Raw genomic sequence first — 40,799 nt, 5'->3', positions numbered from 1 at the left:
TAACTCAGTATAGAACGACCTAATGTATTTTTAAAAAACAAAGCTAAAAAAAAGAACCCCAGTGAAAATACTGGGGTTTATCGACACTCTGAGACGCCGTAGCGTCTTTTTTAATTTCAATATTAACCAGCCAATACTTATTAGCTACCTACGTAACTTAACATCACACCTGCCGCAACCGCTGAGCCGATTACACCTGCTACGTTTGGCCCCATTGCATGCATCAATAAGAAGTTTTGTTTGTTTGCTTCCAAACCAACTTTGTTAGCAACACGGGCTGCCATAGGCACTGCCGACACGCCTGCTGCACCAATCAGTGGGTTGATAGCATGCGAAGACATTCGATTTAGTACTTTTGCCATAATGACACCAGCAGCTGTTCCGATAGAGAAAGCAACCAAGCCCAAGGACAAAATACCAAGCGTCTCAAGGTTTAAGAAATCTTCAGAACTCATTTTCGAGCCCACACCCAAGCCAAGGAATATGGTGACAGTATTAATCAGAGCATTTTGTGCGGTATCGCTTAATCTGTCCACCACACCACACTCTTTCATCAGATTACCGAAACAAAACATGCCCAATAATGGCGCAGCAGAAGGTAGAAACATCGCAGCCAATACAGTTACCACAATTGGGAAGATGATTTTTTCTTTCTTCGAAACATGGCGTAACTGAACCATTTTAATAGCTCGCTCTTCCTGAGTAGTAAGCGCGCGCATAATAGGTGGCTGAATAAGCGGCACCAACGCCATATAAGAATAAGCCGCTACAGCAATAGCACCCAGCAATTCCGGCGCCAGTCGACTGGCCACAAAGATAGCTGTTGGCCCATCTGCTCCACCAATGATACCGATCGCGGCAGCATCAGCCAGAGTGAAATCCATGATACCGGTGGCACCAAGCAAAACGGCACCAATAACGGTAGCAAAAATACCAAACTGAGCAGCAGCCCCTAGCAATAAGGTCTTTGGGTTTGCCAACATTGGGCCAAAATCCGTCATGGCCCCCACACCCATAAAGATAAGCAATGGAAATAGTCCTGTCTCAATACCGCCATGGTAAATATAGTACTGTAGACCACCAGGGGAAATCATATGGCCCGCAGCATCATATATTGGCGCCGCAGCAAAGCCCGCCCCTGGAATATTGACAAAAATTGTACCTATACCAATAGGTAATAATAGTAGAGGTTCGAAGCCCTTTTTAATTGCAAGATAGATAAGTAACAAACCCACGCACATCATAACAGCTTGACCCAATTCAAGCTGATAGATACCCGTATCGTAGTATAGATTTAATAGTTTTTGTTCCATTCGGTTAGACCCTTTTATTCCTGCAACTAGATTAAAGTGATAGCAATGCTTGCCCAACTTGCACAGCATCACCTTCTTTAACGTGGATAGAGCCTACTACACCGGATTTCGGTGCCGATATCTCGGTTTCCATCTTCATCGCCTCAAGAATCATGATGGTCTCACCTTCCTGAACTTGTTGACCTAGTTTAACCAGCACTTTGAATATGTTGCCAGCCAATGGTGCCGGTACATCTTCACCACCGCTAGGGGCCGCCGCTGCTACTGGTGCAGTTGGCACTGAGGATGAAGCAGCAGATACAGGTTGAATTTGACTAATATCGCCACCCTCTGCAACTTCAACAACATAGCTTTGACCAGAAACACTTACCGTATAAACAGCAGGACCTTCGGATTTAGAGGAAGCTTCGACCAACTCCTGCCCCGTTGGCACTGGCTCAAAGGCATCTGCATTGCCTCGATTTTCAAGGAACTTCAATCCTATTTGCGGGAACAAGGCATAAGTCAAAACATCATCAATCACGTCATTGGAGAGTTTGACCTGCTTTTCTTTCGCCAAATCTTGCAGCTCTTGAGTCAGTTTTTCTACCTCTGGCTCAAGCAAATCGGCTGGACGACAGGTAATGGGCTCAGCACCATCCAATACTCTTTGCTGCAGCTCTTTATTGAATTCAGCAGGCGCAGCACCGTATTCACCTTTCAATATGCCAGCTGTTTCTTTTGAAATAGACTTGTAACGCTCACCAGTCAGTACATTCAATACCGCTTGCGTACCTACAATTTGAGAAGTCGGCGTCACCAAAGGAATCAAACCAAGGTCTTCACGCACCTTAGGAATCTCTTTTAACACATCATCAAACTTATCTGCAGCACCTTGCTCTTTCAGCTGGTTCTCCATATTAGTCAACATGCCGCCGGGAACTTGAGCAATCAAAATACGAGAATCTGTACCACGCAGAGAGCCTTCAAACTTAGCGTATTTCTTACGCACCTCGCGAAAGTAGGCCGCTATATCTTCGAGCAACTCAAGATCCAAGCCAGTATCACGATCTGTTCCTTGCAGTGCGGCGACAACAGATTCTGTAGAAGAATGCCCATACGTCATCGACATGGATGAAATCGCGGTATCAACTCTATCAATGCCCGCTTCGATTGACTTAAGAATGGTCATATCAGACAAACCCGAGGTAGCATGCGCATGCAACTGAACTTCGAGATCCGTTTGCTCTTTTAAGAGCGACACCAAGTCAAAAGCATCATATGGCGTCAAAATACCAGACATATCTTTAATAGCAATGGAATCAGCCCCCATATCTTCTAGGACTTTCGCGTAATCCACCCAGTTTTGAGTAGTATGTACAGGGCTCTTAGTGTAAGAAATGGTACCCTGAGCGTGTTTGCCCACTTCTTTTACCGACTTAATAGCCTGCTCAAGATTGCGAGGATCGTTCATCGCATCAAAAATACGAAATACATCCACACCATTTACAGCAGCGCGCTCTACAAACTTTGCCACAACATCATCGGCGTAATGGCGATAACCTAATAAATTCTGTCCACGCAACAACATTTGCTGCGGCGTATTTGGCATCACCTTTTTCAGCTCACGAATACGATCCCATGGATCTTCACCAATAAAACGTATACAAGAATCAAAGGTTGCGCCACCCCATGACTCTAATGACCAAAAGCCTACTCTATCGAGCTTTTCAGCAATAGGAAGCATGTCGTCAATTCGCAGACGAGTGGCAAATAAAGATTGATGAGCATCACGTAACACGACGTCCGTAATACCAAGAGGTTGCTTAGTTGTTGTCATAGGTCCAGCCTCTGCAATGTTATGCGTTAAATAGAAAAATTATTTGTTTCTGTGTTGGTGAATAGCGGCAGTAATGGCCGCTGCAATTTGCGGATCAACAGGATGATTTGCAGCCACCGTATTTGGTAAACTGCTCGCTGTCGCAACAGCAATTTCAGGAAAAACCTTATTAATTAACATCGACATATAACTGGTCGCAAAAATAAGCACAATAAGAAACAGAAATACAAATCCCATTCCAAGCACCATCAAACCAACACCATCACTTACCAATTCGTTCATTATCCAACCCTTATTTGCACGAATTATTGCCTTGTTTACCGGCAGCGAATGTGATCATATTCATTTTTTGAACAGATCCTACTTAACAAGTTGATTATTTTTATCATAAACCAGAACAGTTTCATATTTTTTTTGCATAACAGTTAGACTTATTTCGTGAACAACTCCCTCAAAAAAGAGCAAAATTTGCATCACATAAACACTCACCCACCCATCACACTTGCAGTTGCACCAATGGAAGGTGTAATGGACCATACAATGAGAGCATTATTATCAAAAATCGGTGGCATGGATTTTTTGGTATCAGAATTTGTTCGCGTGACTCAGTACCCCATCCCAGTAACCAGCTTCAAAAAACAAATCCCTGAAAATAACCATAGAGCAAAAACAGCCCACCATCATCCTGTACACACTCAATTGTTAGGCAGCCAACCAGAGCTGATGGCAGAAAGTGCACATAATGCCGTTTTAGCTGGCGCCAAACACATTGACGTTAACTTTGGTTGCCCCGCAAAACGCGTGAACGGTCATGGCGGAGGCTCCGTTTTATTACAAAACCCAGACATCCTTTTTCGTATAATGTATGCCATTCGTCAACAACTACCGCCAGAAGTCCCTGTCACAGCGAAAATCCGCTTGGGTTTTGAAGACGAAGAACAGCTTTTTGACAATGTTGCAGCAATAGAAAGTGCAGGCACATCAGCACTCACAGTGCACGGCAGAACCAAGAAAGATGGTTACAAACCACCTGCCAGATGGGAAAAAATTGGCAAAATACAAGACCAGACAAAAATGCGCGTTATCGCCAACGGTGACATCACGGATCTCGTCAGCCTCAAAAGATGTCAAAGCATAACTGGCTGCACAGACTTTATGATTGGTCGAGGCTCTTTAAGTAACCCTTTTGTTTTTCAGGAACTTAGAGCAGGCTTGGAAGGTAAACCAAACAGCAACAAAGATACCTTATTGAAAGCTTTGTTTACCGAATACATTCACAGCTTACAACAAGAATACGACGAAGTTGCCACACTAGGCAGGCTAAAACAATGGTGCGCTCATTTACGCCAAGAATTCACTAGCATACAAACCCACCTACAAACACTGCGTCAAAGTAAAAGTGTTTCAGAGTTTTCAGAGAAACTCTCTGTAAGCTTAAGAGACTAGCATAGACACGATACTAGAATATTCCCAATCAGCCCAACAAACTGTAATTAGCAAGCTATTGATATATAGCAATAAAAAAAGAAGAGTCCTAAGAGAGGAAGTAATGGCGCATCCCGAGCGCGCCATAGTTTCTGCACAGATTCCTCTGCAGACCTTGTCAGTCCTACGTTTTAGCTACACAGCCTCGTCAGGCTGTAGACAGGACTGTAGACAATTATGTACCAAGTCAGCTCTTCACTACGCTACACCTACGTCAGAAATGGCGTTTACTACTTCAGCCGCTTTGTCCCTAAAGACCTTCAAAAGCATTATCGCTCTGACAGACTTGTACAGAGCCTCCGTACTCGTTCACCTGCAAAGGCAAAACAAGCGGCTTCATTGCTTGCATCTCGCTTGGATGAATATTGGTTAGACCTTCGGTTGCGCAATAGCTCGCCATTGTTTCAAGACAAGTTTCTGGAATCGCCCATAAAGGTGCTGAGCAGTGCGCCGTTACTGTCAGAAGCAAAGCAACTGTATTTGGATTTGAAGGGCGCAGGTCGCTCTAAAGTGTTCGTACAGTCCACAGAAAGAACCGTGTCCTACTTAATCCAATGCCATGGTGACCGCTCAATTGATGCATATGTTGGCGGCGATTCCTCTGCATTCAGGTCTTGGTTGATTGATAGAGGGCTTAGCTCTAGCTCTGTTAAACGTGCGTTTAGCATTATTAAAGCAATCATCAACTTGCTATTGGTGAGCTAGGCTTGGACATCCGAAATGTCTTCACTGGCATCTACCTACCTGATACTGGCGATAGTCAAAGGCGTTCGGCGATTGCGGGGAGCAACTTGGCTTTGATTCAACAGGCGTGCATGTCGTTAGACGACGATATGCGTTGGTTGGTAGCGCTTTTGAGTGACACAGGTATGAGGTTGGGTGAGGGCGCTGGACTGCTTGTAGAGGACATCAACCTTGAATCTGAGATACCACACGTATCAATCGCTCCTCACGCCCATCGTTCTTTGAAAACAGCGTCCAGTAGACGAACAGTTCCTCTGGTTGGAGCGTCATTGTGGGCGGCGCAGAGAATCGTCAGTTCTCAGCGCACAGGTTTCTGCTTTCCACGCTATAACCGCCAATCAACAACGAACACCAATAGCGCCAGTGCCGCATTGAACAAGTGGTTAAAAACCGTGTGTCGTGAGCAAATTGTGATTCACGGATTGCGCCATGGCATGCGTGACCGATTGAGGGCTGTGGAAGCACCGTTAGAGATGATTGACCAGATTGGTGGGTGGTCGTTAAAGAGTGTAGGGCAGAGCTACGGAGACGGTTACAGCGTAGAGCATTGTCACGCTTGGCTTAGAAAAGTCGTCCTGTCTACAGCCTGACGAGGCTGTGTAGCTAAAATGTAGGACTGACAAGGTCTGCAGAGGAATCTGTGCAGAAACTATGGCGCGCTCGGGAGGTAACTTAACCTCATCAGAGCCTTCTGTAAGCGCCATATAGGCTTGTCAGCCCACCAAATCAAAGACTTACATAGCCCTGGTTCACTGACAAGGGAGCTGGATTGTCTACACTTTCTACAACACCTGCCCAGATTCAGCGCTGATGGCTGTCTAGGGCACCATAGAGGCTAGCCAGACCTGCCCAAGCACGAATCAATTTAGCGCTGTGATGGCTGTGTAGCGGCTTCATAGGGTACGGGGGAAGGCTTTGCAGTGTTTTGGATGTTGATGTACCAGCCCAGATACATCAGAGGGCTATTTTAGGCTTCTAAGCTGGGCAGTGTGTGAGCCTAAACAGGTGCTATATAGCCTGTGCTGGTCTATGCTGGAACTGTCTACTAGGATAATTAGTAATGCCAGAATATTAACTATAGCATCTACAAATTATGCTTAAAATATACATATCACTCAGGAGGTTTCGAAATATCTAAGCGGTTTGAAAGCCTTGTTGCAACAAGATAAAATCCCGCTGAATTCAAATGACGACCATCATACAATCCAAACGAATCCTCTTTCTTGAAGAGACCTTCGATAAAATAAACTTGATTTAAACCACTGTCATTGGCACTTTTAACTGCTCGCTGAGCGAACAAGTCCTTCTCTCGTTGTATTTCCTCCCTTCCAGTATTATAGAAAGTCCCCAGTACATAGATTGGTGTATGAGGAAGCTTGGAACTTATTCTTTCGATAACGTAAGGCAAAGAAATCTGATAGCTTCTAGCATCAGGGTTTGCCCAGTAATCCAGGACAATATAATCTGGGTTTAGACTTATCATGTAATCTATTATCTCCATATGGCCAATACCCGACCCAGCGAAGCCAAGATTAACAAAATTAACATTAGAAAGCCTGCTGAAGATTGCAGGGTATGTCATGCCTGAATTACTCGCACAACATCCTTGCGTAATACTAGATCCATAAAAAGCAACTAGAGGTCTTGCTTCTTTTTCAGGAGATTTTAGTATTACTGAGTCACGGTCTAAATATAGTCTAACATCTGATACGGCACCCCAAACTGGCAGATAGATCTCAATATCGGCATATTCTTTAATGCTAGAAACATCTGCATCGAAAGATATCATATCTTTATTTGCGGCGGCGCTTAGTTGATAACTTTCATTTATATACAAATCCACACCATTGCTAGACATTATTCCGTGTTCAGATCTTGGTGTAATTACTTTAGCCTCAAAATGAATTTTTTTGGAATTTGTTGAGAATGATATAATTCCACCTGAGAGGTGACGACCATATCGAAAAATGCGGCCACCAACATCGCTTCCAATTGTTTTTTCGATAGATTCAGGGAGCCGACTGAACGTGTTGCTATCAGCATGAGAGATAACTCCTGAGAATTTTAAGTCATCATTTGAAACAATCCTAAGAGAATTATCTGTAGCATTACCGTTTGACCAGACTTTCGGAGTGATCGATTCTAGTGAGGATGCTAATGATTCGTTGTAATAAATCTCCCGCTCCGAATATATTTTTCCCAAATAAAATATAAGCAATAATAGCAAAAATAGAACTACCAACTTAAAATTAAACATTCTACCAAACAATTTATTATACAAAAAATTCTCCAGACAAAATAATGTAGATCTTTAGGATTAGGTATCCTGTTTACTTAATCTTAGGGAAAGTACTTTAAAGTATTTTTATCAATAGTAAAGCTTATATCTCCTTATAATCGTTATCGTCTAGAGTCTATCGCATTCTTGTAAATTCTTTAGACATGAACTTGTTCATAATTTGACCTCCCCCCCGAAATAGACGCCAAAACAACGATGAGATTTCCATTACGATGTAACGAGGAGATCTCACATGAAGAAGCGATATACCGAAGAGCAAATTATCAAGGCCATTGACCTTTCCCCTAAGTTCGCACCATCACATTGATGAGGTCTGCTTATCTTAGGCTGCCTGTTTTGCAAACTCCACGGGCGGTAGATATCCCAGTGAACTATGCGGCCGGTTGTAGTGGTGCCTCCATTGGCCAATAGCTGTCTCGGCTTCCTCGATGGACCTAAACCAGTGCTATGCCACTGCCGGACGGTGAATGTTTAGATGTGTACACCCTAGTGCTGTGAAGCCTGCGTTGCTTTAGAGGAATATACCTTTCCATTCATCAACAACCTGTTCCCTGTATTGATGCATAGCGTTATGGACAATAGCGCCATTGTTCGGTGTACAGGCAAAAGCATCGTGGACATTGATGATAGGTACAGTCTCTTCCATTGCCCACTTAAACATCTTTAGCGCAATTTCACCCTCAAGATACTGCAAGCGAGTACCGACGTTATTCAGCAAAAGCTGGTAACTATTCAGCCAAGGAACTACTTCCTTAAAACCGTCTGTGATTGCGTCAACGAGTTCACTGGAAGCGATGCTTTTCAACGTCCACTTTATTTTGCCAATGGCAGAGGGTGTTGAAGCGCCCAGTAGCGGAACGAATACACGTTTCACTGTTGCTCTATCGCTTCCAACTAATTGAGCGACTTCTGAGTAGGGGGCGTCTGGTAGTGGCTGGTTCAACAGCATTGACAGCATCGTTAGGTGATTTGATGAAAAGTCTACCTCTGCCACCTTTCGCCCATTGAGCAATGTCTGGGTTCGTAAAGGTATTCGCCTATTCGTGATGTTCTGATATGGCGTATACACACGCCCTGACGTGTGCGGTATTGCTCCAAGCCTTCTCACTGTTGGTGCTTTGAATGCCCAAGAACTAGAACGCATAAACTCGTTATACGCACGTAACGTTCGTTCCTTGGCTTCCCAGTCGCCTTCCCATGGAGCTACGTTATCTTCGTACACATAGGCGTCATAGTTGTCAAAGTCGCCCAACGTGCTGTAAAGCATGTCGCAGTAGGCGCTGATAAGCTTGGGCTTCGGATAGTACTGTGCGGCCTTGGACATCTCTGGATAAGTTTTATGCCTAAATCCAGCCCTAGTGAGACTGCATAATTCCAATGAACAGAGTGCGTCAGTGATATTTTCAATATGCCTTCTGCTAAGCCCAATCCTAGCAAGGTAGCTATCCTTTTTGATTCGTGTTGTGAGTGCTAAGTGCTGATGATGGAAGGCCGCCAGTATCAACGAAGCTATAATGCGGCGGACACTAAGCAGTTGGTCAGCTTTGTATTGGTTGCTAGCAAATGCCTCATCTCGTACAGCCTCTACTAAATCGTTCATCGCTTCGGTTTTGCTAGGTAGGCTGACCTGCAAAGGGGGCATGGATTGGTCAATGTCAGGAATGCCAGCCTTGATAATTAAGTCTGCCAGTTCCCTTGAGTTGGCTTGTTGTTCAGTATCTAGAGACATAATTTCCGCTGGCTAAAAAGGTCATGCAAAAAATAGCATAACAGCGCCCGACAGCGCCTGAGGTGGACGTTGAAGGTCAATGGCAGGGGTAACCATAAATAACGCCTGACAGCCCGTTACAGCGCCACTTGAGGCCGCTCATTGTCAAACCGTGGCTATTTGAATCGGCATAAGCACAGCCAATAAATGGTTGTATCCGGTAAAGCGGATGTTGAAGCATAAACACCGTAAATTACGACCTATCAGTACCTATATCCATCCACCTACTTCTGTTATTTCAACTCGTCTTCGTAGTTGGGTAGGTTCTGAGTTTCTCCAGAATCACCCTCTGATGTATCTGGGCTGGTACATCAACATCCAAAACACTGCAAAGCCTTCCCCCGTACCCTATGAAGCCGCTACACAGCCATAAGCGCTGAATCTGGGCAGGTGTTGTAGAAAGTGTAGACAATCCAGCTCCCTTGTCAGTGAACCAGGGCTATGTAAGTCTTTGATTTGGTGGGCTGACAAGCCTATATGGCGCTTACAGAAGGCTCTGATGAGGTTAAGTTACCTCCGAGAGGATTCGAACCTCTGACCGCTCGGTTCGTAGCCGAGTACTCTATCCAGCTGAGCTACGGATGCGTAACTACTGTTTGATATTAAAATGGCGCATCCGAGAGGATTCGAACCTCTGACCGCTCGGTTCGTAGCCGAGTACTCTATCCAGCTGAGCTACGGATGCGTATTGAAATATCTAGAATGATTGTACAACCATTTTGCAGAATGTGTGAATTAAAGTGGCGCATCCGAGAGGATTCGAACCTCTGACCGCTCGGTTCGTAGCCGAGTACTCTATCCAGCTGAGCTACGGATGCGTAACTTAAATCCCCAACCTTACAACTCAGAAAGGATAGCTTCTGAAAGGTTGCCTTGCATGGCGGAGAGTGAGGGATTCGAACCCTCGATGAGTGTTAACCCATACTCCCTTAGCAGGGGAGCGCCTTCGGCCACTCGGCCAACTCTCCAAACAAGTGCGGCGTAGTATATACTGCTTAATCGCCTTGTAAAGACTTTTGGGGAATTTTTTTTAAAAATTACTCTTCAGAATCATGTCCGTCTTGTTCTTTTTGAATTCGAAGATAAATTTCTTCACGGTGAACAGAAACGTCTTTAGGCGCATTAATGCCAATACGGACCTGATTACCTTTAACACCCAAAACGGTAACAGATACTTCGTCACCAACCATTAATGTTTCACCAACACGACGAGTTAAAATAAGCATAAGAATATCTCCCTGTTATTGCTGTATTCTCAAAATAATTTAGACATCACCTACAAGTTTGTAGGCAATTTCCTACAAGACATATTCTAGCCGCTCAATCAGGGTTTGACTATCGCAAAAAACAAGGATTATGTAGTCATTTGTTACGCTTCGCTAATACCTGCTGCCGAATCACTCAATTTGAAAGCAGAATGTAACGCACGTACCGCTAATTCCATGTATTTCTCATCAATAATGACTGACACCTTGATTTCCGAAGTAGAAATCAATTGGATATTAATAGATTCTTCTGCCAAAGCTTTAAACATGCTACTGGCAACGCCTGCATGGGAACGCATCCCCACACCAACAATCGATACTTTGGCAATCTTAGCATCAGACAAAACAGATTTTGCCCCTAGCTCTTCGGCAATCTTATGTAAGGTTTTCAAAGCCAACTCGTATTCATTACGATGCACAGTAAAAGTAAAATCCGTCGTACCATCTACAGAAACATTCTGTACAATCATATCCACTTCAACATTCGCATCACTGATTGGCCCAAGAATTCTTGAAGCCACACCTGGAATATCGGGAACGCCTTTCAACGTCAGTTTCGCTTCATCGCGATTAAATGCAATCCCAGAAACAGCCGCTTGCTCCATATCAAGTTCCCCATCAGTCGTAATCAATGTGCCTTCACCTTCAACAAAGCTGGACAGTACACGTAATGGCACTTGATACTTACCAGCAAATTCCACCGAACGAATTTGTAAGACTTTTGAGCCTAAACTCGCCATCTCCAACATTTCTTCGAAAGTAATTTTTTCCAAGCGGCGCGCGCTATCAACCACTCGAGGGTCAGTCGTATACACGCCATCTACATCAGTATATATCTGACACTCATCCGCTTTTAGCGAAGCTGCCAACGCCACCCCCGTCGTATCTGAGCCACCGCGTCCCAAGGTAGTAATATTGCCTAACTCATCCGCGCCCTGGAAACCGGCAACCACCAACACTTTGCCTTCAGCCAAATCCGCCTTCATGGCGTCGGTATCAATTTCTTGAATTCGCGCTTTACCATGTGCGCTGTCAGTTGTAATACGAACTTGAGAACCTGTGTATGAACGCGCAGCAATGCCTCGCTTCATTAACGCCATAGACAAGAGCGCAATCGTCACCTGCTCACCGGTTGACAGCAACACATCCATCTCGCGCGCATCAGGCGCCGCTTGAATGCTCTTTGCCAACTCAATCAACCGATTGGTTTCACCACTCATAGCCGAAACCACCACAACAATATCATCACCTTGTTGCTTGTGCCTCTGCACTCTATCCGCTACTGCTTCAATACGTTCTACGGTTCCTACAGAAGTACCGCCGTATTTTTGAACTAACAACGCCATCGTATATTCAACACCTATCAAAAGCCCATGACCGGGCAAGCCAAATTTTAAACTCTTTGCACCACCCAATCTGGGACAGCAGCCAAAGCAGCAGGCAGGCCATCCGGGTTATTACCACCCGCTTGCGCCATATCAGGACGCCCTCCACCCTTACCATCAACTAAAGGCGCGACCATTTTAATCAGATCTCCTGCTTTTACTTGCTTTGTCAGTTCTTTAGTGACACCAGCAATCAGACTAACCTTGTCATCATTTACCGCTGCCAACAAAATAACCGCTGACTCAAGCTTGCTCTTCAATTGATCCAACATATCACGTAGCGCTTTTGGATCCGCTTCCACTTGAGCGACTAATAACTTACCACCGTTAATATCGACCGCTTGGGAAGCCAAATCCGCTCCCGCCATAGCTGCCAACTTACCCTTAATAGCATCCAACTCTTTCTGTAGAGCACGAGCTTGATCATTCAGTGTGCTTACTTTATCTAGAACCGATTCTTTATTACCTTTCACCAGTGCAGCCACCTGCTGCAAAGTATTTTCAACAACACGGTTAGTTTCTACAGCAACCTTACCTGTCACCGCTTCAATACGACGAACACCGGCGGCGATACCACTTTCCGTGATGATCTTAAACAAACCAATATCGCCTGTGCGCTTAACGTGTGTACCACCACATAATTCAATGGAGTAGTCAGCCCCCATGGTCAATACACGCACTTGGCTATCGTATTTTTCACCGAACAGCGCCATCGCCCCTTTCGCTTTAGCCGCCTCAATGTCCATAATATCGGTCTCAACAGCGCGATTTAGACGAATCTGCTCGTTAACCATATCTTCAATCTGCTCAATCTCAGCGGCAGTCACTCCTTCAAAATGAGAGAAGTCAAAGCGCAAACGCTCAGCGTCCACTAAAGAACCTTTCTGAACTACATGGTCACCAAGAACACGACGTAAAGCCTCGTGCATTAAATGTGTTGCAGAGTGGTTCAATGTCGTCGCTTGACGCATAGAACGATCCACTTGAGCCGTTACCTTATCACCAACCGATAAAGTGCCTTCTTTTAATTCACCATGATGCAGATGTGCTTTATCTTGCTTGGTCGTGTTGCTAACTTTAAAAGCCACGCCACCACGCAACCAACCTTGATCCCCAACTTGACCACCAGACTCGCCATAAAAAGGTGTATTATTAAGCACCACAACCGCCTGTTGGCCAACAGCCAAGGTTTGTACAGGTTGACCATCCAACAAAATGGATTCAACTTGACACTCATCTTCCAGCTTATCGTAACCAGTAAATTCCGTTTCAGCGTCAAGACTCATACTGCCTGACATGTCCATACTAAAATTACTGGCAGAACGTGCACGTGCTCGTTGCGCTTCCATTGCCGCCTCAAAACCAGCTTCATCGATTTCTAAATCGTTTTCACGAGCAACATCATTGGTTAAGTCTGCAGGGAAACCGTAAGTATCGTAAAGTTTAAAAACCGTCTCGCCAGACAAGACTTTATCATCCCCCAATTGCGCGATGGCTTCTTCCAGAATACGCATACCTTGGTCTAAGGTTTTCGCAAACTGCTCTTCTTCTTTTAACAAGATAGAAGTCACACGATCTTTTAGCTTACGCAATTCGGGGTAAGCATCTCCCATTTCGACATCTAATGCCGCAACTAACTTATGAAAGAAAGGCTTAGTTTGACCTAACTTGTTACCGTGACGGACTGCACGTCGAATGATACGGCGCAACACATAACCTCGGCCTTCATTCGATGGCACAACACCATCTACAATCATGAAAGAACAAGAGCGGATGTGGTCTGCAATAACGCGTAAAGATTGCGCTTCCAAGTCCTTTGTACCAACAACGTCAGCTGAGGCCTTGATTAGATTTTGAAATAAATCTATCTCGTAGTTACTGTGCACACCTTGCAAAATCGCCGCAATACGCTCCAACCCCATACCCGTATCAACAGAAGGTTTAGGAAGTGGCGACATGTCGCCGTTTGCTGATCGGTTAAATTGCATGAAGACGACATTCCAGATTTCGATAAAACGATCGCCGTCTTCTTCGGGTGATCCTGGTGGCCCACCCCAAATGTGTTCACCATGATCATAGAAAACTTCAGAACAAGGACCACACGGCCCTGTATCGCCCATTGCCCAGAAGTTATCAGACTGATAACGACCACCTTTATTATCACCGATACGGATAATTTTTTCGGTTGGCAAACCTATTTGCTTATGCCAGATATCAAAAGCTTCATCATCGTCTGCGTAAACGGTTACCAATAACTTCTCAGTCGGCAGTTTTAATACCTGAGTTAAAAACTCCCAAGCGTAACCAATGGCTTCTTTTTTGAAGTAATCACCAAAACTGAAGTTACCCAACATCTCAAAGAAAGTATGGTGACGGGCGGTATAACCAACATTCTCTAAGTCATTGTGCTTACCACCAGCACGCACACAACGCTGTGATGTGGTCGCTCGTGTGTAAGAACGAACATCATCCCCTAAAAAAACATCTTTAAACTGCACCATACCTGCGTTGGTAAACAGCAAAGTTGGATCATTACCTGGAATCAGCGAGCTGGATTCCACTATCTGGTGCTGCTTACTTTCAAAGTAAGACAAAAACGACTGGCGTAACTCAGAACTCTTCATAATGGGGTGAGTCTCTATCTCTATATTTCTGGGCAAATTAGGGCTGCGAAAGCCGCGAATAAGTAAGATGCGACTATGATGCAACGAAAAGCACAAAATAGTACACGCAAAGGGTAGGTATTTTCAAAAGAAACCGCAGGAATTTTAAGCTTATTTTGTGTAATTACTGAACACACCCTGCTTTTATTATGAAAACCAGGGGGCGACATTGATATGGAATTGACTATTTAGAAGTATGGTAACGATATTTTGGACGTGAGGTCATGCGAGTCACCACCTCATATCCGATTGTGCCCGCATAATCCGCAATTTCTTCTACTGGCACATCCCCGCCCCATAAAACCACCTCTTGACCGAGCTCCATAACCAAGTCAGAGTCATTAGGTAAACGAATCGTGATCATATCCATAGAAACACGTCCCGCTAAATACCCAGCCTCACCAGCAATAAGGACGGGCGCACCATTTTCCGTTACCCGTGGGTAGCCATCTCCGTAACCAACCGCAACGGTGGCCAACTGGTGCGCTTGCTCAGCTTGATAGGTACGCCCGTAACCCACTTGATCGCCCTTTTGTAAATGACGAACCGAGATAATCTTTGATGACAAGGTCATCGCTGGTTTCAGCCCAAGCTGTGCACCGGTTACCCCCGCAAAAGGCGAGATACCGTAGAGCATGATACCCGGACGAATCCAACCACCTTCAGGCACAGACCATTTCATAATGGCTGCTGAATTCGCCACACTGGCATCAATATCACCGATATCACGATGCGCACTTTCAAAATATGCCAACTGCTCCATCGTCGTCAGATCAGATAAATCATCGGCACAAGAGAAGTGTGTCATCAGTAAAACTTCTTCCACCAAACCACTTTGTCGCAAGCATGTTACTAAGTCCTTGGCAGCCGTTTTGTCGACTCCCAAGCGATGCATCCCTGAATCCAACTTAACGAACACCTTGCCAATCTTTGACTGACTTTCCAGTAAGCCAACCAATTGCTGCTCATTTTCAATAGCAGACCAAAAGCCATATTCTTCGCATAGCTGCCATTCAGAGGACTCAAACACACCCTCAAGCAACACAATAGGTGATTCAATACCGGCTTCTCTTAACTCGATGGCTTCTTCGATCGCCGCCACCGCAAAGGCATCCACATCCTGATCCAAATGCTGAGCCACTGGCACAGCACCATGCCCATAAGCATTACTCTTCACTACAGCAAAAGCCTGACAACTTGGTTGAAGCTTTTTAGCAAACTGGTAATTAAATAAAATTGCATCCAAATCGATGCTAGCAACTAACGGCCTAGCCATAGATATTCCTTACTACTTATAACGCGCAATAGACAAATCAGACGAATCAATTTGCACTTGACTACCCGCCATAATATCCGCAATCACAGCCGCAGAACCACAACTCATGGTCCAACCCAATGTTCCGTGTCCAGTATTAAGATATAAGCCAGCTACATTTGTCGCCCCGATCACAGGTGTACCATCCGGTGTCATCGGACGTAATCCCGTCCAATATTCAGCTTCGGACAACTGACAACCTTGGCCAAATAAATCCCCCACTACATGGCTGATGGTTTCAGTACGCGACTTTGGTAGATCAAGGTTATAACCCGTCAATTCTGCTGTACCCGCTGCTCGAATACGATCACCAAGACGAGTCACAGCTACTTTATAGGTTTCATCCATAACCGTTGAAACAGGTGCATACTGGGTATTGGTAACAGGTACGGTCAGGGAGTAACCTTTAACTGGGTAAACTGGAATATCAACATCGCAAGCTTTCAAGAGCTCTTTTGAATAGCTTCCCAAACTCACCAAAACATGGTCAAACGACTGCAAACCATTTTGGGTAATAACCCCACGAATTTTACCAGACTCAATGAACAAAGACTGGATGCCCGTATTGAACTGAAAAGTAACACCTAAAGCCTCACACTGCTCCTTTAAAGATTGGCAAAACAAATAACAGTCGCCCGTTTCATCTCCGGTTAAACGAAGACCGCCTTTGAACTTATTAATGACAGGAGCTAAACCAGGTTCAGCTTCAACAATTTGCTCGGGCGTCAACATCTGGTGCGGTACGTTTAAAGCTTGCAAAACCTTAATATCTTTAGCTGCCGCTTCCACTTGCTCTTCTTTGCGAAACAACTGCAAAGTACCGCCTTGACCATCATCGTAACGAAAGCCAAGATCCTTACGCAGTTCAACAAACTGATCACGGCTATATTCAGCAAGCGCCATCATGCGAGATTTATTGATGTTGTATGCTCCCTCAGTACATTGAGACAACATTTTCCCCATCCACAACAGCTTTTTCACCTCTGGTTCTGGGCTAATCTTCAATGGAGCGTGTTTTTGCATCAACCACTTTATTGCTTTCAAGGGAACACCAGGCGCAGCCCAAGGCGCTGAATAACCTGGAGAAATTTGTCCAGCATTGGCAAAGCTGGTTTCCAAGGCCACTCCTGGTTGACGATCAATAACCGTGACAGAAAAGCCTTTTTTGACCAAATAATAAGCAGACGTTAAACCCACAACCCCAGCGCCCAGCACGCACACTTGCATAAAAACCCCAACCCCAACGATAATAAGTGATTTAAACTATAATCACACACAAAAATAAGTTTTATTATCTTTATTTTGATCCATATATAGATAATTAATCCTGAAAAAATAAATTAATCAGTAATTAATTCTTTTTAAAATTTTTTTAGAAGTAGCTTACAATGACACAATAACCAAAAGTCGAAGAAACCATTATGAAAGATCAACCGCTATCTACTTACGATCACGCTTTATTACTACTTAACCAAAGAGAGCACTCCTGCTCAGAAGTACGGTATAAACTTAAATCGAAAGGCCATTCGGATGAGAACATTACAAAGGTGATCGAAGAGTTGACGACACTAAACTATCTCAATGATGAGCGTTTTGCCGAGGTATACATTAGGAGTAAAGCCAATCGAGGTTTTGGTCCTAATCGACTTTATCAAGAACTCCAACAAAAAGGTCTTGCTGGAGAGGTTATCAAATCCTCTCTAAACTCAGCTGAAATTGACTGGTTTGCAGCGGCCCGCGAACTCAAACTCAGTAAATTTGGTTCTGCGCCCGCTGAGGACTTTAAACAAAAATCAAAACAGATGCGCCACCTTCAATACAAAGGCTTCAATTACGATCACATCCAGTACGCCTTAGCAAATGACCAAGACGAAGAATACTAAAATTTAAATACTATCCTCCCCAGCCATAATGGCATTGAGATATTTTTCTTCCATCTCTACGTAATTTTTCTGAACCGCTGCTACCTTACTCTCTAAATCATCCACTTTCTTACGTAGCCTTGTGTACTCTTCAGTCTGCGCCTGCCCATCATACAACTGACTGATCAAGCGCTTACGTTCTTCTTCTAGTTCATCATTGATTTCACGAAGATTTTCTAATTCTTCCAATTCTTTCTCAAGCAATAAGTCACTATCTTGAAACTCAGGACTGAACAAGTCTTCAGGACGTTCTAATTTATGCTCTAGGTTTTCACGCAAAACGCGCGCTTTTTCCAAATCGCGCTCCAACACTTCCACATACAATTCAGATTCATTAACCATTTCTCTCAGCTCTTTTATCTTTCCGACTTGCTTGGTAGCAAAAGCATCAGATGACTCGGTTAAGCCTCCCTGGGATAACAAATCTTCCATATTACTCATGGTATCTAATTCTTCATTAACAACACTGTAAAAGTCGCCATTTCTCACCTCACCAATGCTAACCAGCTCTGCTGATTTTTTCGCTAAGGCTTCATCTTTTTTCGCTAGATCAATATTTAAGTTGTGTTTAATATTTTGCAGATTTTCCAGCTTGGCTTCCAAACGCTTAATGACGTGGCCACTTTCTAACAATGACTTTTCTAGACGAGCCATGGCAATGTCATATTCACCAATATGACCTTCGTGGTCATTGTCTTTAACTTCTCGCATTTGTGCTTTTAAATCTTCGATGATGATTTTTTGATTTGCAGCAAGCTGTTTAAGATCAGCTACCTTGTCACCCATTTCCGTTCCAACAGAATCTAAGAAACCAGAATCATCCACACTACCAATAAAGTCTTCCAAGGCTGTGAGGTATTCAGGTGCAACATTGGTTTCCTTCACTTCATCCAAATGGTGTTTCAAGCGCTCAGCTAACTCAAACATACTGGCAATTTCAGCCCGTAAAAGCCCCAAAGATTCATCCAATTCAGCCTCTTTCGCTAACTGACTTTGCAACTTATCTAACTGAGCATTTAAATCCTCCGTCACGTTAACCTGACTAAATACCTTATCGCCAGTACGTTGCAACACTTTATTAAGCTCACGCAAAACCGACTGATTAACCTTTAGCGATTTTAATAAGGCATCAATTTCTTGAGCTTTATCAATTTTATCGAGAATTTTCTTAAATGCTTGCAACAACTCCATCACATTGTGGTTATCGATACCTTGTTCAAGGATTTGTATTTCCACATCAATGAAGATAGACCAGCAAGCAAGTGATGCTCTGCCTTGGAAATCCTCTTTAGCCAATTCTTGTAACAACTGAGCACAGATGGCTTTCTGTTTTCGCAATAATGCCAACCACTTTTCATTATCTGAATCTTGTTGAACTAGCTCTCCTTGGACGTTTGTCTTATTACCAGCCTCCCCCGTATCAGAAGCGTCTTTTAAGTCCTTTTTGAGCGACAAATACCGCAATACCAAGACGACCAAACTCATGGTAAATACGCTACAGGCTGCAATTAAACCCCACTGCCATATCAACATAGTCTACTCGCTCCACCCTTTCGTCCATAAAACCTAATAACAATACTATTATCAATAATAGAAGCTTCTCACCCAAGACTCCATTAAACCTACATTTCTTAACCCATCTACAGCAAAAAACAAAAAAGCAGACCTTTGGCCTGCTTTCGTTTAATGGGGCATCAAAATGATATGAAATTAAAAATCCAGCTGTTCCGTTTCTTCAGCCTCAGTTGAAGTATCTGCTTTAGAGCTCTTAGGCAATAGGGCTTCACGAATTTTTGCTTCAATTTCTTCCGCAATTTCAGGATTTTCACTTAGGAACTGAGCCGCATTCGCTTTACCTTGACCTATTTTATTACCGCCGTAGGCGTACCAAGCACCCGATTTATCGATTAGACCTTGCTTAACACCCAAATCAATCACTTCACCCATTCGGTAAATGCCCGCACCGTACATGATTTGGAACTCTGTTTGTTTGAATGGAGGAGAAATCTTATTTTTCACCACTTTCACACGGGTTTCATTACCAATGACTTCGTCACCTTGTTTCACCGATCCAATACGACGGATATCCAGACGAACTGAAGAGTAGAACTTAAGTGCATTACCGCCAGTAGTGGTTTCAGGGGAACCAAACATGACACCAATCTTCATACGAATTTGGTTAATGAACACCACCAAACAATTCGCGTTCTTAATGGAGCCGGTTAACTTACGCATCGCTTGTGATAGCAAACGCGCCTGAACACCCACCGATGAACTGCCCATTTCCCCTTCAATTTCTGACTTAGGCACCAAAGCGGCAACCGAGTCAACGATAACCACGTCAACGCTGTTTGAACGCACCAACATGTCCACGATTTCCAATGCTTGCTCACCTGTATCTGGCTGAGAAATCAATAATTCTTCAAGATTAACGCCCAGCTTCTCTGCATAAGAAGGATCCAAGGCATGTTCAGCATCAATAAAAGCACAGGTTTTACCCTGCTTTTGTGCTTCAGCAATAACACTCAGGGTTAAAGTAGTTTTACCAGAAGACTCAGGTCCATAAATTTCACAGATACGACCATAAGGTAAACCACCAGCACCCAGCGCGATATCAAGGCCCAAGGAGCCAGTTGATACTGTCTCAATATCCAGCTTAGTGCCTTCACCCATTTTCATGATGGCACCTTTACCAAACTGACGCTCAATCTGAGACAGCGCAGCGTCTAGCGCTTTTTTCTTGTTATCTGCAATAGATGACATAGTGGAATCCTTAAAACTTAGTGTTCAACTTCAATGTTGCTAACTCTAGCGCTTTTTTTGAGTAAGCTCAAGAAAATACTGTATAAAAAAACAGTAGTATTATTTAGCGCTATTTAAACGCGCTTTCACCCCGCGCAAAGCTTCTAAAACTGTGGCCTCACGGATCGCTTTGCGATCACCATCAAACTGAAAACGCATCACATGCGCATCACTCTTTGGCAACTGCCAACCTATGTAGACACATCCAACAGGCTTTTCAGGCGTACCGCCATTTGGCCCTGCTACCCCACTCACAGCAACCGCAACATCCCCCCCCATTGCCAGTGCGCCAGCACACATTTGCTGAACCGTTTGCTCTGACACTGCACCGTACTGTGCTAACGTTTCTGCCGCAACGGACAAACCTTGCTGCTTGGCTTCATTGGCGTAGCTGATAACACCACCGTAAAACCAGACAGAGCTGCCTGAAACTTCAGTGCAAGTTGCGCCAATTAAACCACCTGTGCAAGATTCTGCGGTCACTAACTGCCAATTTCTCTCACTTAATAACTCACCAACTTGTTGAGCCAATTGCAACATTTCTTGTTCAGGTTTCATTGCCTATCCCTTAAAACTAATTCGAATATACCGTAGAATAACCTTCAATTTTTTTGATCACAATTGAGCCGTTTTACATGAGCAAATCCGCAGCCGACAACCATACCCCTATGATGCGCCAATACTTTGGCCTCAAGTCACAACACCCCAATCAGCTGTTGTTTTACCGCATGGGCGATTTTTATGAACTTTTCTACGATGACGCCAAACGTGCTGCACAGTTATTAGACATTACCCTTACTGCTCGAGGGCATTCTGGCGGCCAACCCATTCCCATGGCTGGAATTCCATTCCACGCCGCTGAGAACTACATTGCACGATTGGTACGCATGGGTGAATCTGTGGTCGTTGCTGAGCAAACTGGCGACCCAGCCACCAGCAAAGGCCCCGTTGAACGACAAATTGCACGCATCGTCACACCCGGAACCATCAGTGATGAAGCCTTTCTCGAAGAGAAGCGTGAAAACCTTTTACTGTCGATCTCTCATCAATCCCGTAAAGGCTTGGACATTTTTGGCTTTTCTTATTTAGACATGGCCAGTGGGCGTTTTTGTTTGTTTGAAGTCGATGGCTATGAAGCGCTAAGCAATGAATTACAACGCTTGTCGCCACGAGAAATCCTGATTTCGGAAGACTTCCCCGCTCGCGATGCTTTACAAATGGAGAAAGGCGTTGCCGAACTTGGCCCCTGGCACTTTGATTACGAATCCAGCTATCGCCAACTGATTCAACAATTTAACACCAAGGATTTATCTGGTTTTGGTTGTGAAGCCTTAACATCAGCCATTGCGTCTGCTGGCGCTCTTTTACAGTACGCCAAAGACACTCAAAGATCCGCCCTACCGCACATTCAGGCCATTATGGTGGAGCACAAAGACGATTCGGTGCTAATCGATGCTGCCACACGTCGCAATTTAGAAATTGACATCAACCTTACTGGCGGCACTAGCAACACCTTAATACAAGTATTAGATCAATGCGCCACTCCCATGGGCAGTCGTCTATTAAAGCGCTGGCTACACACTCCTGTGCGAGACATTAATGAAATCCAAGCTCGACAAGCAGCCATTAGTGAACTCAAAGCCAGCTTCCTTTATCAGTCGCTAAATGCACCACTGAAACAAATTGGCGACTTGGAGCGAATTCTATCTCGAGTAGCATTGCGTTCCGCTCGCCCAAGAGACTTATTACGACTAAGATTTGCCCTTGAAGCCATCCCACAATTACACCATGACTTGCACAACATCTCAGCAGCACGACTTGAACAATTGAGCGAACGCCTTTTTGCTCAACCTGAATTAACTGACATTCTCAGTAAAGCATTGGTGGAAAACCCACCGTCTGTTGTTCGAGATGGTGGTATTTTTGCACAAGGCTATGATAAAGAGCTTGATGAATTGCTGTCTCTATCTACCAATGCCACCGACTTTTTAGCGGAAATGGAACGCTGTGAGAAAGAGCGTACTGGTATCAGTTCACTAAAGGTCGGTTTTAACCGAGTACATGGCTACTACATTGAAATCAGTCGCTTGCACTCAGAACAAGCACCAGTCGAATACATTCGCCGTCAAACCTTGAAAAACGCCGAACGCTTTATCACACCTGAACTAAAAAGCTTTGAAGATAAAGCACTTAGCGCCAAGTCAAAAGCATTAGCTCGTGAAAAAGAACTTTACGAAAACTTACTCGATCAGCTCAACGCCAAACTAGCCGAATTACAAAGCAGCAGTCAGGCTTTGGCTCAACTGGACGTTTTAAATAACTTTGCAGAGCGCGCCGAACAGCTCAATTTGATCCAACCAGAGCTACATCAAGGATGCGGTATTGACATCAAAGCAGGTCGCCACCCCGTTGTTGAGTCGGTCATTTCCGAACCTTTTGTACCCAATGATTTGAGCCTAAATGATGAACGCTCACTTCTCATGATTACAGGCCCGAATATGGGTGGTAAATCCACCTACATGCGTCAAATTGCTTTGATCACCCTATTGGCTCATACCGGTTGCTTCGTTCCAGCCGAATCCGCTCAAATTGCGATAGTAGATCGAATTTTCACCCGCATGGGGTCATCCGATGATCTGGCAGGTGGACGCTCTACCTTTATGGTGGAAATGACTGAAACGGCCAACATTCTTAATAATGCAACCAAGAAAAGCCTAGTACTGATGGATGAAGTTGGTCGTGGCACCAGCACATTTGATGGTTTGTCTTTGGCCTGGGCGGCTGTCGAGCATTTAGCGCAAGAATTAAAATGCTATGTTTTATTCGCCACGCATTACTTCGAGTTAACAGGGTTGGCAGAACAATTACCCAACGCAGCAAACGTACACCTGACCGCCACAGAATACGAGGATGAAATCGTTTTTCTTCATAAAGTTCATGATGGTCCAGCCAGCCAATCTTATGGTCTACAAGTCGCCCAACTTGCCGGTGTTCCAAAGAGTGTTATCCAAGAGGCTAAAATCAAATTAGCAGAGCTTGAAACAGTAACCGGTATTGAAACAACTCAACAAATACCTGCAAAAGCCTCTTATGCTTACTCACCACAGCAACCAGACTTGTTTGCTCAAGCCGAGCAGAATCAGCTAAAAGAAGCCATTACTGAGTTGGATTTAGATAATATGACGCCTATTGAAGCCCTGAATCAGCTCTATAAATTAAAATCAGAGATATAAAAAACAGAAAGCGGCATAAGCTAATGACAGATAAATTTAGAGAATATTTGTCACAAACTTGCCGCCAGATAGTCTATACCACTAGAATAGTGCGCAATTATTACTAAGAACATTGTGAGGAGAAGTCGAATGGCTTTCATCGTTACTGATAACTGCATTCGCTGTAAATACACAGATTGTGTGGAAGTATGCCCAGTAGATTGCTTCTATGAAGGACCAAACTTCCTAGCCATCAACCCTGATGAATGCATCGACTGCGCTCTTTGTGAGCCAGAGTGTCCTGCTAACGCCATTTTTTCTGAGGATGAATTACCAGAAGATCAGGAAGTTTTTGTTGAGCTAAATAAAGATCTGTCTATGATCTGGCCTAACATTACTGAGAAAAAAGATGCCCTAAGTGATGCAACAGAATGGGACGGCGTTGAAGATAAATTAGAACATTTGGAAAGATAAGCCTGATGTCTAAAAATGAAAAAAGCGACCTAAAGTCGCTTTTTTAATGTCCTAATTTTTACTTCCTGTATAGCTAAATCCATCTTAGCTAACCATGATCCTAGGACCCATCCATAAAGGTCATTACATCCTGTAAGCAATCCTTTTCCATTGAAGACTGACATCCAGTCAGTATCCTATCCGTAAAAAAGACAGCCTAAGCTGCCTTTTTTTGGCCAAATTCCATTTAAGCCTCTCATCCATTGAGTTAAACATCCTGTTGGTTTCATCCTGAAAACCAAAAATCCTTGCTACATGGACATCATCCTAGACCATGCTTTTCCAAAGAGTCATCCATTTCTCTGGGCATCCCAGCCCATCCCTCAACACCTTCACTGGCATTGTGCACGTCACTGTGCTTTTCATCCTTGAAATCGTTTGGATGATTCAAATTTAACAGCTTTTTACACAATTACAAAATATTACAAAATCGAATAAAATTAAAAAAATTGTTATATTTCAAATGGATAGATTATTTGAAGGAGATATGTGAGATTACATTACATAACAAAAAGAAAATAACTACAGATATGTAGGATTATGACTACAAAAAGCGTATAAACACTAGGTACAGGCTAAATTTGACTTAAGAACTCGTCAGCCCATTTAAGAGAAGCCAAATAAGTATCTTTTAAATCCTCAAAATTTTGTTCATCAACAATAGTTTGTTGATTAGAGTACTTCTCAACCAAATCCAGAGTCTCACCAACTCGCCCTACACGATGAACAATGGCATTAATAAACTCATTAGGTAAAGGCAACTCTCCCAGTACTTTTTCTAATGGCATGCCAGTACATACATCCATCATAGAGAGCATGGCAGCCAAAAAATACTTATCCTGATTATCGTATCGTCGCTGTTCAGCAAACAATTCAGCATGTTTCGCACGAATCAAAATTTGCTCTAGTAATGCATGTTGTTCACCAACCATTTCTGACATAAGCAGAAGGTTAGTCAAACTTTTTAATTTCTCTATGCCTATTAACATGATGGCAAGACGAACCGAATCCACAGAGACGACTAAACCCGTCATTGGGGAATTTAAATAACGCAGCAGCTTATGTACCAGACCGGCATCTTGACTAACAATTCTTTCAATATCATCTACATTGAGATTATTGGCATCCAATAATGAGGACATCAATCTCAATAAAGTCATGCTATTTACCTTGGTTGAACGTGCTGTAACCAATTCGGGCTTCTCAAAAAAATAGCCTTGAAAATATTCCACGCCAAGCAAGCGACAAAATTGATAGTCCTCCCAAGTCTCAACTTTCTCCGCAATCAACTCCACATTAAATCCACGCAGAGCTTCAACTTGTTGATGAAAACCGTCTTGCCCTAACGCCAAAATATCGAGCTTCACGTAATCGGCTAATTCAACAAAGGGTGTTAGCTTAGTTTCAAACACAAAATCATCCAAAGCCAAACAACAACCCGCTTTTTTCCAACGCCTCAAAGAAGCGAGAAGATTGGCATCGAAACCTGCGCTTTCAAGTACTTCCACGACAACATTTTCACGATGGGTTGGCAGGCCATTGGCACTGAGCAGATAAGATCGAGGAAAATTAATAAAAGCTTTGTTTGCTCCAACTAAGTTCTCCATACCAAGTTCAAATAAGCTGGCAGAAACCACCTGAGCTGTCGCGCCAACATCATCTATTACATCAGCACGCTGAGCATGGGCACTTTCGCGATACAGTAATTCATACCCCATAACCGCTAAATGTGCATCCACAATAGGCTGTCTTGCTACTGCAATATCGGAGTGAATGTAAGTTTCCTGCTCTGCCATAGATATTCCATCACTATAAAAATAACTCGTAAACTCACAGTGTCTCAATATTGTCGCAAAATTGCCATTGGGTGAAGGCAATATTCTTGGTAAGATGTGCGGCTATAATTAAGAAAGATCCTGTGGGGAAAATAATGCCAGTCTACCGTTCCAAAACCACTACCTCTGGCCGAAATATGGCCGGAGCTCGCGCTTTATGGCGCGCAACAGGTATGAAAGACGACGATTTCCAAAAGCCTATCATAGCCGTTGCTAACTCATTTACACAATTTGTTCCAGGTCATGTACATCTTAAGGATCTTGGCCAACTGGTTTGTCGTGAAATCGAAGAAGCAGGTGGCGTGGCCAAAGAGTTCAACACGATTGCGGTAGACGACGGTATTGCCATGGGCCATGACGGTATGCTTTACAGCTTACCATCTCGCGACTTAATTGCCGATTCCGTTGAATACATGGTCAACGCTCACTGTGCTGATGCGCTTGTGTGTATTTCAAACTGCGACAAGATCACCCCAGGGATGCTGATGGCAGCCATGCGCTTGAACATTCCAGTTATCTTTGTGTCTGGCGGTCCAATGGAAGCGGGTAAGACCAAACTGTCTGAGCATAAACTGGATTTGGTGGATGCTATGGTTATCGCTGCAGATTCCTCAGCATCAGATGAAAAAGTAGCTGAATATGAACGATCGGCTTGCCCAACTTGTGGCTCCTGCTCGGGCATGTTTACCGCCAACTCAATGAACTGTTTAACAGAAGCCCTAGGCCTCAGTTTACCAGGCAATGGTACTACTTTGGCGACACATTCTGATCGTCATCGTCTCTTCGTTGAAGCGGGACGTCGCATTGTAGAAATTACAAAACGTTATTACGAAAAAGAAGAATTGCATTGGGCCCCACGTGCCATTGCCAGTTTTGAAGCCTTCGAAAATGCCATGACACTAGACATTGCTATGGGCGGATCAACCAACACCATACTGCATTTACTCGCAATTGCTCGTGAAGCCGGTGTGGACTTCACTATGGAAGACATTGATCGCTTGTCACGTCGTGTCCCACAGTTATGTAAAGTGGCACCCAACTCACCACAGTACCATATTGAAGACGTACACAGAGCAGGTGGTATTTTTGCCCTGTTAGGTGAAATCGACCGCGCTGGCATTCTACATAATCAGTGTCATACCGTACATTCTAAAACCATGGCAGAAGCTCTTGAAAAATGGGACATCATGCGTGCACCGACACCCGAAGTGGTGGAATTTTACAAAGCAGGCCCAGCGGGCATTCCAACGCAAACCGCATTTAGCCAATCTACTCGTTGGCCAACCCTAGATGGCGATCGTGAAAATGGTTGTATTCGCTCTATCGAGAATGCTTTCTCACTAGAAGGTGGTCTTGCCGTACTGTATGGCAATATTGCAGTAGATGGTTGTGTGGTTAAAAGTGCTGGTGTTGACGAATCTTGTTTAGTATTCGAAGGCCCTGCACACATAACCGAATCTCAAGATGAAGCGGTTAGCAATATCCTTGACGATAAGGTAAAAGCCGGTGAAGTGGTAATCGTTCGTTACGAAGGCCCAAAAGGTGGCCCAGGCATGCAGGAAATGCTGTACCCTACCTCTTACATTAAATCAAAAGGTCTGGGCAAAGCTTGTGCCTTATTGACCGATGGTCGCTTCTCTGGCGGTACATCTGGTTTATCTATTGGGCATGTCTCACCCGAAGCCGCGGCAGGCGGTGCCATCGGTTTGGTTGAGAATGGAGATATCATTCGCATTGACATCCCAAATCGTACCATTAACGTAGTACTGAGCGATGAAGAGTTAGCAGCACGTCGCGCAACAATGGAAGCCAAAGGTACAGCTGCTTGGAAACCTGAGCAAGAGCGCCCTCGTAAAGTATCACCAGCGCTAAAAGTCTATGCGCACTTTGCTACCAGCGCCGATAAAGGGGCGGTACGAGACTTGAGTCAACTCGACTAATTGTTCGTCGACGCTTTTAAGGCCGCTAAAGTCAGCGGCCTTTTTCATTAATTAGGAAGCAAAATGCTGAGTTATCGCCATATATACCACGCGGGTAATCACGCTGATATTCTAAAACACGTTACAGTGAGCCAGATTTGTCGTCATTTTATTAAAAAAGAGACGCCTTTCTTTTATTTAGACACCCACGCGGGTATTGGTCAATACGAACTGAATTCTGATCAGGCCCAAAAGAATAAAGAATTTCATTCTGGTATCAGCCGTTTAGTTCAGCAAGAACAACTACCTGATGCCATTGAAGGACTAATAGACATTGTTCGAGATCTGAATGATGACGATGGTTTAGCATTGTATCCAGGCAGCCCTAAAGTCGTAGATTATTACACTCGTCAAAAAGACAAGTTACACCTGTGCGAGTTGCATCCGAATGACTTTCCTCTTCTAGCAGCCTTATTTCCTCACAAACGTAAAGCTAACGTGGTGAAAGAAAATGGTTTTGCTGCGGTCAAAGCCATGCTACCACCACCGCAAAAGCGCGGTTTTGTGCTAATGGACCCACCCTATGAAGTCAAAAAAGACTACGATTATGTGGTTCAAGCATTAACCGAAGGTCATAAACGCTTCCCACAGGGCACTTACGCCATCTGGTATCCTGTATTGACTCGCCAACAAGCCGATAAGCTTCTAAAATCAGTAGAGGCGACAGAGATTCGGAATGTGTTATTGTTGGAACTCTGTGTACGTGATTCAGAAAAACAACGCGGTATGTCCGGCAGTGGAATGATAGTTGTGAATCCACCTTGGACACTAGAAAAAGACGCCGGGGAATTTTTACCCTTTTTAAAAGATGTCTTAGCAGAAGACAATACTGCCGCCTTCCAAATCACTTGGATCACCCCAGAATAAACTATTTTGTATAGGGAGAGTCCCATGATCACAGCTTTTGAACAAGCCTTCAAACACATGCCTACCCCAGCCTTTATACTAGAAAGTCAGACCGGGGAGCTGATCTCGTACAATCGAAATTTTCAAACTTTCTTTGAAAACTGGAATGCGACACCTCCGGATTCTTGGCTGTCGCTAAGTGAAGAAGCCCAAACCAAACAAGACTGGCAGCAGCTATGTGATAAAATAAAGCAAGGAAGCATTGAGCGTTGTGAAACCTTAATGCGTGTTGGTAACAAGCTGGTCAATACCCAACTGGATATGCAAAACTTGGGAGATACGATTCTGGCCTGTGTTTACCATACTGACCACATGGATTTAACTGCAGCTGAAAATACTTTATTAAAATTTGCTTTAACTGAATCCTCTGCAGGGTTATGGATTTGGGAAACCGAATCAGACCTAGTGTCATGCTCTAAATCAATCGCCAATCTTTTAAAATGCAAAGTAGAAGACACTCCTAGATCGACAGCCGAATGGCATAAATTGGTACACCCTGACGATGTGAAACAACTGGCAGCGGTTGTCGACGAACATGTGGCGTTAAATCAAGACTACTACGAGGCGGAATATCGGATTTTAACCGGTAATCAAGACTATTTATGGGTCAAAGAACGTGGTCGAACTTATACCAAGACTGCTGACAACAAAACCAAAAAAGTCATAGGCTTTGTGGTTGATATTAGCTATCAAAAAGCCCTAGAAGAACACCTTCGAAATCAAGCCACATTTGATGAGCTTACAGGTTTGTTAACTCGTAGTTCAGCGCTCACCCATTTTAAAAAACAACTTGGATTGGCAAAACGCCAATACACGCCTCTTACCATGGCTAAAATCCATTTGGATGCCCATAATCGTCTTAATGAATTGACCATGGAAGCGCGTAATATTGCCATTCAAACATCGGCACGTTACATCTATAAAAAAATTCGAGAGGCAGATGTATTGGCCCGCGTTGAAACAGACAAATTGTTACTGCTTCTGCCCAATACCAGCGTCAAAGATGCCAACACGCTATTAACCAATATCATCAACCCAAAAGCGGATGAAGAAGCCATTTTGGCTGCAGGTAACTCCAGTCCAGCCGATTTCTGTATCGGTATTGCCGCCTTCCCCGAGGACGGTGAGAGCATTGAAGAATTAGCACTCAGTGCCAATCAAGCGGTTGAACAGGGTCAACAAAAACACACCCAAATCATTGTTAATTAATAAAAAAGCGCCGATAAGGCGCTTTTTTAAACCATACCTATAGAGTTAGGGACTCATTCGCCTTGCAGGGTCAACAGCATTTTGCGTGGTCCACCATACTCTCTGTGTTCGCCCAGATAGATACCCTGCCAGGTACCAAGCCGCAATTGTTGGTTCGTCACAGGAATAGTCAAACTGGAACCCAGCATGCTGGCTTTAATATGCGCTGGCATATCATCACTGCCTTCGTATACATGTTCATAATAGGGTTGATCTTCTGGCACCATTTGAGAAAAATGCCTTTCCATGTCTCGCCTTACTGAAGGATCGGCGTTTTCATTAATGGTTAAAGACGCCGAAGTATGCAATAACTGAATATGCAGCAAGCCTATTTTAACCTCAGACAAGCTGAACAAGACTTTCTCAACCTGCTGAGTAATGAGATGAAAACCACGGGAAAACGGCGGTAATTGAAGTTCAACTTGCTGCCACATAATACTTACTTACCATTAGTCCTTTGGTAAACCGAAAAACGATAGTCATAAGGATTGTGACCTTCTGCAGCAAATCTTTCTTCGGCTATTAGGGCAAAAGATGGCCAATCCACTTCTGGGAAAAAGGCGTCGCCTTCAACTTGAGCATCCACATGCGTAATGTACAAACGATCAACTCTTGGCAAAGCCAGTTCATAAATTTGCGCACCACCAATCACCATCACTTCTTCTTGCCCATTTACCAGACAAATGTCCTCTCCCAAAGCCATGGCTTGATCCAATGAAGACACTAGATCTATGCCCTCTGCGGTAAAATTCTCGTCACGAGTGATCACAATATTTCGACGACCTGGCAGTGGCTTACCAATGGACTCAAAGGTTTTTCGCCCCATCACAATCGGCTTACCCATGGTGGCTTGCTTGAAGTACTTTAAATCATTTGGCAAATGCCAAGGCAATGCATTGTTAATACCAATGGTGCGGTTAGTCGACATGGCGACAATCAGTGACAACATATAAGGATACCTTTTTCAATCTATGCTCGATGAATCCAAGCCTGATATAATATTTGCCAAATATTATACCTATGGCAGCCTAGATTGCATTGCAGAAGTGAACAATCTGCCATAGTCGAATAAAACAGAGGCCGTATGAATCAATATTTGGATCTGTGTCAGCGCATTGTTGATCAGGGTGTTTGGATAAACAATGAAAGAACGGGCAAGCGTTGCTTAACCGTGATCAATGCCGACCTAACCTACGATGTAGGTCAAGGTGAATTCCCCTTGGTTACCACACGTAAAAGCTACTGGAAGTCGGCCATTGCTGAAATTATTGGCTATTTAAGAGGTTACGACAATGCTGCCGATTTCCGTGCCTTAGGCACCAAAACTTGGGACGCTAATGCCAATGACAACCCGGTATGGTTAAACAACCCACATCGCAAAGGCGAAGACGATATGGGACTCTGTTATGGCGCAATTGGTCGCAACTTTCCCAAACCCGATGGGGGAAAAATTGATTTATTGCAGCAAATTATTGATGATTTAAGTCGTGGTGTGGACAACCGTGGAGAAATCCTTACCTTTTACCATCCAGGTGCATTTCACATGGCCTGCTTGCGCCCTTGCATGTACAGTCACCACTTTTCGTTACTCGACGACACCTTGTATTTGAACAGCACTCAGCGTAGCTGTGATGTGCCTCTTGGATTAAATTTCAACATGATTCAAGTGTATGTTTTGCTGGCCCTCGTAGCTCAAATAACAGGGCACAAGGCCGGACAAGCTTTTCATAAGGTAGTAAATGCTCACATCTATGAAGATCAATTAGCACTAATGCGTGATGTGCAATTAAAACGTCAGCCTTACCCTGCTCCGACGCTGAAAATTAACCCAAATATCAAGTCATTAAAAGACATAGAAACCTGGGTGACAATGGACGATTTTGAAGTAGAAGGCTACCAATTTCATGAGCCTATTGCTTACCCATTTTCTGTCTAAACCATTTTCTGTCTAAATAAGACGCTAAAAATGACATAAAAAAATGGCGAGTTATTAACTCGCCGTTTGTTTCAATTTACCGGCTGCTCTAATTCTTGGAGTAAATAGCCTATCTCTTCGGTTTTTTCGAGCAACAGTTGATTCGCATCAGTCAGTCCTTTGTTGTAGAAATAAGAGCCTATCTCTTTGGCAAAAAACGCCAATAAAAATTCTGCTTCAAAGCCGCCAATGTCACTGTCTAACTCATCGGCAAAATACTTCTTAATTTTACTGACAATCAGATCCGTCTCTTGTTGCGTAAATTCCATAATTTCACCTTATAACCTAACAGGACACCGCCTACTTTTGAGGATAGGTATTACGCTTAAAGCCATATACTATGAGTGCTGCGCCTAGCACAACCATAGGCGCAGACAACAACTGCCCTTGTGTTAACCAGCCCCAAGCCAGATAGCCAATCTGGGCATCTGGTTCTCGCACAAACTCCACTAAGATTCTGAAAATGCCATAGCAGAGTAAGAACATACCTGAAACACAATAACGAGGTTTAGGGCGCAGTGAGAAGAACCATAAAATAGTAAATAAAGCCACGCCCTCTAGAGCAAATTGGTATAACTGAGAAGGGTGACGAGCCAATTGTAATGGATCATTTGGGAAGATCATTGCCCAAGAAACATCAGTCGGTTTACCCCAAAGTTCACCACCAATAAAATTACCAATACGTCCAGCCCCTAAACCAATTGGCACAAATGGCGCTAAAAAGTCCGTGACATCCACCAGATGTTTCTGATATTTGCGAGCAAACACATACATGGCAACTATTACGCCTAGTAAACCACCATGGAAAGACATACCACCTTCCCAAATACGCACTAATATGAGTGGGTTATCAGCAAACGCCGGAAATTGGTAAAACAAGATATAACCAATACGACCACCTAGAATCACACCAAGGGCACCATAAAATATGGCATCACTCACCATATCTTTGGTCCATAAACCATTGGAATATTTAGCGCGATACACGCCAAATGCGTACGCTCCAGCAAAGCCAATCAAATACATAATGCCGTACCAATGCACAGCAATTGGCCCAATCGAAATGGCGATAGGATCAATATTAGGATAAGAAATCATAAGAAATTACCAAGCCTCTGTTGGTCTAAATCAGTTTACTCGAGTGGTTTTTGAAGGGCGAATCAAACGTTCGATATTGGCCTCTCGCATCATACGCGTCATGGTTTGCACCACGGTTTCCGCATGAGACAAACTCAACACTTCTTGCAGCATGTTGCACGCTTGTTCCATAGAAATATTTCGAATGACCGCTTTGACTTTAGGTAAGCTAGTTGAGCTCATAGACAAAACATCGTAGCCCATTGCCATTAGCAAAATAGCGCCCATTGGATCGCCTGCCATTTCACCGCAGACACTCAACCCCACCCCTTCTTCTTTTACCTGATTTACAATACTGGCCAAAGCATGTAATACCGAAGGATGAAAGGAGTTATACAAGTCTGCAACGCGAGGATTATTCCTATCCACTGCCAACAAATACTGAGTCAAATCGTTACTACCTACCGATAAGAAATCCACCAGCTTAGCTAAATCTCTAGCCTGATATACGGCAGCTGGAATCTCTATCATGACCCCCACTTTCGGCATTTTGACATCGTAACCTTCTTCTTTCACTTCCGCGTAAGCACGACGAATCAAGGTTAAGGCTTCTTCCACTTCAGCCACATTGGAAATCATTGGCAGCATGATTTTTAGGTTGTGTAGCTCAGCACTGGCTTTGATCATGGCACGAATTTGCGCCATAAAAATTTCCAAATGATCCAAGGTGACGCGAATGCCTCGCCAACCTAAGAATGGATTTGCTTCTTCGATAGGGAAATAAGGTAAGGCTTTATCACCACCAATGTCCAAGGTCCTAACAGTGACAGGTGCGGGGGCAAAACCTTCCAATTGCTGACGGTAAATATGCACCTGTTCGGCTTCTGTCGGGAACCGATCACGCACCATAAAAGGCACTTCAGTGCGATACAAACCAATGCCCTCCGCACCACGATCCAGAGAGCGAGCCACATCTGCAGACAAACCAGTGTTAACAAACAAGGACAAACGCTGACCATCTAGGGTTTCGCAAGGTAGGTCTTTGAGGGTTTCGTACTCTTCTTCAAGCAAACGCTCTTCATCAACTATCTGCTGATAATTATCAATCAGATTGTCCGATGGATAAGTGAACACTTGACCCTGATAGCCATCAACAATTAAGTCGACTTTATCAAGCTGGGCGTACGGAAGATCTAAAGCTCCCATGACAGTCGGGATGCCCATTGCACGAGCCAAAATCGCCACATGAGAGTTGCCCGATCCCATTACCGACACTAACCCCTTAATCTTATCGATGGGAATTTCACCCAGCATGGAAGCCGTTAACTCCTCACCCACAATGATGGCAGGTTCATTAAAACGCTCCACTATATTGGGTGCATTTTCTTGCAAATGAGACAAGATACGACGACCTAAATCACGCAAATCTGACGCGCGTTCTCGCAAATATGGATCGTCCATACGATCAAATTGGTAAACATGCGCTTTAATTACTTGCCGTAACGCTCCTTGCGCCCATTGACCTCCTTGGATTTTTCGCACTACTTCGCCCGCAATGGAATTATCATCCAGTATTTTTAAATACACATCGAACAAGGCTTTTTCGTCAGCGGACAAATGCTGACTAATTCGATTACTGGCTTCTCGAATGTCTTTACGAACCGCATCTAGAGCTTGGTAAAAGCCTTCAATTTCCTTTTCAGGGTTGGCAGTCTCGCTATCCGGAATAACATCCAAATCTGCTGGTGGAAAGACCACCACACCGCGACCAATGGCTACCCCAGAACTACCAGGTACACCTTTATAACGAAAATCCGCGCCACGAGGAGCAGCATTAGCATTAAGGCTGGTAATCGCCCCTGTTGCTTCAGCATGGGCAATCACACCAGCTAATTGAGCCGATAAAGTGATCAGAAAAGCTTCTTCCCCTTCATCAAAGCGACGCTTGTCTTCATGCTGTACAACTAACACGCCCAATACTTGGCGATGATGAATGATTGGCACCCCGAGAAACGAACGAAAACGCTCCTCTCCGGTTCCTTTTAAATAATGAAAAGAAGGGTGAATATGCGCATCTTCAAGATTAACAGGTTCAGCACGACGACCAACCAAACTCACTAGCCCTTCATCTGCTTTAAGACTAACACTGCCTGCCATATCGGCATTCAGCCCGCGAGTCGCCATCAATATATACTCAGAAGTATTGCTATCCACTAGGTAAATTGAACACACTTCCGCCCGCATAGCACGACGCACACGACGAACAATGATGTCCAACGCGGCTGACAAAGATCGTGCTGCTGTCACTTCTTGCGTAATGCGTCTTAATAAACTTAGCATAGCTCTCCCATTGCGCTTACCCTTTCCCTTCTATGTTAGGTGCTTTTCATCACAATTTTTCTAATCTTCGATGAGCACTTTGGCTGAGCTCTTTAAGGGCTCGCCTGTACACATCTTTTTTAAACGCGACGACTTGTCCCAGTGGGTACCAGTAACTTACCCAGCGCCAGCCATCAAATTCAGGACATTCTGTTCCATCCACACACACAGAAGTATCAGGACAACGAATAGACAGCAAAAACCACTTTTGCTTTTGTCCAATACACAAAGGTTTACTATTGTGTCTTAACATGCGTTTCGGGAGACGATAACGTAACCAACCCCTTGTTTTTCCGATAATTTCTACCTGATCTGGATTAAGCCCAACTTCTTCCTTAAGTTCTCGATACAAGGCTTGCTCAGGTGTTTCATCAGATTTGATTCCACCTTGGGGAAATTGCCACGCATTTTGTCCTACGCGTCTTGCCCAAAGCAGTTGGCCACGCTCGTTCATCAGTATGATGCCCACATTCGGTCTATATCCGTCTGCATCAATCACGAGCTATCACCTTCTAATATAAGAATAAATTAGATTCATTGTTCCATAATTCCCCCATCCACACAATTAAGACTAATGTTATTTATTGTCTCTGAGGCTATAATTTCCGCACTTCATACCAACTAAGGACCAACTGTGACACTCGCAATCTTTGATCTAGATGGCACCCTATTAAGCGGTGACAGTGATTATTCTTGGGGACAATTTCTCGTCGAAAAGGGACTTGTCGACACTCAGGTATATCAACAAGCAAACGACACGTTTTTTCAGCAATACCAAGCTGGCACTTTGGACATTCACGAATACCTCGCCTTTAGCCTTGCCCCACTTACAAACTTCTCTGCGGAGCAACTTGATCAGTTACATCAGGACTTCATGACAGAAAAAGTTCGCCCTATGATGCAAGATAAAGCGACTGAGCTATTGAACAAACACAAACAACAAGGCCACTTCCTCTTAATGATCACAGCAACCAATCAATTTGTGACAGGCCCAATCGCTAAAGCACTGGGTATGGACGATATTATTGCTCCGATTCCAGAAGTGATAAATGAAAGCTATACCGGTAGAATTGTTGGCATACCCAGCTTTCAAGAAGGTAAGGTCATACGTCTAAACGCATGGCTTGCTGAAACAGGACACAGTATGACAGGTAGTTACTTCTATAGCGACTCTCGTAATGATTTACCACTTTTAGAATTAGTCGATCACCCTATTGCTGTGGATGCCGACGATACCTTAAGTAAAATTGCCAAAGAGCGTGACTGGCCACACATTTCACTACGCGACTAAGATGGGTTCGCAATAAGACTTGCGAAGGTCATAAAAAAGCGCCTCTATGGCGCTTTTTTGCTTGTTCTTACAAGCCCATATTATTATGAATACGGTAAAATAAGGCTTTTAAATATTCCGTTTCAGGAATCGCTGGATGCACAGGATGATCTGGCGCTTGGGTGCCACGATAAATGAGCTGTGAAAAACGCTCCAATTGACGACTATTACTGCGCACTATGTCGTGCAAACGACTGGTTTCTAAGTGCATGGAACAAGATCCTGAAACCAAGATGCCACCTTTAGCAACCAAACGCATCGCCAGCTGATTGGCTCTATGGTAAGCGCCTTCACCCGCTTTAATGTCTTTGCGGCGAGCAATGAAAGCCGGCGGGTCCATAACAACCACATCAAAGCGCTGCTTTTCATCGATCAAAGATTGCATCGCATCAAAAGCATCACCTTGCATCAAGTTGGCATCGCCTTCGTACTGATTCAATTTTAGATTCGCGTCCACATGATCTAAAGCCGCTTCAGAAGAATCAATAAAAGTCACTTCTGTCGCGCCAGCAAAAGCCGCCTGTACCCCCCAACCACCAACATAGGAAAAGACATCTAATACGCGTTTACCTGAACAAAAACCTTGCATCGTCTTACGATTTTCTCTGTGGTCATAGAACCAACCGGTTTTTTGTCCGTCCCAAACTGGCGCTTGGAATAAGGCATCATTTTCCTGTAAAAACACCACTTCAGGCACGGTACCAAAAACTTCTTCCACATAAGCATCCAAACCTTCAATCTGACGCATTTTGCCATCGTTCTTCATCAGAATGGCAGTGGGTTTTACTACATCTTGAAGGGCTTCAATGATTTCATTTTTAACGCGCTCCATTCCTGCGGTGGATATTTGCACGACTAAAATATCAGCAAACCTGTCTACAACCAATCCAGACAAACCATCAGAATCACCAAAAACCAAACGATAATAAGGTGCAGAATAGGACATTTCACGCAGTGACAAGGCAATTTTAATACGGTGAATCAAAGTCGATTTATTTAATAGCGTATCAACACTGCGGCTAATCAATCGACCACAAATAAGGGCATTTGGGTTAATGCTTGCCACACCCAAAGCCTTACCCTGAGCAGACTCTACAACAACTTGATCACCAGGCGAAAACTGCTTCAAAGGTGTCTGCGAGGTATTGACTTCGTTACTATAAATCCATTGATGTCCAGCTCTAATACGTCGATCTACTTGACCTTTTAGTCGAATTACGCTCAAAATGCTCACCTAAGTTATTTAAAGAAGCGCTATTATAGAGACTCTAGGCTGAATTGCCATGGAATAGAGTTGCTTGTCGCAATTGACGACAAGCTATTTGTTTACACTAGGACGAGCTATTTGTTTACACTAGGACGAGCTATTTGTTTTTCACTAGATAGCTATGCGGTAAAGAAGGTTATATGACAACATCCGTAAATGAAACCCAGCTAGGACGCATTCTCCGAGGCATTAGCATTCCGCCTCAACCCCAGGTGATGGTTGATCTACATATGGAACAAGCCATGCCAGATCCAGATATGGATCGTATTTCAAGTATCATAGCTCAGGACGTTAGCTTATCTGCTGCTGTTCTCAAATTAGTGAACTCTGCCACCTTTGGTTTAGAACAAAAAGTGGCATCCATTCAGCAAGCTGTTGTCTTACTTGGCACTCATAGTGTCACCAATTTGGTAAACGGTTTAGCGGTAAAAAGCGAACTTTCCGATGAAGCGATTCAATCACTGCACAGTTTTTGGGACACAGCCAGTGACGTCGCCGCCATCAGTTCAAGTATTGCTAATCAGCTCAACTTCAAATACAAGGACGAATGTTACGCTCTGGGACTTTTTCATAATGCGGGCATTCCCATGATGTTAACTCGCTTTGATAATTACCAACAGGTGCTCCATCAAGCCTATCAAGATCCAGAGTTCACCATTACAGACACAGAAAACCAAGCATTCAAAACCAACCACTCGGTGATTGGTTATTATCTGGCAAAATCTTGGGGGTTACCCAAGAGTTGTTGCACAGTCATAGCAGAGCATCATCGCATTGAACACCTGTTTTCTAATCGCGTGACTGACGATAAATTGAGTCTATCATTCGCAGCCATTTTGAAAATGTCAGAACACATCGCTTCAACTTATAAGCATATTGGGGGGGCAGATGAAGACCATGAATGGAACTTGATTAAACACCACGTACTAGAACATTTTGATCTGACTGAATACGACTTCGATGGCATAATTGAAGCTTGTTATGAACAAGGTCTAGGACTTGTCTGACGCCCCTCAATCACGTTTAAACATGACCAGGTGATCTAGGTTTATGGTCAAACCAATCCCTTGACCAATGGCATGATTATGGTGAGACGAAGCAAAGCAATACACTTCTTTGCCTGAAGACAATAATACGCGATACAGAAAATGTGATCCGCGAAACCATTTACTAATAATAATACCCTGAAATGGACTGTCATCATCATGTAAAATGTCATCCGGCCTGACTAATAGATCAACAGGCGTTTTATCTTCCATACCATGATCTTTACCGCTGCGAATTTCGCCTAAGTCCGAATGTACGCAATCCGTGCCACACACCACCGCAGGTAAAAAATCCCCATGACCGATAAAGCTGGCGACAAATCTTGTCGCCGGTTGATGGTAGATTTCATAACTGCCACCCGTTTGATGAATCTCCCCAGCCGACATGATGGATACTTGATCCGCCATAGCAAAGGCTTCCATTTGATCATGGGTTACCAGCAATGCGCTCATTTTTTCTTGACGAAGAATGTTACGAATTTCTGGCACCAATTCTTCACGTAATTTCGCATCCAAACCTGAAAAAGGCTCATCCATTAACAAGAGTTTTGGCTTTGGCGCTAGTGCCCTTGCCAAGGCAATTCTCTGCTGCTGACCGCCAGATAAAGAATGCGGATAACGCTGCTCAAAGTCTGTCAATCCAACTAAGGCCAGCAAATGCTTAATTCGCGCTTGCACATCATTTTTTGACCATTCACTCAATCCAAAGGCAATGTTCTCTGCCACAGTTAAGTGCGGGAATAGCGCAATATCTTGAAAAACCATGCCGATTTTACGACGCTCTGGTACTTGATGTGTATTGGCACTGGACACTAGCTGACCATCTAATGAAATTTTCCCAGACATCAAAGGCTCAAAACCTGCGATCGCACGCAATAAAGTAGATTTACCACAACCACTTGGCCCAAGCAGACAACCAATTTGTCCAAACGATAATTGAAAGCTGGCTTGCTTAACCACTTGTTGTCCTTGGTAACCTATGGTCACCTCATGCAAGCTTAAATCAGAAAATTCATTTGATTCCATCATAACAATCTACTTTGCCCCAGCGACATCAGAAGAAATTGAGCGACTTAATATAATCACAGGACCCAGACTCACCAATACAATCATGAGTGAAGCAGGCGCCGCATCCACCAAACGTTCATCAGACGCCAATTCAAAAGCCCTAACCGCCAGCGTATTAAAATTGAAAGGTCGCAATACCAAGGTAGCTGGCAGCTCTTTGAGAACATCCACAAATACAATCAAG

At 43.9% G+C, this 40,799-nt stretch carries 36 protein-coding genes, 4 tRNA genes and 1 pseudogene (1 of these 41 only partly in view); 13 read left to right on the top strand and 28 right to left on the bottom strand.

Annotated elements, in window-relative coordinates:
• Positions 1 to 140: 140 nt before the first annotated feature.
• The 3 genes from ACXAH2_RS15355 to ACXAH2_RS15345 are packed head-to-tail and all read right to left on the bottom strand — an operon-like array spanning position 141 to position 3,414.
• Positions 141 to 1,313 carry a sodium ion-translocating decarboxylase subunit beta gene (locus ACXAH2_RS15355; RefSeq protein ID WP_475079719.1) on the bottom strand — a complete coding sequence of 391 codons (1,173 nt, stop codon included), beginning with the start codon at positions 1,311 to 1,313 and terminating at the stop codon, positions 141 to 143.
• 31 nt (positions 1,314 to 1,344) lie between these two features.
• Entirely contained in the window at positions 1,345 to 3,132 is a 1,788-nt protein-coding gene (gene oadA / locus ACXAH2_RS15350; RefSeq protein ID WP_475079717.1) for a sodium-extruding oxaloacetate decarboxylase subunit alpha, read from the bottom strand.
• A 39-nt stretch (positions 3,133 to 3,171) separates the two neighbouring features.
• Positions 3,172 to 3,414, bottom strand: a complete 243-nt coding sequence (locus tag ACXAH2_RS15345) for an OadG family protein (RefSeq protein ID WP_475079715.1) — start codon at positions 3,412 to 3,414, stop codon at positions 3,172 to 3,174.
• Between the two features lie 234 nt (positions 3,415 to 3,648).
• Here ACXAH2_RS15345 and ACXAH2_RS15340 point away from each other — a divergent pair, with 234 nt between their 5' ends.
• From ACXAH2_RS15340 to ACXAH2_RS15330, 3 genes are all read left to right on the top strand, one after another.
• Entirely contained in the window at positions 3,649 to 4,578 is a 930-nt protein-coding gene (locus ACXAH2_RS15340; protein WP_475079722.1) for a tRNA dihydrouridine synthase, read from the top strand.
• A 216-nt stretch (positions 4,579 to 4,794) separates the two neighbouring features.
• Entirely contained in the window at positions 4,795 to 5,322 is a 528-nt protein-coding gene (locus ACXAH2_RS15335) for a DUF6538 domain-containing protein (protein ID WP_475079713.1), read from the top strand.
• A 2-nt stretch (positions 5,323 to 5,324) separates the two neighbouring features.
• Positions 5,325 to 5,951, top strand: a complete 627-nt coding sequence (locus tag ACXAH2_RS15330; RefSeq protein ID WP_475079711.1) for a tyrosine-type recombinase/integrase — start codon at positions 5,325 to 5,327, stop codon at positions 5,949 to 5,951.
• A gap of 521 nt (positions 5,952 to 6,472) precedes the next feature.
• On the opposite strand, the gene ACXAH2_RS15325 is transcribed toward ACXAH2_RS15330, so the two are convergent.
• From ACXAH2_RS15325 to ACXAH2_RS15315, 3 genes and pseudogenes are all read right to left on the bottom strand, one after another.
• Positions 6,473 to 7,642, bottom strand: a complete 1,170-nt coding sequence (locus ACXAH2_RS15325; RefSeq protein WP_475079709.1) for an SGNH/GDSL hydrolase family protein — start codon at positions 7,640 to 7,642, stop codon at positions 6,473 to 6,475.
• 340 nt (positions 7,643 to 7,982) lie between these two features.
• Positions 7,983 to 8,105 (bottom strand): annotated as a pseudogene (locus ACXAH2_RS15320) (integrase core domain-containing protein); the annotation flags it as partial.
• A 66-nt stretch (positions 8,106 to 8,171) separates the two neighbouring features.
• Positions 8,172 to 9,389 (bottom strand): hypothetical protein, encoded by a 1,218-nt coding sequence (locus ACXAH2_RS15315; protein ID WP_475079707.1) that lies wholly within the window; start codon positions 9,387 to 9,389, stop codon positions 8,172 to 8,174.
• A 208-nt stretch (positions 9,390 to 9,597) separates the two neighbouring features.
• Between ACXAH2_RS15315 and ACXAH2_RS15310 the strand changes: the two genes are divergently transcribed.
• The gene (locus ACXAH2_RS15310) at positions 9,598 to 9,801 is read left to right on the top strand and encodes a hypothetical protein (protein ID WP_475079705.1); all 204 of its coding nucleotides are present in this window, start codon (positions 9,598 to 9,600) and stop codon (positions 9,799 to 9,801) included.
• Between the two features lie 138 nt (positions 9,802 to 9,939).
• Here the strand turns inward: ACXAH2_RS15310 and ACXAH2_RS15305 are convergent.
• The 9 genes from ACXAH2_RS15305 to ACXAH2_RS15265 all read right to left on the bottom strand — a co-directional run bounded on the left by ACXAH2_RS15305 (position 9,940) and on the right by ACXAH2_RS15265 (position 17,283).
• Positions 9,940 to 10,013, bottom strand: a tRNA-Arg gene (locus tag ACXAH2_RS15305).
• A gap of 23 nt (positions 10,014 to 10,036) precedes the next feature.
• A tRNA-Arg gene (locus ACXAH2_RS15300) sits at positions 10,037 to 10,113 on the bottom strand.
• Between the two features lie 56 nt (positions 10,114 to 10,169).
• Positions 10,170 to 10,246: transfer RNA gene (locus ACXAH2_RS15295), tRNA-Arg, on the bottom strand.
• Positions 10,247 to 10,306: 60 nt separating this feature from the next.
• Positions 10,307 to 10,396, bottom strand: a tRNA-Ser gene (locus ACXAH2_RS15290).
• Between the two features lie 69 nt (positions 10,397 to 10,465).
• Positions 10,466 to 10,654 (bottom strand): carbon storage regulator CsrA, encoded by a 189-nt coding sequence (gene csrA, locus ACXAH2_RS15285; RefSeq protein ID WP_475079703.1) that lies wholly within the window; start codon positions 10,652 to 10,654, stop codon positions 10,466 to 10,468.
• 143 nt (positions 10,655 to 10,797) lie between these two features.
• A complete protein-coding gene (locus ACXAH2_RS15280) occupies positions 10,798 to 12,039 on the bottom strand; it encodes an aspartate kinase (protein WP_475079702.1) in 1,242 nt (413 codons plus the stop codon).
• Positions 12,040 to 12,086: 47 nt separating this feature from the next.
• Complete coding sequence (gene alaS / locus ACXAH2_RS15275) at positions 12,087 to 14,702, bottom strand: alanine--tRNA ligase (protein WP_475079700.1); 2,616 nt, start codon at positions 14,700 to 14,702, stop codon at positions 12,087 to 12,089.
• 223 nt (positions 14,703 to 14,925) lie between these two features.
• On the bottom strand, positions 14,926 to 16,017 hold the full coding sequence (gene alr, locus ACXAH2_RS15270) for an alanine racemase (protein WP_475079699.1): 1,092 nt from the start codon (positions 16,015 to 16,017) through the stop codon (positions 14,926 to 14,928).
• Positions 16,018 to 16,029: 12 nt separating this feature from the next.
• Positions 16,030 to 17,283, bottom strand: a complete 1,254-nt coding sequence (locus ACXAH2_RS15265; RefSeq protein WP_475079698.1) for a D-amino acid dehydrogenase — start codon at positions 17,281 to 17,283, stop codon at positions 16,030 to 16,032.
• Positions 17,284 to 17,477: 194 nt separating this feature from the next.
• Here ACXAH2_RS15265 and ACXAH2_RS15260 point away from each other — a divergent pair, with 194 nt between their 5' ends.
• Positions 17,478 to 17,939, top strand: coding sequence for a regulatory protein RecX (locus ACXAH2_RS15260; RefSeq protein WP_475079696.1), 462 nt, complete (start codon positions 17,478 to 17,480; stop codon positions 17,937 to 17,939).
• Positions 17,940 to 17,942: 3 nt separating this feature from the next.
• Here ACXAH2_RS15260 and ACXAH2_RS15255 read toward each other — a convergent pair whose 3' ends face one another.
• The 3 genes from ACXAH2_RS15255 to ACXAH2_RS15245 all read right to left on the bottom strand — a co-directional run bounded on the left by ACXAH2_RS15255 (position 17,943) and on the right by ACXAH2_RS15245 (position 21,338).
• Complete coding sequence (locus ACXAH2_RS15255; protein ID WP_475079695.1) at positions 17,943 to 19,511, bottom strand: coiled-coil domain-containing protein; 1,569 nt, start codon at positions 19,509 to 19,511, stop codon at positions 17,943 to 17,945.
• 177 nt (positions 19,512 to 19,688) lie between these two features.
• Positions 19,689 to 20,741, bottom strand: a complete 1,053-nt coding sequence (recA, locus tag ACXAH2_RS15250; RefSeq protein ID WP_475079693.1) for a recombinase RecA — start codon at positions 20,739 to 20,741, stop codon at positions 19,689 to 19,691.
• A 99-nt stretch (positions 20,742 to 20,840) separates the two neighbouring features.
• The gene (locus tag ACXAH2_RS15245) at positions 20,841 to 21,338 is read right to left on the bottom strand and encodes a CinA family protein (protein WP_475079691.1); all 498 of its coding nucleotides are present in this window, start codon (positions 21,336 to 21,338) and stop codon (positions 20,841 to 20,843) included.
• Between the two features lie 77 nt (positions 21,339 to 21,415).
• On the opposite strand from ACXAH2_RS15245, the gene mutS reads away from it, so the two are divergent.
• Positions 21,416 to 24,013, top strand: coding sequence for a DNA mismatch repair protein MutS (gene mutS, locus ACXAH2_RS15240; protein WP_475079690.1), 2,598 nt, complete (start codon positions 21,416 to 21,418; stop codon positions 24,011 to 24,013).
• Between the two features lie 129 nt (positions 24,014 to 24,142).
• The gene (gene fdxA, locus ACXAH2_RS15235; protein WP_353669582.1) at positions 24,143 to 24,466 is read left to right on the top strand and encodes a ferredoxin FdxA; all 324 of its coding nucleotides are present in this window, start codon (positions 24,143 to 24,145) and stop codon (positions 24,464 to 24,466) included.
• A gap of 614 nt (positions 24,467 to 25,080) precedes the next feature.
• Here fdxA and ACXAH2_RS15230 read toward each other — a convergent pair.
• On the bottom strand, positions 25,081 to 26,301 hold the full coding sequence (locus ACXAH2_RS15230) for an EAL and HDOD domain-containing protein (protein ID WP_475079688.1): 1,221 nt from the start codon (positions 26,299 to 26,301) through the stop codon (positions 25,081 to 25,083).
• Positions 26,302 to 26,435: 134 nt separating this feature from the next.
• On the opposite strand from ACXAH2_RS15230, the gene ilvD reads away from it, so the two are divergent.
• The 3 genes from ilvD to ACXAH2_RS15215 all read left to right on the top strand — a co-directional run bounded on the left by ilvD (position 26,436) and on the right by ACXAH2_RS15215 (position 30,434).
• Entirely contained in the window at positions 26,436 to 28,280 is a 1,845-nt protein-coding gene (gene ilvD / locus ACXAH2_RS15225) for a dihydroxy-acid dehydratase (RefSeq protein ID WP_475079686.1), read from the top strand.
• A 63-nt stretch (positions 28,281 to 28,343) separates the two neighbouring features.
• Positions 28,344 to 29,186 carry a 23S rRNA (adenine(2030)-N(6))-methyltransferase RlmJ gene (locus ACXAH2_RS15220; protein ID WP_475079684.1) on the top strand — a complete coding sequence of 281 codons (843 nt, stop codon included), beginning with the start codon at positions 28,344 to 28,346 and terminating at the stop codon, positions 29,184 to 29,186.
• A gap of 24 nt (positions 29,187 to 29,210) precedes the next feature.
• Positions 29,211 to 30,434: a diguanylate cyclase domain-containing protein gene (locus ACXAH2_RS15215; protein WP_475079682.1), complete on the top strand. Its 1,224-nt coding sequence runs from the start codon at positions 29,211 to 29,213 to the stop codon at positions 30,432 to 30,434.
• A 53-nt stretch (positions 30,435 to 30,487) separates the two neighbouring features.
• On the opposite strand, the gene ACXAH2_RS15210 is transcribed toward ACXAH2_RS15215, so the two are convergent.
• Together ACXAH2_RS15210 and folA are read right to left on the bottom strand one after the other, a co-directional pair.
• Positions 30,488 to 30,907 (bottom strand): secondary thiamine-phosphate synthase enzyme YjbQ, encoded by a 420-nt coding sequence (locus tag ACXAH2_RS15210; protein WP_475079681.1) that lies wholly within the window; start codon positions 30,905 to 30,907, stop codon positions 30,488 to 30,490.
• Positions 30,908 to 30,912: 5 nt separating this feature from the next.
• Positions 30,913 to 31,422 carry a type 3 dihydrofolate reductase gene (folA, locus tag ACXAH2_RS15205; RefSeq protein ID WP_475079679.1) on the bottom strand — a complete coding sequence of 170 codons (510 nt, stop codon included), beginning with the start codon at positions 31,420 to 31,422 and terminating at the stop codon, positions 30,913 to 30,915.
• 135 nt (positions 31,423 to 31,557) lie between these two features.
• On the opposite strand from folA, the gene ACXAH2_RS15200 reads away from it, so the two are divergent.
• On the top strand, positions 31,558 to 32,409 hold the full coding sequence (locus ACXAH2_RS15200) for a thymidylate synthase (RefSeq protein WP_475079678.1): 852 nt from the start codon (positions 31,558 to 31,560) through the stop codon (positions 32,407 to 32,409).
• Positions 32,410 to 32,480: 71 nt separating this feature from the next.
• Here ACXAH2_RS15200 and ACXAH2_RS15195 read toward each other — a convergent pair whose 3' ends face one another.
• Genes ACXAH2_RS15195 through ACXAH2_RS15180 form a run of 4 tightly spaced genes read right to left on the bottom strand, consistent with a single transcriptional unit; the run spans position 32,481 to position 36,403 of the window.
• Positions 32,481 to 32,717: a DUF2164 domain-containing protein gene (locus tag ACXAH2_RS15195; protein ID WP_475079677.1), complete on the bottom strand. Its 237-nt coding sequence runs from the start codon at positions 32,715 to 32,717 to the stop codon at positions 32,481 to 32,483.
• Positions 32,718 to 32,748: 31 nt separating this feature from the next.
• Entirely contained in the window at positions 32,749 to 33,546 is a 798-nt protein-coding gene (gene lgt, locus ACXAH2_RS15190; RefSeq protein WP_475079676.1) for a prolipoprotein diacylglyceryl transferase, read from the bottom strand.
• 30 nt (positions 33,547 to 33,576) lie between these two features.
• Positions 33,577 to 35,865: a phosphoenolpyruvate--protein phosphotransferase gene (gene ptsP / locus ACXAH2_RS15185; RefSeq protein WP_475079674.1), complete on the bottom strand. Its 2,289-nt coding sequence runs from the start codon at positions 35,863 to 35,865 to the stop codon at positions 33,577 to 33,579.
• A 49-nt stretch (positions 35,866 to 35,914) separates the two neighbouring features.
• Positions 35,915 to 36,403 carry an RNA pyrophosphohydrolase gene (locus ACXAH2_RS15180; protein WP_475079673.1) on the bottom strand — a complete coding sequence of 163 codons (489 nt, stop codon included), beginning with the start codon at positions 36,401 to 36,403 and terminating at the stop codon, positions 35,915 to 35,917.
• Positions 36,404 to 36,538: 135 nt separating this feature from the next.
• Between ACXAH2_RS15180 and ACXAH2_RS15175 the strand changes: the two genes are divergently transcribed.
• Positions 36,539 to 37,195 (top strand): histidinol-phosphatase, encoded by a 657-nt coding sequence (locus ACXAH2_RS15175; protein WP_475079672.1) that lies wholly within the window; start codon positions 36,539 to 36,541, stop codon positions 37,193 to 37,195.
• Between the two features lie 67 nt (positions 37,196 to 37,262).
• On the opposite strand, the gene ACXAH2_RS15170 is transcribed toward ACXAH2_RS15175, so the two are convergent.
• Positions 37,263 to 38,459, bottom strand: coding sequence for a class I SAM-dependent rRNA methyltransferase (locus ACXAH2_RS15170; RefSeq protein ID WP_475079671.1), 1,197 nt, complete (start codon positions 38,457 to 38,459; stop codon positions 37,263 to 37,265).
• Between the two features lie 182 nt (positions 38,460 to 38,641).
• Between ACXAH2_RS15170 and ACXAH2_RS15165 the strand changes: the two genes are divergently transcribed.
• Positions 38,642 to 39,508: an HDOD domain-containing protein gene (locus ACXAH2_RS15165; protein WP_475079669.1), complete on the top strand. Its 867-nt coding sequence runs from the start codon at positions 38,642 to 38,644 to the stop codon at positions 39,506 to 39,508.
• A gap of 6 nt (positions 39,509 to 39,514) precedes the next feature.
• Here ACXAH2_RS15165 and ACXAH2_RS15160 read toward each other — a convergent pair whose 3' ends face one another.
• The gene (locus tag ACXAH2_RS15160) at positions 39,515 to 40,576 is read right to left on the bottom strand and encodes an ABC transporter ATP-binding protein (protein WP_475079667.1); all 1,062 of its coding nucleotides are present in this window, start codon (positions 40,574 to 40,576) and stop codon (positions 39,515 to 39,517) included.
• Between the two features lie 6 nt (positions 40,577 to 40,582).
• Positions 40,583 to 40,799 carry the 3' end of an ABC transporter permease gene (locus ACXAH2_RS15155; protein WP_475079666.1) on the bottom strand. It continues 1,430 nt past the right edge of the window, so only the last 217 of its 1,647 coding nucleotides appear in the window; its start codon lies off the right edge, out of view; its stop codon occupies positions 40,583 to 40,585.

The sequence above is a fragment of the Marinomonas sp. ABL3_031 genome (assembly GCF_056161265.1).
This window is presented reverse-complemented; position numbering and strand designations above follow the sequence as displayed.

Bases quoted from the DNA above. Each gene is read 5' to 3' on its own strand.
- ilvD (WP_475079686.1), top strand. From the start codon at position 26,436: ATGCCAGTCTACCGTTCCAAAACCACTACCTCTGGCCGAAATATGGCC.
- lgt (WP_475079676.1), bottom strand. From the start codon at position 33,546: ATGATTTCTTATCCTAATATTGATCCTATCGCCATTTCGATTGGGCCA.
- ACXAH2_RS15230 (WP_475079688.1), bottom strand. From the start codon at position 26,301: ATGGCAGAGCAGGAAACTTACATTCACTCCGATATTGCAGTAGCAAGA.
- ACXAH2_RS15200 (WP_475079678.1), top strand. From the start codon at position 31,558: ATGAATCAATATTTGGATCTGTGTCAGCGCATTGTTGATCAGGGTGTT.
- ACXAH2_RS15340 (WP_475079722.1), top strand. From the start codon at position 3,649: ATGGAAGGTGTAATGGACCATACAATGAGAGCATTATTATCAAAAATC.
- folA (WP_475079679.1), bottom strand. From the start codon at position 31,422: ATGTTGTCACTGATTGTCGCCATGTCGACTAACCGCACCATTGGTATT.
- fdxA (WP_353669582.1), top strand. From the start codon at position 24,143: ATGGCTTTCATCGTTACTGATAACTGCATTCGCTGTAAATACACAGAT.
- ACXAH2_RS15280 (WP_475079702.1), bottom strand. From the start codon at position 12,039: ATGGCGTTGTTAGTTCAAAAATACGGCGGTACTTCTGTAGGAACCGTA.
- ACXAH2_RS15265 (WP_475079698.1), bottom strand. From the start codon at position 17,283: ATGCAAGTGTGCGTGCTGGGCGCTGGGGTTGTGGGTTTAACGTCTGCT.
- ACXAH2_RS15315 (WP_475079707.1), bottom strand. From the start codon at position 9,389: ATGTCTCTAGATACTGAACAACAAGCCAACTCAAGGGAACTGGCAGAC.
- oadA (WP_475079717.1), bottom strand. From the start codon at position 3,132: ATGACAACAACTAAGCAACCTCTTGGTATTACGGACGTCGTGTTACGT.
- ptsP (WP_475079674.1), bottom strand. From the start codon at position 35,865: ATGCTAAGTTTATTAAGACGCATTACGCAAGAAGTGACAGCAGCACGA.
- ACXAH2_RS15160 (WP_475079667.1), bottom strand. From the start codon at position 40,576: ATGATGGAATCAAATGAATTTTCTGATTTAAGCTTGCATGAGGTGACC.
- ACXAH2_RS15195 (WP_475079677.1), bottom strand. From the start codon at position 32,717: ATGGAATTTACGCAACAAGAGACGGATCTGATTGTCAGTAAAATTAAG.
- ACXAH2_RS15335 (WP_475079713.1), top strand. From the start codon at position 4,795: ATGTACCAAGTCAGCTCTTCACTACGCTACACCTACGTCAGAAATGGC.
- ACXAH2_RS15260 (WP_475079696.1), top strand. From the start codon at position 17,478: ATGAAAGATCAACCGCTATCTACTTACGATCACGCTTTATTACTACTT.
- ACXAH2_RS15245 (WP_475079691.1), bottom strand. From the start codon at position 21,338: ATGAAACCTGAACAAGAAATGTTGCAATTGGCTCAACAAGTTGGTGAG.
- csrA (WP_475079703.1), bottom strand. From the start codon at position 10,654: ATGCTTATTTTAACTCGTCGTGTTGGTGAAACATTAATGGTTGGTGAC.
- ACXAH2_RS15165 (WP_475079669.1), top strand. From the start codon at position 38,642: ATGACAACATCCGTAAATGAAACCCAGCTAGGACGCATTCTCCGAGGC.
- ACXAH2_RS15355 (WP_475079719.1), bottom strand. From the start codon at position 1,313: ATGGAACAAAAACTATTAAATCTATACTACGATACGGGTATCTATCAG.
- ACXAH2_RS15215 (WP_475079682.1), top strand. From the start codon at position 29,211: ATGATCACAGCTTTTGAACAAGCCTTCAAACACATGCCTACCCCAGCC.
- alaS (WP_475079700.1), bottom strand. From the start codon at position 14,702: ATGAAGAGTTCTGAGTTACGCCAGTCGTTTTTGTCTTACTTTGAAAGT.
- recA (WP_475079693.1), bottom strand. From the start codon at position 20,741: ATGTCATCTATTGCAGATAACAAGAAAAAAGCGCTAGACGCTGCGCTG.
- mutS (WP_475079690.1), top strand. From the start codon at position 21,416: ATGAGCAAATCCGCAGCCGACAACCATACCCCTATGATGCGCCAATAC.
- ACXAH2_RS15210 (WP_475079681.1), bottom strand. From the start codon at position 30,907: ATGTGGCAGCAAGTTGAACTTCAATTACCGCCGTTTTCCCGTGGTTTT.
- ACXAH2_RS15220 (WP_475079684.1), top strand. From the start codon at position 28,344: ATGCTGAGTTATCGCCATATATACCACGCGGGTAATCACGCTGATATT.
- ACXAH2_RS15345 (WP_475079715.1), bottom strand. From the start codon at position 3,414: ATGAACGAATTGGTAAGTGATGGTGTTGGTTTGATGGTGCTTGGAATG.
- alr (WP_475079699.1), bottom strand. From the start codon at position 16,017: ATGGCTAGGCCGTTAGTTGCTAGCATCGATTTGGATGCAATTTTATTT.
- ACXAH2_RS15310 (WP_475079705.1), top strand. From the start codon at position 9,598: ATGTTGAAGCATAAACACCGTAAATTACGACCTATCAGTACCTATATC.
- ACXAH2_RS15255 (WP_475079695.1), bottom strand. From the start codon at position 19,511: ATGTTGATATGGCAGTGGGGTTTAATTGCAGCCTGTAGCGTATTTACC.